42 protein-coding genes (1 of these 42 running past the window's edge) are annotated in these 57,671 nt (G+C 45.3%); 26 read left to right on the top strand and 16 right to left on the bottom strand.

What is annotated here, in order from left to right; all coding sequences use genetic code 11:
* Positions 1-890, bottom strand: partial view of an efflux RND transporter periplasmic adaptor subunit gene (locus AB4167_RS16465; protein WP_017059405.1) — the 5' portion only. The gene continues 235 nt to the left of window position 1, outside the view; the window shows 890 of its 1,125 coding nt (coding positions 1-890); the start codon lies at positions 888-890; the stop codon falls past the left edge of the window.
* Between the two features lie 271 nt (positions 891-1,161).
* Entirely contained in the window at positions 1,162-1,503 is a 342-nt protein-coding gene (erpA, locus tag AB4167_RS16460) for an iron-sulfur cluster insertion protein ErpA (protein WP_004734539.1), read from the bottom strand.
* Positions 1,504-1,799: 296 nt separating this feature from the next.
* Between erpA and hemL the strand changes: the two genes are divergently transcribed.
* From hemL to AB4167_RS16390, 14 genes are all read left to right on the top strand, one after another.
* On the top strand, positions 1,800-3,095 hold the full coding sequence (hemL, locus tag AB4167_RS16455; RefSeq protein WP_372136762.1) for a glutamate-1-semialdehyde 2,1-aminomutase: 1,296 nt from the start codon (positions 1,800-1,802) through the stop codon (positions 3,093-3,095).
* A gap of 342 nt (positions 3,096-3,437) precedes the next feature.
* Positions 3,438-4,523 (top strand): AI-2E family transporter, encoded by a 1,086-nt coding sequence (locus AB4167_RS16450; RefSeq protein WP_136981638.1) that lies wholly within the window; start codon positions 3,438-3,440, stop codon positions 4,521-4,523.
* 110 nt (positions 4,524-4,633) lie between these two features.
* Positions 4,634-5,656, top strand: coding sequence for a 16S rRNA (guanine(1207)-N(2))-methyltransferase RsmC (gene rsmC / locus AB4167_RS16445; RefSeq protein WP_050620013.1), 1,023 nt, complete (start codon positions 4,634-4,636; stop codon positions 5,654-5,656).
* 216 nt (positions 5,657-5,872) lie between these two features.
* Positions 5,873-9,262: a response regulator gene (locus AB4167_RS16440; protein ID WP_372136761.1), complete on the top strand. Its 3,390-nt coding sequence runs from the start codon at positions 5,873-5,875 to the stop codon at positions 9,260-9,262.
* A gap of 711 nt (positions 9,263-9,973) precedes the next feature.
* On the top strand, positions 9,974-11,656 hold the full coding sequence (locus tag AB4167_RS16435; protein WP_017056650.1) for an ABC transporter substrate-binding protein: 1,683 nt from the start codon (positions 9,974-9,976) through the stop codon (positions 11,654-11,656).
* Between the two features lie 169 nt (positions 11,657-11,825).
* Positions 11,826-12,812, top strand: coding sequence for an ABC transporter permease (locus AB4167_RS16430; RefSeq protein WP_136981636.1), 987 nt, complete (start codon positions 11,826-11,828; stop codon positions 12,810-12,812).
* A gap of 2 nt (positions 12,813-12,814) precedes the next feature.
* Positions 12,815-13,840, top strand: a complete 1,026-nt coding sequence (locus tag AB4167_RS16425; RefSeq protein WP_017056648.1) for an ABC transporter permease — start codon at positions 12,815-12,817, stop codon at positions 13,838-13,840.
* 2 nt (positions 13,841-13,842) lie between these two features.
* The gene (locus AB4167_RS16420) at positions 13,843-14,826 is read left to right on the top strand and encodes an ABC transporter ATP-binding protein (protein ID WP_017059410.1); all 984 of its coding nucleotides are present in this window, start codon (positions 13,843-13,845) and stop codon (positions 14,824-14,826) included.
* Between the two features lie 87 nt (positions 14,827-14,913).
* A complete protein-coding gene (locus AB4167_RS16415) occupies positions 14,914-15,909 on the top strand; it encodes an ABC transporter ATP-binding protein (protein WP_017059411.1) in 996 nt (331 codons plus the stop codon).
* A gap of 98 nt (positions 15,910-16,007) precedes the next feature.
* Complete coding sequence (locus AB4167_RS16410; RefSeq protein WP_136981635.1) at positions 16,008-17,729, top strand: glycoside hydrolase family 9 protein; 1,722 nt, start codon at positions 16,008-16,010, stop codon at positions 17,727-17,729.
* 2 nt (positions 17,730-17,731) lie between these two features.
* A complete protein-coding gene (locus AB4167_RS16405) occupies positions 17,732-18,616 on the top strand; it encodes an N-acetylglucosamine kinase (RefSeq protein WP_017066804.1) in 885 nt (294 codons plus the stop codon).
* Positions 18,617-18,628: 12 nt separating this feature from the next.
* Positions 18,629-20,575 (top strand): beta-N-acetylhexosaminidase, encoded by a 1,947-nt coding sequence (locus AB4167_RS16400; protein ID WP_372136760.1) that lies wholly within the window; start codon positions 18,629-18,631, stop codon positions 20,573-20,575.
* Positions 20,576-20,703: 128 nt separating this feature from the next.
* Positions 20,704-23,109, top strand: coding sequence for a GH36-type glycosyl hydrolase domain-containing protein (locus AB4167_RS16395; RefSeq protein ID WP_017066806.1), 2,406 nt, complete (start codon positions 20,704-20,706; stop codon positions 23,107-23,109).
* Between the two features lie 74 nt (positions 23,110-23,183).
* The gene (locus AB4167_RS16390) at positions 23,184-24,596 is read left to right on the top strand and encodes a phosphoglucomutase/phosphomannomutase family protein (RefSeq protein WP_372136759.1); all 1,413 of its coding nucleotides are present in this window, start codon (positions 23,184-23,186) and stop codon (positions 24,594-24,596) included.
* Positions 24,597-24,748: 152 nt separating this feature from the next.
* Here AB4167_RS16390 and AB4167_RS16385 read toward each other — a convergent pair whose 3' ends face one another.
* From AB4167_RS16385 to AB4167_RS16360, 6 genes are all read right to left on the bottom strand, one after another.
* Positions 24,749-25,777, bottom strand: a complete 1,029-nt coding sequence (locus AB4167_RS16385; RefSeq protein WP_004734523.1) for an ABC transporter ATP-binding protein — start codon at positions 25,775-25,777, stop codon at positions 24,749-24,751.
* Positions 25,777-27,402, bottom strand: coding sequence for an iron ABC transporter permease (locus tag AB4167_RS16380; RefSeq protein WP_136981631.1), 1,626 nt, complete (start codon positions 27,400-27,402; stop codon positions 25,777-25,779). Before AB4167_RS16380 ends, AB4167_RS16385 begins: the two co-directional genes overlap by 1 nt.
* A 244-nt stretch (positions 27,403-27,646) precedes the next feature.
* Positions 27,647-28,660, bottom strand: a complete 1,014-nt coding sequence (locus AB4167_RS16375) for a Fe(3+) ABC transporter substrate-binding protein (RefSeq protein ID WP_102319893.1) — start codon at positions 28,658-28,660, stop codon at positions 27,647-27,649.
* Positions 28,661-28,955: 295 nt separating this feature from the next.
* Complete coding sequence (locus AB4167_RS16370; RefSeq protein ID WP_017059420.1) at positions 28,956-30,185, bottom strand: ammonium transporter; 1,230 nt, start codon at positions 30,183-30,185, stop codon at positions 28,956-28,958.
* A gap of 27 nt (positions 30,186-30,212) precedes the next feature.
* Positions 30,213-30,551, bottom strand: coding sequence for a P-II family nitrogen regulator (gene glnK / locus AB4167_RS16365; RefSeq protein ID WP_004738200.1), 339 nt, complete (start codon positions 30,549-30,551; stop codon positions 30,213-30,215).
* 238 nt (positions 30,552-30,789) lie between these two features.
* Positions 30,790-31,158, bottom strand: a complete 369-nt coding sequence (locus AB4167_RS16360; protein ID WP_019824378.1) for a YacL family protein — start codon at positions 31,156-31,158, stop codon at positions 30,790-30,792.
* Positions 31,159-31,289: 131 nt separating this feature from the next.
* On the opposite strand from AB4167_RS16360, the gene AB4167_RS16355 reads away from it, so the two are divergent.
* The 3 genes from AB4167_RS16355 (at position 31,290) to AB4167_RS16345 (ending at position 34,987) form a co-directional block, all read left to right on the top strand.
* Positions 31,290-32,444, top strand: coding sequence for a sugar diacid recognition domain-containing protein (locus AB4167_RS16355; protein WP_017059422.1), 1,155 nt, complete (start codon positions 31,290-31,292; stop codon positions 32,442-32,444).
* Between the two features lie 127 nt (positions 32,445-32,571).
* A complete protein-coding gene (locus AB4167_RS16350) occupies positions 32,572-33,837 on the top strand; it encodes a GntP family permease (protein WP_017059423.1) in 1,266 nt (421 codons plus the stop codon).
* Between the two features lie 16 nt (positions 33,838-33,853).
* Positions 33,854-34,987: a glycerate kinase gene (locus AB4167_RS16345; RefSeq protein WP_017059424.1), complete on the top strand. Its 1,134-nt coding sequence runs from the start codon at positions 33,854-33,856 to the stop codon at positions 34,985-34,987.
* Positions 34,988-35,088: 101 nt separating this feature from the next.
* On the opposite strand, the gene acnB is transcribed toward AB4167_RS16345, so the two are convergent.
* The 4 genes from acnB to hrpB form a co-directional block, all read right to left on the bottom strand.
* On the bottom strand, positions 35,089-37,677 hold the full coding sequence (acnB, locus tag AB4167_RS16340) for a bifunctional aconitate hydratase 2/2-methylisocitrate dehydratase (protein ID WP_017059425.1): 2,589 nt from the start codon (positions 37,675-37,677) through the stop codon (positions 35,089-35,091).
* A 272-nt stretch (positions 37,678-37,949) separates the two neighbouring features.
* Positions 37,950-40,283, bottom strand: coding sequence for a patatin-like phospholipase family protein (locus AB4167_RS16335; protein ID WP_372136758.1), 2,334 nt, complete (start codon positions 40,281-40,283; stop codon positions 37,950-37,952).
* Between the two features lie 38 nt (positions 40,284-40,321).
* Positions 40,322-42,721, bottom strand: coding sequence for a penicillin-binding protein 1B (gene mrcB, locus AB4167_RS16330; protein WP_372136757.1), 2,400 nt, complete (start codon positions 42,719-42,721; stop codon positions 40,322-40,324).
* Complete coding sequence (hrpB, locus tag AB4167_RS16325) at positions 42,718-45,216, bottom strand: ATP-dependent helicase HrpB (protein WP_080582206.1); 2,499 nt, start codon at positions 45,214-45,216, stop codon at positions 42,718-42,720. Before hrpB ends, mrcB begins: the two co-directional genes overlap by 4 nt.
* 34 nt (positions 45,217-45,250) lie before the next feature.
* Here hrpB and sfsA point away from each other — a divergent pair, with 34 nt between their 5' ends.
* The 7 genes from sfsA (at position 45,251) to panC (ending at position 51,389) form a co-directional block, all read left to right on the top strand.
* Complete coding sequence (gene sfsA, locus AB4167_RS16320) at positions 45,251-45,976, top strand: DNA/RNA nuclease SfsA (RefSeq protein ID WP_136981626.1); 726 nt, start codon at positions 45,251-45,253, stop codon at positions 45,974-45,976.
* A 135-nt stretch (positions 45,977-46,111) separates the two neighbouring features.
* On the top strand, positions 46,112-46,558 hold the full coding sequence (gene dksA / locus AB4167_RS16315; protein ID WP_017059430.1) for an RNA polymerase-binding protein DksA: 447 nt from the start codon (positions 46,112-46,114) through the stop codon (positions 46,556-46,558).
* A gap of 218 nt (positions 46,559-46,776) precedes the next feature.
* Positions 46,777-47,652, top strand: coding sequence for a tRNA glutamyl-Q(34) synthetase GluQRS (gluQRS, locus tag AB4167_RS16310; protein ID WP_017059431.1), 876 nt, complete (start codon positions 46,777-46,779; stop codon positions 47,650-47,652).
* A gap of 183 nt (positions 47,653-47,835) precedes the next feature.
* Entirely contained in the window at positions 47,836-49,191 is a 1,356-nt protein-coding gene (pcnB, locus tag AB4167_RS16305; protein WP_017059432.1) for a polynucleotide adenylyltransferase PcnB, read from the top strand.
* Positions 49,188-49,673: a 2-amino-4-hydroxy-6-hydroxymethyldihydropteridine diphosphokinase gene (gene folK / locus AB4167_RS16300; protein WP_004735459.1), complete on the top strand. Its 486-nt coding sequence runs from the start codon at positions 49,188-49,190 to the stop codon at positions 49,671-49,673. Before pcnB ends, folK begins: the two co-directional genes overlap by 4 nt.
* Positions 49,674-49,695: 22 nt before the next feature.
* Positions 49,696-50,490 carry a 3-methyl-2-oxobutanoate hydroxymethyltransferase gene (gene panB, locus AB4167_RS16295; RefSeq protein ID WP_137001905.1) on the top strand — a complete coding sequence of 265 codons (795 nt, stop codon included), beginning with the start codon at positions 49,696-49,698 and terminating at the stop codon, positions 50,488-50,490.
* A gap of 8 nt (positions 50,491-50,498) precedes the next feature.
* Positions 50,499-51,389 (top strand): pantoate--beta-alanine ligase, encoded by an 891-nt coding sequence (panC, locus tag AB4167_RS16290; protein WP_372136756.1) that lies wholly within the window; start codon positions 50,499-50,501, stop codon positions 51,387-51,389.
* An 86-nt stretch (positions 51,390-51,475) separates the two neighbouring features.
* Here the strand turns inward: panC and AB4167_RS16285 are convergent, their stop codons facing one another.
* The 3 genes from AB4167_RS16285 to AB4167_RS16275 all read right to left on the bottom strand — a co-directional run bounded on the left by AB4167_RS16285 (position 51,476) and on the right by AB4167_RS16275 (position 55,147).
* Complete coding sequence (locus tag AB4167_RS16285; protein ID WP_010435987.1) at positions 51,476-52,246, bottom strand: ABC transporter permease; 771 nt, start codon at positions 52,244-52,246, stop codon at positions 51,476-51,478.
* 1 nt (position 52,247) lies between these two features.
* Entirely contained in the window at positions 52,248-53,165 is a 918-nt protein-coding gene (locus AB4167_RS16280; protein ID WP_017059435.1) for an ABC transporter ATP-binding protein, read from the bottom strand.
* Between the two features lie 350 nt (positions 53,166-53,515).
* A complete protein-coding gene (locus tag AB4167_RS16275) occupies positions 53,516-55,147 on the bottom strand; it encodes a SulP family inorganic anion transporter (protein WP_372136764.1) in 1,632 nt (543 codons plus the stop codon).
* A 286-nt stretch (positions 55,148-55,433) separates the two neighbouring features.
* On the opposite strand from AB4167_RS16275, the gene can reads away from it, so the two are divergent.
* Positions 55,434-56,093 carry a carbonate dehydratase gene (gene can, locus AB4167_RS16270; RefSeq protein ID WP_010435977.1) on the top strand — a complete coding sequence of 220 codons (660 nt, stop codon included), beginning with the start codon at positions 55,434-55,436 and terminating at the stop codon, positions 56,091-56,093.
* An 86-nt stretch (positions 56,094-56,179) separates the two neighbouring features.
* Here can and hpt read toward each other — a convergent pair whose 3' ends face one another.
* Entirely contained in the window at positions 56,180-56,710 is a 531-nt protein-coding gene (gene hpt, locus AB4167_RS16265; RefSeq protein ID WP_010435974.1) for a hypoxanthine phosphoribosyltransferase, read from the bottom strand.
* A gap of 337 nt (positions 56,711-57,047) precedes the next feature.
* Between hpt and AB4167_RS16260 the strand changes: the two genes are divergently transcribed.
* Positions 57,048-57,653: a LuxR/HapR/OpaR family quorum-sensing transcriptional regulator gene (locus tag AB4167_RS16260; RefSeq protein WP_010435971.1), complete on the top strand. Its 606-nt coding sequence runs from the start codon at positions 57,048-57,050 to the stop codon at positions 57,651-57,653.
* The last annotated feature ends 18 nt before the right edge of the window (positions 57,654-57,671 follow it).

Here is a 57,671-nt window from a genome sequence, read left to right as displayed (position 1 = left end):
AGCATCGCCGGTGTTATCTTTATTGCATCTCTTGTTTCTAGGTTGAGTTTAACTTCGGCACTGACACCTGCTGGTAATAGGCCTTTAGAGTTATCGATTTCTATCTCGATTGGGAAGGTATTAGTAGCAACAGAAGAGATACGAGAAACATAGCGTAAACGGCCTTCCGCTTCTTCTCGCCCTAACAAACGAACCAAAGCAGATTGATTGACTAGCAAATGTTGGATATGACGCTCACTGACATCCGCCTCAATAACCAAAGGATCGAGGTCAATCACGCCAGCAACAGGATCGCCAACACTAACGAAATCACCGAGCTCCACCATCAAATCTTGAACCACACCCGAAAAAGGCGAAGTAATCACAGTATTCTTTAAAGCCAATTCCGCATTGCGCATCATGGCTTTTGCTTCTGTTAATGAAGCCTCAGCTGTGGTGTAGGCGATTTCACCTTGCAGTCCTCTTTTCTTCAGTGACTGCGCCGCTTTGAACTCTTTCTGCTTCAAGCGATATAACGCAGATGCTCGCTCTAGTTGAATCTCTAAATCACCCTTATCTATCTGGGCAATGGCTTGTCCTGCTTTAACCATCCCCCCCTTAACAACATTCAATCTGACAATCTTACCCGCGACTTCTGCACCTAGACGAGCATGCCTATCGGGCGCCGTTCTTCCATAGAGATCAATCGTTTTAAAGGTCGGTGATGAGGTGAAGGTTTGAAAGGAAACCTTAGCCAGCGGAATTTCTGTTGCCTTTTTTTCAGGTGACTCTTCTGCTTGCCCTACGCCTAAACCAAGCCAGATCGACAACAACACGACTAGAGTCAGAGAAACCAGCCACGGCTGCTTCAATTTCTGAAAAAGTGGTGAGTTAGAAAATAGAGTGGGCATAACAAATCCTTTTGTCCGATGTCATTCAGGCGCGCTAGTTGGCTTAATAGCGTGATGTGTAACTTCCTTATGCACAAAGGTAACCTTAACAGACCAATCCTCAACGAAGTTGGACGCTATCGACAGTTTAAAAAATATGCCGTGTACTAAAAATGAGAGGAATGCTTTGAAAAGTAATAAGTTACTAAGTAAAAACAAAAACGCCGAACATAAGTTCGGCGTTTGAAATGTATCTAATACAGCTTTGAGCTCAAGCTATTTTCAACTCATGCTATACGCTGAATGATGCGCCACAACCACATGTTGTTGTAGCGTTCGGGTTGTTCACAAAGAAGCGTGCGCCTTCTAGGCCTTCAGTGTAATCAACCATGCCGCCCATTAGGTATTGTAGGCTCATTGGATCAACAACCAGCGTTACACCGCTGTTTACAATTGTAGTGTCGCCATCATTTACTTTTTCATCAAATGTGAAGCCGTATTGGAAACCGCTACAACCACCACCTGTAATGTATACACGCAGTTTTAGTTCTGGGTTTTCTTCTTCAGCAATTAGCGTTTGTACGCGGGTAGCTGCTGCATCAGAAAAAGACAATGGGATATTTACTTCGCTCACGACAACCTCTCTTACCTGTGTCAAAAACAACATGATACAAATCTAATTCGAGACCATAGTTGTTGAGTATTTTCTTATATTCCGGTGATTATCTAATACCTGACTGAAACGTTCAAGTATTCACCACAGGATCGGTCCTTTTACTGCTGTAAACTCGCCAATATCTAACAATTAAAACGTGTAACCACACAAAACAACCAGATTCGGGTGATTATCTGGGCGAAAGCATTCCTAGTTGGATTAGGGATAGGTACAATGCGTGCCAATTGGTCCGACAGTCAAAAGAGGATATATCAATGACCAAATCAGCAGAGCTGTACGAAAAAGCACAGCAAACCATTCCTGGTGGCGTAAACTCTCCAGTTCGTGCATTCAATGGCGTAGGTGGTTCTCCAATCTTCGTTGAACGCGCTGATGGCCCACTTATTTTTGATGCTGATGGTAAAGCGTATATCGATTACGTTGGCTCTTGGGGTCCAATGATCCTTGGTCACAACCACGCGGTTATTCGTGACGCAGTTATTGCAGCAGCTCAACGCGGCCTTAGCTTCGGTGCTCCAACCGAAACTGAAATCAAAATGGCTGAACTGGTATCTGAGATGGTTCCATCAATGGAACAACTACGTATGGTGAGCTCAGGTACAGAAGCAACAATGAGCGCGATTCGTCTAGCTCGTGGCTTCACTGGTCGTGACAAAATCCTTAAGTTTGAAGGCTGCTACCACGGCCACGCAGACAGTCTACTGGTAAAAGCTGGTTCCGGCGCACTGACTTTAGGTCAACCAAGCTCTCCTGGTGTACCGGCTGACTTTGCTAAGCTGACATTAACGGCAACCTTCAACAATCTAGATTCAGTACGTGAAATCTTCGCAGCAAACAAAGGCGAGATCGCTTGTATCATCGTTGAGCCAGTAGCGGGTAACATGAACTGTATCCCTCCTGTAGAAGGCTTCCACGAAGGTCTACGTGAAATCTGTGATCAAGAAGGTGTATTGCTAATCTTTGATGAAGTAATGACAGGTTTCCGCGTTGCTGAAGGTTGTGCTCAGGCTTACTACAACATCAAGCCAGACCTAACGTGTCTTGGTAAAGTGATTGGCGGCGGCATGCCTGTCGGTGCTTTCGGTGGTCGTAAAGACGTGATGCAATACATCGCACCAACTGGCCCTGTTTACCAAGCGGGTACGCTTTCAGGTAACCCTGTTGCAATGGCTGCTGGCTACGCATGTTTGAACCTTCTACGAGAAGAAGGCAACGAAAAGCGTCTAGCTTCAAAAACTAAGCAGTTGGCAAAAGGCTTCAAGCAACTTGCTGACAAGCACGGCATCCCGATGCTAGTTCATCAAGTTGGCGGTATGTTTGGTTTCTTCTTCACTGACCAAGAAACTGTGACGTGCTACGAAGATGTAACTAAGTGTGATGTAGAACGCTTCAAGCGCTTCTTCCACCTAATGTTAGATCACGGTGTTTACCTTGCACCTTCAGCATTCGAAGCAAGCTTTACTTCTCTTGCTCATGGTTCAAAAGAACTTGATGCAACACTAGAAGCTGCTGACCGCTCTCTTGCGATCATTGCTGCTGAAAGCAAATAATCGAAAGCACTTTATAAGTCGCTAACCGATTGAATTTAGGGCTGCATTAAATGCAGCCCTTTTTTATATATCGCGCTCACCAGCCACAGATATGACAGCTTATTTAGCCGTCGACTAAGGCTAAAGCTGAACCAAAAGCATTAACGTTCCCAGAAAAGGAAAACCAACAACATCAAGGTACCAAGGAACATTCTGAACCAAGGGATCTCTTTTTTTGTTTGCTGTTCTTCGTCTTGGCATTTCTTATCTTTATTACAGCATCCCATTATCAAAACTCCTCATTGCTAACTCTCTGTTTTGCAGCCATTATAAACTCAGAACGCAAATATAGAGACCATTACCGTGTCAGAAAAACTCAAAATCAATTCCAGCCACTGGGTGATCATCATTGCCCTACTCGCGGCGGCTTATGCTTGTTACTTGCTTATCGAGCCATACGTTAACTCTATCGTGATGGCCTTTATCATTTCACTATTGATGTTCCCAATCCATGAGTGGCTTGAAAAAAAGCTCCCGAATAAAGAAAACATCGTCTCTCTGCTGTCTTGTGTGATTCTGACTTTCATTATTGTTATCCCTTTATTGGCAGTATTCGCAGCAATTGTTCAGCAAGGTTCTCTGTTCTCTCAGAATACTTACCAATGGGTGACCCACGGTGGCATTCAGACTCTGTTTGCTCACCCGTTAGTGGTCAAAGCGCTGTCATTTGTGAATAACTACCTGCCTTTCGACAACATTGAGCCCCAAGCCATCGCACAAAAAGTCGGTGAGTTTGCGACAAGCTTTGGTTCTAAGTTAGTTGGTATCAGTGCCAAAATCTTAGGTGACGCGACCAATTTCTTGATGGATTTCTTCTTGATGCTGTTCGTTTTGTTCTTCTTATTAAGAGATCACGACAAAATCATCAGTGTGGTTCGTCATATTCTGCCGCTGTCTCGTAGCCAAGAAGACAAACTTCTAACAGAGATAGAGCAAGTATCTAAATCAGCAGTAATGGGCTCATTCTTAACCGCCATCGCGCAAGGTTTTGCTGGCGGTTTAGGTATGTGGATTGCTGGTTTCCCAGGTCTATTCTGGGGCACTATGATGGGCTTTGCCTCTTTCATCCCAGTTGTGGGAACCGCATTAATCTGGATCCCAGCTGCAACTTACTTGTTCCTAACAGGTGATACCACGTGGGCGATTTTCCTAACGGTTTACTGTGTAGCGATTGTTGGTTCAATTGATAACCTTCTGCGTCCGCTGCTAATGCAAGGCAGCGCAGGCATGAATACCCTAATGATCTTCTTCTCACTATTGGGCGGTATTCAACTGTTTGGCCTAATTGGTCTTATCTACGGCCCACTGATTTTTGCGATTACCATTGTCCTATTCAACATCTACGATGAAGAGTTTAAGGACTTTTTAAACCAGCAAGACAAGAGTTAATCAACGGTTCGACAACTTGGTTGCCGAACGAGTATTAAACACTTCAAGCTTTGGGCGGATTATGCGAAAATCCGCCCTCATTTTTTGCTAACGATTCAACAGAGTGTCCTATGTCAGCTTATATTGCCCCAAGCCAGATTGCTCAACGCCAACTCGCCTACTTTGAAGGCAAACATGTTTTAGTTGCCGGTGAGGCAGAAGACTTGTTCCCTGTTGAGTTAGCGAAGCATTGTGAATCTGTCTCTGTGTTTACTTCTAATTACAGCTACTACCGTCAATTAGAAGGCTGCAACACCATCCAACGTTTTTATGGTGCGGAGTTTACCGAAGAGACCAAAGCCGACTTAGTGATGCTGTACTGGCCAAAAGCCAAAGCGGAAGCGGAATTTTTGTTGGCGATGCTATTTGCCAAGCTAGGCAAAGATACCGAAATCGTCGTGGTTGGTGAAAACCGTTCAGGCGTGAAAAGCATCGAGAAGATGTTTGCTCCTTACGGCAAAGTTGTTAAATACGATTCAGCGCGTCGTTGCTCTTTCTACTGGGGTCAATGCTTCGAGCAACCACAAGCGTTCAACCTGCAAGACTGGTTTAAGACCTACACGGTTAACATTGATGAACAACCTCTGACGGTAAAAAGCCTTCCTGGCGTCTTCAGTCACGGTCAATTCGATGTTGGTAGCCAACTTCTGTTGGACACCCTGCCAAAACTAAAAGGCAAGGTACTGGATTTTGGCTGTGGTGCAGGCGTATTAGGCGCGGTAATGGCATCTCGTAACCCAGATATCGAGCTAGAAATGTGCGACATCAGTGCGTTTGCCGTGGCATCAAGCCAAGCAACACTAGAAGCGAATGGTTTAACGGGTAAAGTCTTCGCATCCGATGTCTATTCAGACACTGCACAAGACTACCAGTTCATCGTCAGTAACCCACCATTCCATTCAGGTTTAGACACTAGCTACAGCGCGACTGAGACCTTGCTTGCTCAGGCTCCTAAGCATTTGAAGCGTTCTGGTGAGATGATTATTGTTGCGAACAGTTTCTTAAAATACATTCCAATTATTGAACAAGCATTTGGAAAATGCGCGACTCTAAATAAGACCACTAAATTCGCGATCTATCACGCAAACAAATAACCTCTCTAGCACAGCGCAGGGTCATTATCTGCGCTGTCTGTTCATATTTTTGTCAAAACTCTATAAAAATGAGCTTTTGCACACGCTTTAAATACCACTTACTTGTCAAAGTAAAAAAACTCGTTAATTTCGTTAAATTGGAACCCGTTAATTCTATTCTCTGTACTTGTTTTCGCCCCTTTTAGCAGTACATCAAAGGAAAGTAGTACCCAATTTATGTTTAGATTCTATCGTAAGCAGAAGTTTAAGCGCCTTCAAAATACCCTAATGCTGGCATTTCTTGTCCTCAGTATTACCCCAGTGACACTTATCGCGATCTTTTTCCTTCAATCGCACAGTCAGGACCTTCAGGAACAAAGCACCTCACACCTTGTTTCAGTCCGTGATACTAAGCAGCAACAGATTGTCGACTACCTACAAGCTCAAGAATCCCAAGTGATGGGCTTTGTTCGTTCTGAACTAGCCAATGCCAGTGGCGGCCGATTCTATGGTTTGATCAATGCATTCCAACGTCTAGGGTTAGATATTGACGAAGCACGCAGTAATGCGCAGCAACGCTACATTCAAGGATCGGGCGATCAAATCAAAACATCGATTCTTCCTGAATCCAGTAGCTTCATTGGCAGTGAGCGTTACCGCCTACTGCACAAGCGCTACCATAACGCTTACCTTGAGTTGCTTAAACGCTCCGATTTTGACGATATTCTATTGGTTGATATTAACGGTAACGTTGCTTACTCCGTCTTTAAAAATGACGATTACGGCACTAACTTGCTGACAGGTAAATACAAAGATTCAAACCTAGGCGTTACCTTTCAACGGCTCGCTAAAGATGTCACCGATCGCCGTAAGTCTAATGAGGATTACACGCCTGTTATTGTCTCGGACTTTAAAGACGAGAACGGTAAACAGACCGCATGGCTAGGTGCACCTATCGTTCAACAGGGCTACCTACACAGTTACGCGATGTTTAGATTACCTATCAACGGCATTACTAAGCTGATTGCGGATCTCAACAAGAGTTCGAATATTCAAACGCTGCTTGTAGGTGATGATCACCTGCCGCGTAGCCTTGCTCATTCACAAGAATCTATCAACTTGAGCTTAGATGTTGTCGATAAAGCATTGGCTGGCGAAACAGCGGTTGGCACCTTCGACAACACCCTAGATCAAGCGATCATCGCGGCATATACGCCAATTGAGCTGAAATACGCAACATGGGCTCTTGTCGTAGAGCTGCCAGAGAAAGAGGCGTTTGCCCGTATTCATCAGTTAGAAAAGATCTTCGTGATCGTGATGCTAACGGCGATCATTCTGGTAGTCGTTGCATCGCACTATCTGTCTAACTTCATCACATCCCCACTGCTTAAACTGACGTGGGCTGCCGAAAAAGTATCGGCGGGTGATCTCGATGAAACCATGATCAATACCGAGCGCAAAGATGAGATAGGCCGACTCGCGGTGAGCTTCGAAAGAATGCAGCGATCTATTCGTGAAAAAATGCAGCTCATCAAAAGCCAAAACGATGAGCTTGAGGACAACCTTAAGACCATTCAAAAGCAAAACGAAGAGTTACAACTGGCAAATAAACTCAAAGATGAGTTCTTAGCGACTACTTCACATGAATTGAGAACACCACTGCATGGCATGGTGGGTATCGCTGAAGCGTTGATATCTGGAGCTAACGGCCCTATTCCTGCTAATCAGAAATATCAGTTGGATATCATCATCAATAGCGGTCAGAGATTGGCGACCTTGGTTGATGATCTGCTTGATTATCACAAGATGCGCTATGGCAGCTTAGATATTAAGAAATCAGCCGTTGATTTGTCGGCAGCCACCAGCTTGGTCCTAGAGTTGTCTCATCACCTATTGGGCAATAAGCCAATCCGTATTATTAACCAAGTCCCAAGTGATTTAGGTCTGGTTTCATCGGATCCTCAACGACTTGAGCAAGTGATGTATAACTTGGTCGGCAATGCCATCAAGTACACCTCAGAAGGTAAAATTGTTATCTCTGCCAGCGTTATCGATGACAACATTCGTGTACAAGTTGTCGATACTGGCCAAGGTATACCGGCCGAGTACCTTGAGCACATCTTTGAGCCATTGATTCAAGCAGGCCAAGATGCGAGTAACTACCGCCAAGGTGCAGGGCTTGGATTATCGATCAGTCGTCAGTTGATCGAGCTAATGGGCGGTTCACTGTACGTTAGTAGCCAACCAATGCTCGGCACTACGTTTAGCTTTACCCTGCCCCTAGCTACTCAAGATGAGTTAGACAGTTACAACGAATCAGGTCACTACTCGCACTTCCAAGCGCCTGATTTAATTGATAACAGCCAACAAGAAAATAGTGTTATCAGTGAAAACCCAGATGGCCCGTTATTGGTTATCGCCGATGATGAGCCGGTTAACCTGCGAGTATTAGACAGCTTCTTGAAGTTAGAAGGTTATCGAGTACGTACTGCATGTGATGGCCCTGAAACCATTGAACTGATTGAGAAAGAGAAGCCAGAGCTGCTTCTACTCGACATCATGATGCCAGGAATGAGCGGCTATCAGGTTTGTGAAGCACTGCGTAAGCAATACGATCATGCTCAGTTGCCAATCATCATGCTAACGGCACTCAACCAAGCAGAAGACCGTGTTCGAGGTTTCGAAGCTGGCGCCAATGACTACTTGTCTAAACCGTTCAACAAACAAGAACTAGCGGCTCGAATTACAGCACATCTATCAGCAAGCAAAGCTGAACAGAGACGCCTTGAAAACGACCAACTGCAACTCGAGCTCAAACATAGAGCGATGGTTGAGGCTAACTTGTTAGAAACTCAAGGCCGCTTATTAGAGCAACTAGAATCGGCACCTGAAGCCATCATCTGTATTCGTGACGACCAACGTATTCGCTTTGCTAACGAAGCTGCGGCGAAGCTATTCAGACGCGGACAAGAACAACTTAAACGCTCAATGGTCGACGAGATCATTGCGCCTAAATACCTTAAGGTAGAACAAGCCCACTACTGCGGTGATATTGATATCTATATAGACGATACACGTCAGCGCATACCAAGTGACATCCTTAAGCTGCCTGAAGGCTCAGGGCTCGACACCATGTATATCTTCAATGTAGGTGGTGGTGTTAACTCAAACCGAATCAATAACCTTGAAACGGCGGTTGAGGCTCTCTCTAGTTATGCCTTTGAAGGCGACAAAGATAAGTTACAGCAGCTGAAAGAGCTTGGCGGAGAATTTACTCGTCTTGCTGACAAGGCAACCGGTGAAGGTAAAAACAAGCAAGAGTTAATGCGTGAGGTACTGGTCGATGCGATGACTAATGCCATCATCTACTGGGAATCGGTGACTGGTGAAACCAAGTTCGCTTTCGCCGAGAAGAGTGGCTTGTGGCGCGTCTACTTAGACCGCAGTACGCTGCAAACTCGAACGCTAGACAAATACCTACGCGTAGAAACCCTACCGAAAACCCCTCGCTGGCGAACGGTACTAAGCTCAATCGAATTCATACTGGAACACTGTAAAGAACAGACGCCAGAAAGAACCCATATTGAGATGCTAAGAGATAAACTTCAGAAACTACTGACCAGTTAATCCCTGAACCAACATCACGATACTTTGAATAATGGAGCCCACCTGGCGTGGGCTTTTTTGTACGCCTAATAATCACAAAAAGTAGAATCCCATCGCTTGCAACGCACTTTTTTTACGCCCTTAAACAAGGAGGAATTCACGCCAATTACGTACAGTGTGAGCTCGTAACCGTCAGTACTTTTCGTTCTATTCTCAATCATATCTGACCGTTATCTGACTCTTTGTTGCAGTTTGAGAAGCTAGTCACAACAGAACGGCAGATTTAATTTTCTAGGGAAATTTAACGTAAAACTGGCAAGTGACCGAGATCTACAATTATACCAACTTAGGGTAAAGCATTATAATAAAAAGCCTTTAAAGTTAGTGACCACTTACAACCTTCAAGAACCTCAAAACCAAATGCGAGTCACATCACTTTAACAATTGCGTACAAAAAACCACCAAAGCAACCTATTTTGACGTTAATGACGTGGGGTTGTGTGTTTTTAACGTTTTTGACGGGAAACGAGTTTGATTAATTCATCGATAAGGTGTTTTCTTACTCCTGCCAAAGGCCTACAGGCCACTCTTACCACTTCTCAGAATCAACGATGAATCTGGAGCAACGAAGAAGAGGTAGGCCTTTAACCAGAGTGTGTATCTACTAAACAATTTAGCGACAGATAACATTCAATCCATTAGTGAAATGAAAGCAAATAGTAAGGAACAGCTATGCTTGCCAATATAAAAAAAACAGCAATAGCAACAGCAATTATTGCAACTGCTACAACAGGTTTTGCATCAGTAGCAACCGCTGCAGAACGCAGTGAACTGACCGTTCACCCGAAAGAGTACACTACATTCGTACGTAACTTTAACCCGTACCTTGGTGCTACTAACCTACATACTACAACTGACTTCATGTATGAGCCGCTAGTAGTATTTAACGAAATGCACGGTAACACTCCAGTGTTCCGTCTAGCTGAAAACTTCAAGATGTCAGATGATCTGATGAGCGTTGTTTTCGACATTCGTAAGGGTGTTAAATGGTCAGACGGAGAAACTTTCTCTGCTGATGATGTTGTTTTTTCTTTCAACCTTGTAAAAGAGAAGCCAGAGCTTGACCAATCTGGTATCAACTCTTGGGTAACTTCTGTAGAAAAACTGAACGACAACCAAGTTAAGTTCACACTAACAGAAGCAAACTCAAACGTACCTTACGAGATTGCTAAAGTACCTGTAGTACCTAAGCACATCTGGAAAGACGTTAAAGATCCATCAACGTTTACCAATGAGAACCCGGTAGGTTCTGGTCCATTTACAGAAATCGATACGTTTACAGCGCAGCTATACATCCAGTGTGCAAACCCGAACTACTGGGATGCAGACAACCTAGATGTTGACTGTCTACGTGTTCCACAAATTGCGAACAACGACCAATTCCTAGGTAAAGTTGTAAACAGTGAAATGGACTGGACGTCTTCTTTCGTTCCAGATATCGATCGTACATACGCAGCAGCTAGCCCTAAACACCACTACTGGTACCCGCCAGCAGGTACACAGGCATTCATCGTTAACTTCAAGCACCCTGATGCTGCGAAGCATGAAGCATTGAGCAACGTTGACTTCCGTCGTGCTTTCTCTATGGCTCTTGACCGTCAAACTATCATCGACATCGCATTCTACGGTGGCGGTACTGTAAACGATTTCGCATCGGGTCTTGGCTACGCGTTTGAAGCTTGGTCTGATGAAAAAACTCATGACAAGTACAAAGGCTTCAACACTTACAACGCTGAAGGCGCGAAGAAGCTTCTTGCTGACGCTGGCTTCAAAGATGTAAACAAAGATGGTTTTGTTGACACTCCATCAGGCAAGTCTTTCGAACTAATGATTCAATCGCCAAACGGCTGGACTGACTTCAACAACACAGTTCAACTAGCGGTAGAACAGCTAAACGAAATCGGTATTAAAGCAAAAGCTCGTACACCTGACTTCTCTGTTTACAACCAAGCAATGCTTGAAGGTACATACGACGTAGCATACACAAACTACTTCCACGGTGCGGATCCATACACGTACTGGAACAGTGCTTACAACTCATCACTACAATCTGGTGATGGTATGCCTCGTTTCGCAATGCACTTCTACAAAAACGACAAGCTAGATGGTCTTCTAAACAGCTTCTACAAAACAGCTGATAAGAACGAGCAGCTAGACATTGCACACGGTATCCAGCAAATCATCGCTGCAGACCAAGTGACAATCCCTGTGATGTCTGGTGCTTACATGTACCAATACAACACAACTCGCTTCACTGGTTGGTGGAACGAAGAAAATCCAAAAGGCCGTCCAAACATTTGGGCTGGTATTCCAGAGCGTCTACTTCATGTACTGGACCTAAAACCAGTTAAATAAGTAATCGTTCAATCCTTGCGGCGTAACCTCTTACGCCGCTTATAAAAATCCCCACACTCTCAATTGAAAGTATGGCGCTAGTCGTCAGGGGATTTTTCGTTCCAAATTTCGCTAGGAGCGACCTGAATCCAGAAACAGGGAAACAATCTGGGTGAGTAAGGTGTGAGTTATGGGTTATTTTTTAAGACGTTTGTCATTTTATTTTGTCGCGCTATTAGTTGCTGCGACGTTAAACTTTATTATTCCAAGAGCAATGCCTGGTGACCCAGTTACCATGATGTTTGCGAACGCTTCTGTACAAGTTACTCCAGAGCGTATTGCTGCAATGAAAGAACTATTAGGCTTCGTTGATGGTGGCTACTTAGTTCAATACGTGGCGTACATGAAGAACATTCTTAGCTGGGAACTTGGTACATCAATTCAATTCTACCCACTTTCTGTAAACACACTGTTGGGTGGAGCATTCGGTTGGTCGCTTTTCTTAGCCGGCACCGCAGTTATTCTTTCTTTCTCGATTGGTTCAATCCTAGGTATTTTCGCAGCCTGGAAACGCGGCAGTAAGTACGATGCCTTCGTAACGCCAGGAATGCTGATTCTACAAGCCGTTCCTCAAGTCGTTATCGCGATGATTGCACTATTTACCTTTGCAATCGGCTTGAAGTGGTTCCCGACGGGTTACGCTTACACCGCTGGTACTGTACCTGATTGGACAAGCTGGGCATTCATTAAAGATGTGGCTTACCATGCTTTCTTACCGCTGTTCTGTGCTTCAGTTGTTCAAATTGGTGGCTTCCTAGTCAACATGCGTAACAACATGATCAACCTGCTTGCTGAAGACTACATCACTATGGCGAAAGGCAAAGGCCTGAGCGAAAACCGAGTGGTATTCAACTACGCAGCGCGTAACGCAATGCTACCAAGTGTGACAGCACTTTCTATGTCGCTAGGTATGGCAATCGGTGGTCAGCTAATTATCGAAATCATCTTCAACTACCCAGGTCTTGGCAGCGTACTTTTCAACGCAATTAACGCTCGTGATTACCAAGTACTGCAAGGTCAGCTGCTTATCATGACGCTATTCATGCTGTTCTTTAACCTAGTTGCAGACATGCTTTACGTTGTTCTTGACCCTCGTCTTCGTAAGGGTGGTAAATAATCATGAAAGACTTTTTAAAACTCATTTGGCGTAACCCGATGGCCCTAACAGGCGTCATCATCCTAAGTATTTTTATTCTTGGCGCGATTGCAGCTCCATTAATCACCAAACATGTACCAGACAAGCGTACAGGTAACCCACACGAATATCCTGGTTTCGTGGTGAAGTCTGCACAAACTAACCCTGATGGCTGGGTTGCTCAAAATCTAGCAGACGACCGTCGTACATTGATCATGTCTAAAAAGGCAGACCACGTACTAGGTACAACTCGTATGGGTCGTGACGTTTGGTCTCAAGTGGTATACGGCGCACGCGTATCTCTTGCTGTAGGTTTTGGTGCGGGTCTAACCGTATGTTTACTCGCAACTGTTATTGGTGTTTCTGCAGGTTACTTCGGTGGCCGTGTCGATGACGTTCTAACAGCCGCAATGAACATCATGCTGGTAATCCCTCAATACCCATTACTGTTCGTAGTAGCAGCCTTTATCGGTGAGGCAGGGCCACTCACCATAACCTTGGTTATCGGCTTTATGTCTTGGGCTTGGGGTGCCCGTGTTGTTCGCTCCCAAACCTTAGCACTGCGTGAAAAAGAGTTTGTAAAAGCCGCTGAAGTTTTGGGTGAATCTTCATTCCGCATCATCTTCGTAGAGATTCTGCCAAACCTTATCTCTATCGTTGGCGCAAGCTTCATCGGTTCGGTGATGTACGCAATCATGATGGAAGCAACCATCTCGTTCCTAGGTCTTGGTGACCCGAACACAATCAGCTGGGGCATCATGCTTTACAACGTTCAAACCTCTTCATCAATGCTGATTGGCGCTTGGTGGGAACTGCTGGCTCCTTGTATCGCACTGACACTACTTGTAACTGGCCTTGCTCTACTTAACTTCGCGGTCGATGAGATTGCTAACCCGCAACTGCGTTCTCACAAAGGCATGAAGCGTTGGAAGAAACTAGCAGCTCAAGACAAAGAAGAACGTGAACCAGAACTACCACCACAAAATGCACTTTGGAGCGGAGATAAATAATCATGTCTGAACCACTAATTTCTATCCGCAACTTATGCGTGGATTACATCACAGAGTCTGGCGATGTTCGTGCGTGTAACAACGTAAGTTTCGACATCGCTCCAGGTGAAGTCTTCGGCCTAGCTGGTGAATCTGGCTGTGGTAAATCAACGGTCGCTTTCTCTCTTATGCGTCTTCATAAGCCGCCCGCTTACATCAGTGGTGGTGAGGTTATCTTCAACGGTGAGAACATCCTTGAATACAGTGATGACCGTATGCAGTCGTTCCGTTGGAGTGAGATGTCGATGGTATTCCAGAGCGCGATGAACGCACTCAACCCAGTACTACCGATGGAAGAGCAGTTCTGTGACGTAATCATGCGTCACACCAACATGACTCGCGAGCAAGCTAAGCAGCGTGCTGAAGGTCTACTTGAAATCGTCGATATTCACCCGAGCCGATTGAGTGACTATCCTCACCAATTCTCTGGCGGCATGCGTCAGCGCTTGGTTATTGCTATCGCGTTAGCACTGAATCCAAAGCTGATCATTATGGATGAGCCGACAACCGCACTTGATGTGGTTGTGCAACGCGAAATCCTACAAAAGATCTATGCACTAAAAGAAGAATTTGGCTTCTCAATTCTGTTCATCACCCATGACTTGTCATTGATGGTCGAGTTCTCTGACCGCATCGGCATCATGTACTCAGGTGAGCTAATCGAAGTGGCTAACTCTCAAGATATTCTAGAAAACCCTTACCACCCTTACACCAAAGGGCTGGGAAATTCTTTCCCTCCACTGACAGGGCCAAAGACAAAGTTAGCAGGTATTCCGGGTAACCCTCTGAACCTGTTAGAGATCCCTGAAGGGTGTCGTTTCCAAGCTCGTTGTGACCGTGTACATGAAAAGTGTACCAAGGTGCCAACCAAGCTGCGTTCTATCGACCCGGGACATTTGTCTAACTGCCACCTGTACGGTGACCCAATAGTACAAAGGAAGCTATAGCTTGCACGCTGACTCAGCGTGAATAACGAACAAGGCGGCTCGACCGCCTAAAAACAAGCAAAGCGAATAAGGATTCTGGAGACAATTATGAGCAAAGATTTCGGTCAATTATTGGTAGAAGGCAAGAATGTCGTAAAAGACTTCCCAATAAGCAGTACCACCATTCAAACCCCAATGATGCGTGCGATTAACGACGTGTCATTCAAGATGTACAAAAGCCGTGGCCTAGCAGTGGTTGGTGAGTCTGGTTCAGGCAAATCAACAACCGCAAAAATGATCGCAAAAATGTACGCACCTTCAGGCGGCACGATCGAATACAAAGGTCGTGATATCCAAGAGATCTCAAGCAGAAAAGATCTTATGCACTACCGTGAAGGCGTGCAGATGGTATGGCAAGACCCGTTTGGTTCATTGAACCCAACGCACAATATCTTCCACCACATAGCTCGACCACTGTTGATCCACAAGAAAGTATCTCCGGGCAATAAGAAAGAGCTAGAAGAACGCGTTTACGATCTTTTAGAGCAAGTAGGTCTCATTCCGCCAAAAGAGACGGCGAAAAAGTACCCTCACCAACTGTCTGGTGGTCAGCGTCAACGTGTCAACCTAGCCCGCAACATCGCGGTAGGTGCCGAAGTTGTATTAGCCGATGAACCAACATCAATGCTTGATGTATCGATTCGTGCCGGTGTTTTGAACCTGATGGAAGAGATGAAGTTTGAGAAGCAAATGTCTCTGCTTTACATCACTCACGATATCGCAACTGCTCGTTATATCGCTGAAGATCTTTCAGTGATGTACGTAGGACACATGGTGGAATGGGGCGATACCGATGACGTAATTGCTAACCCTCAGCACCCATACACGCAATTGCTTGTTTCTGCTGTTCCAGATCCTAAGAAATCGATCCACGAACAACTTGCTGGCAATAAAGGGGAGATTCCTCTGTGGACTCCAGTATCAGCTGGTTGCCCTTTTGCTGGCCGTTGTACTCACGCAATGGACAAGTGTAAAGAGCAACTGCCGGGTGTGACCCAATTAGCCGATAACCACTTTGTTCGTTGTTACCTACACGAAAGCTAAACATTAAAACTGAGTTAGGGTCTGCGGGCCCTAACTATTTATATCCAAACTAATTCAGGTACCTAGCCAAAAGAAACTAGGACCTTTGGAGAATATTGATGCTGTTATTGACCAACCATATTGGCTACGAATCTTCGGCTCCCAAGCAAGCGATCTTACAAACAAAAAAGACTCGTTTATCGAGTACGTCTGCACTTTTGGTGTGTGCTGACAACCATATTACTGTGGGCAACTTTGATGTTGTAAAACAAGGCCGCGTAGCAAACTGGCATCAAGGGCAATTCTTCACTATTGATTTCAGTTCAGTCACTGAATCTGGTCGCTACTACCTACGTTTTGACAACCTGCGTTCAGAAGTATTTGAGATTGGTAGCAACCTATTAATGAACCACACGTTTTCTGATGTGCTTCATTACTTTAAGTCACAACGCTGTGGCGGTATTTTCGACAAAAAAGATCGACAAGCACAAATTCTAGGTACCGACCGATACGTCGATGTCCACGGTGGATGGTATGACGCATCAGGTGATGTCAGTAAATATTTTAGCCACCTGTCTTATGGTAACTACCTAAACCCACAACAAATTCCGATGGTCGTTTGGAACATGCTAAAAAGCGTACGCTTGACTAGCCATAACCCAGACTTCCCGAAATTCTCCATGACTCGTCTAACGGAAGAGGCTCTGTTCGGTGCCGACTTCTTAGTGCGTATGCAAGACGCTGACGGATACTTCTATATGACGGTATTCGACAAATGGAGCAAAGATATCAACCAACGCGATATCTGCGCTTATGCGACTCAAGAAGGTCATAAATCAACGGACTTACAAGCGGGCTACCGACAAGGTGCAGGTGTTGCTATCGCAGCATTAGCCGCAGCTTCTGAGCTTGAAATCTCTGGCAGCTACTCGAGCCACACATACCTTGAAATGGCGGTTAAGGGTTACTGGCATCTAAAAGAGTACAACCTCCAGTATCTAAACGATGGTGAAGAGAACATCATCGATGAGTATTGCGCCCTACTCGCAGCCAATGAGCTGTATCGCGTAACACAAGACCAGCAATACCTATCAGAAGCAAGAACTTGGGCGACTCGTTTAATCTCTCGTCAGCAATCCGATGATTCATTTGAGCACTTCTGGTCGGCAAACTCTGATGGCTCTCGTCCATACTTTCACGCAGCTGAAGCCGGTCTTCCTGTGATTGCACTATGTGAATACATCGACAATGAAACCGATGCTGAATTAAAAGAACAGGCGCGCACAGTTGTTGAACAAGCTTGTCAGTTCGAAATCAACATCACCGACAAAGTCACCAACCCATTTGGCTATCCAAGACAATACGTTAAATCTGTCGATGGTGATAAACGTGATGCCTTCTTCGTCGCTCAACAGAACGAAACCGGTTACTGGTGGCAAGGCGAGAACGCACGCCTTGGCTCACTCGCAACCATGGCTTACCTAGTTCAACCGCACATTAAAGATAGCGAACTTCAAGAGCGCTTAATCCAGCTTTCACAAAATAGCCTTGATTGGATCTTGGGCCTCAACCCATACCACATGTGCATGCTCGATGGTCATGGCCATAACAACCCAGACTACCTACCTCAGCTTGGGTTCTTCAATGCGAAAGGCGGTATCTGTAATGGCATCACAGCTGGTTTTGAAGATGAACAAGACATTGCGTTCAATCCACCAGCACAAAAAGATGACATGCTTCAAAACTGGCGCTGGGGTGAGCAATGGATCCCTCATGGTGCGTGGTTCTTATTAGCAACCGCTGCACAGTTCAACTTCTTAGCTCAGCGTAAGGAGCAATAATCATGACTCTTTACTACGTCGGTATTGATGGTGGTGGTACTTCTTGTCGTGCTCGTATTCGTGACGCTCAAGGCAAACTGATTGGTGAAGCGAAAAGTGGCAGTGGCAACATCCTTTTGGGTGTTGATGTTGCGATGAGCTCAATTATTGATGCCATCACAAAAGCGGCACAACAAGGGCAACTCAACTCAGACCATTTTTCAAATATGCATGTTGGCCTAGCGCTGGCTGGCGCTGAGCAAAAATCAGCATGGTTCGACTTCATGGCTCAACCACACCCTTTCGCAAGCATGACACTAAATACCGACGCTTATGGCGCTTGCATTGGTGCTCACAATGGCCAAGACGGCGCAATCATGATCGGTGGTACGGGTTCTTGCGGTATCTTCCTAAAAGACGGTGAGCAATATGTGGTTGGCGGTCGTGAATTTCCGATTTCAGATCAAGGCGGCGGCGCAGTGATGGGCTTACGTTTGATTCAACAAGTCTTGCTTGCAGAAGACGGTATTCGCAACAAAACCCCGCTGACTCTACATGTGATGAATCACTTTAATAATGATGTGGATGCCATTGTCGAATGGTCAAAAGGTGCTATTCCAAAGGATTACGGTCAATTCTCACCAGTTATTTTTCAACTCGCTAACGAAGGTGACGAACTGGCTATCGATATGCTCAAGCAAACCGCGGCTGATATCGAAATGTTTGTCTTAGCACTGCATCGAAAAGGCGCTGACAAGGTGTGCTTAATGGGAAGTATCGCTGAGCGTATTCTCAACTGGCTATCACCACCAGTACAACAATGGATCGTTAAACCTCAATTCGACGCTATTGAAGGCGCATTGATGTTTGCCGGAAAACCACAACACAACTTGTATCAACAGGCTTAGCAGGGAAGTTATATGAATTATCGCATCGACTTAGCTGTTCTTTCTGAACAAAAAAATAACTGCCGATTTGGCCTTACGGTACATAACTTAAGTGACCTCGACGTAAAAGATTGGTCTCTGCACTTTGCATTTGATCGTTTCATCCTTCCAGAGAGTTTATCGCAAGGAGAGCTGACTCAAGTTGGCAGCTTTTGCTCATTCACACCAAGTTCGTCAGTGTTAAAGGCCAACAACCATTACTACCTTGAATTCAGTATTCAAAGCGCACCATTCCGCTTCTATTCTGATGGCCTTAACGATGCCTTTATCCAGTCACATAATGATGGAGAAACATCGGTACTGCCTGTCGCGATATCACCCATAGTACTGGCTTCGCCATACCGTGAACGCAATCAAATACCTGAAGTTAACGCTGCTGAGATTGCATTGATTCCTCAGCCTAATCAGATCGAATTTCAGCAAGGTAGTTTCGCGCTAAATAACGACTGCAGAATTGAGGTTCAATCTCATCTTGCTGATAAGGCAGTCTCTTGGTTCCAGCAAGAGTTGCTCTCGACCTTTGAGCTGTCTCTTTCGACCGCGCTTTCAGCTGAACTTTCAAAAGACGAAAGCGGCAACATTCTATTTCGCAGCAACCCGACGTTAGATGAAGCCGAGTACAAGCTAACAATCACAACTCAACAAGTGGTCGTAGAATCAGGCAGTCAATCAGGCTTCACTCATGCAGTAGCTAGCTTAATCCAATTAGTTCAACAACAAAATGCTGAACGCTTCTCTGTGCCATGTTGCAAAATCGCCGACCAACCTCGTTTCAAATACCGCGGCATGATGTTGGACTGCGCTCGTCACTTCCACTCAGTAGAGCAAGTGAAGCGTTTAATCAATCAACTGGCGCACTACAAGTTCAACGTATTTCATTGGCACCTAACTGACGATGAAGGTTGGAGAATTGAGATAAAGAGCCTGCCACAGCTAACAGAAATTGGCGCTTGGCGTGGCCCTGATCATGCACTAGAGCCGCAATATACCCACATTGCGGAAAACTACGGCGGCTTCTACACGCAACAACAAATTCGTGAAGTCATTGAATATGCAGAGCAACGCAGCATCACGGTGATCCCAGAGATCGATATTCCGGGACACTGCCGTGCCGCAATCAAATCACTGCCTGACATGCTGGTAGAGCAAGCGGATACCACTCAATACAAGAGCATTCAGCACTACAACGACAATGTGTTAAATCCAGGTTTACCGGGCACTTACCAGTTCTTAGATGCGGTTATTGAAGAAGTCGCAGAGCTATTCCCTAGCGAATTGATTCACATGGGCGCAGACGAAGTACCACCGGGCGTATGGACTAACAGCCCTGCAGCTCAAGCGCTGATGAAAGAACATCAATACCAAGACAGCAAAGATTTGCAAGGTCACCTATTCCGCTATGCCGAGAATAAGCTTAAGCAACTCGGCAAACGCATGGTGGGCTGGGAAGAAGCTCAGCACGGCGACAAGGTGAGCAAAGAGACCATCATCTATTCATGGCTCAGTGAAGAAGCGGCTGTGAACTGCGCTCGCCAAGGCTTTGATGTGGTATTGCAACCTGCACAATTTACCTATCTCGACATGACCCAAGATTATGCACCGGAAGAGCCGGGCGTAGATTGGGCTGCCGTTATCCCATTAGAACAAGCTTATACCTACGAAGCGCTTGCTGAGATATCCGACACCGACCCAATTCGTAAGCGGATCCGCGGAATTCAGTGTGCTCTATGGTGTGAGATCGTCACCAACCAAAAGCGTATGGATTACATGGTATTTCCAAGAATTAGCGCTTTAGCTGAAGGATGTTGGACACATAAAAACAACCGAAACTGGCTAGATTACCTGTCTCGCCTAAAGGGTCACTTGCCGCTACTCGACAGACTCAATGTTGACTATCGCAACCCTTGGAAAGCTCAATAAAACAAAACCAAAGCAACACTCACATCGAGCGCTTGCTAACTCAAATTAAGGTGCTCAGTCAGATAAGACTCAGCATCACTATTTAAAAATTAGCTGCATAGATGCAGTTTGTTAAAAAGGAAATGACAATGAAATACGGCTATTTCGATAACGACAATCGCGAATACGTCATCACTCGCCCTGATGTACCAGCACCTTGGACCAACTACCTAGGTACTGAAAAGTTTTGTACCGTGATTTCGCACAATGCGGGCGGTTACTCGTTCTACAACTCTCCGGAATACAACCGTGTTACTAAGTTCCGTCCAAACGGCACCTTTGACCGTCCTGGACACTATGTTTACTTGCGTGATGATGAGACGGGTGATTACTGGTCTATCTCTTGGCAACCAGTGGCCAAGAGCCTAGATGAAGCGAACTACGAGGTTCGTCACGGCCTGTCATACTCAAAGTTCAAATGTGAATACAGCGGCATTACCGCAACCAAGACGCTATTCGTACCTAAGGGTGAAGATGCAGAAGTTTGGGACGTTGTATTAAAGAACAACACTGACAAGCCACGTACTATCAGCACTTTCTCGTTTGTTGAGTTCTCTTTCAGCCATATTCAATCAGACAATCAAAACCATCAGATGTCTTTGTACTCTGCGGGCACGTCTTACCAAGAAGGTGTTCTGGAATACGACCTGTACTACAACACTAACGACTTTGAAGGCTTCTACTACCTAGCTTCAACTTTCTCACCAGACAGCTACGATGGCCAACGTGACAACTTCCTTGGTATGTACCGTGATGAAGCAAATCCAATTGCGGTTGAAAACGGTAAGTGTTCTAACAGCGCTCAAACTTGTTACAACCATTGTGGTTCTCTGCACAAGCAATTTACGATTCAACCCGGTGAAGAAGTTCGCTTTGCGTATGTACTCGGTATCGGTAAAGGCAACGGTGAACGCCTACGTGAGAAGTACCAAGACACAGCAAACGTAGACGCCGCTTTCCAAGGCATCAAAGATCACTGGGACGAGCGTTGCAACAAATTCCAAGTTAAGTCGCCAAACGAAGGCTTAGACACAATGATCAACACGTGGACGCTATACCAAGCGGAAACCTGTGTGGTTTGGTCACGCTTTGCATCATTCATCGAAGTTGGCGGTCGTACTGGTCTTGGTTACCGTGATACGGCTCAAGATGCTATTTCAGTACCCCATGCCAACCCACAAATGACCAAGAAACGTATTATCGACCTGCTTCGCGGCCAAGTGAAAGCGGGCTACGGTCTACACTTGTTCGATCCTGACTGGTTCGATCCAGAGAAAGCCGACGTTGAGCCATCAAAATCACCAACAGTTGTTCCAACACCGTCAGATGACGACAAGATCCACGGCATTGAAGATACATGTTCTGATGATCACCTATGGATCGTTCCAACCATCATCAAGTACGTGATGGAAACCGGTGAGCACGACTTCTTCGATGAAGTGATTCCATACGCAGACGGTGGCGAAGCGACAGTTTATGAACACATGAAAGCGGCACTGAACTTCTCTGCTGAATACGTGGGTCAAACGGGTATCTGTAAAGGCCTTCGTGCTGACTGGAATGACTGTTTGAACCTAGGTGGTGGTGAATCTTCAATGGTTTCATTCCTACACTTCTGGGCGCTACAAGAATTCCTAGATCTTGCTAAGTTCCGCAATAACGATGCTGACGTTGCGAAATACACTGAAATGGCTGCTAACGTTCGCGAAGCATGTGAAACGCATCTTTGGGATGACGAAGGTGGCTGGTACATCCGTGGTCTGACTAAAAATGGCGACAAGATCGGTACAGCACAACAAGCTGAAGGTCGTGTGCACCTTGAGTCAAACACGCTCGCGGTTCTATCTGGTGCGGTATCTCAAGAACGCGGTGAGAAAGCGATGGACGCAGTCGATGAGAACCTATTCTCTGAATACGGCCTACACCTAAACTCTCCATCATTTGCAACACCAAACGATGATATCGGCTTCGTAACTCGCGTTTACCAAGGCGTAAAAGAGAACGGCGCAATCTTCTCTCACCCTAACCCATGGGCCTGGGTGGCAGAAGCGAAGCTAGGCCGTGGTGACCGTGCGATGAAATTCTACGACGCACTAAACCCATACAACCAAAATGACATGATTGAAACACGCTACGCAGAACCATACTCGTACGTGCAGTTCATCATGGGTAAAGACCACCAAGACCACGGCCGTGCAAACCACCCATGGTTAACAGGCACCTCTGGTTGGGCTTACTTTGCGGTAACCAACTTCATTCTAGGTGTTCGTACTGGCTTCGAAGGATTAACGGTTGATCCTTGTATCCCAACGGATTGGCCAGAATTCGAGGTTACTCGTCAATGGCGTGGCGCGACTTATAACATCACAGTGCAAAACCCGAATGCAGTAAGCAAAGGCGTTGCCTCTATCACTATCAATGGTGAATCAGTTGAAGGCGCTATCCCAGTACAAGCAGAAGGCAGCGTGAACGATGTTGTCGTTGTTCTAGGCTAGTCACGCAATTTAACGAACAGCTCTTGTCTCAAGTCTTTACAGGCTTGAGACAATGAGACTAAAAGGATTTTCTAATGATTAAATTTGGTACAGGTGGCTGGCGCGCTTTCATTGGTGAGGAGTTCACTAGAGAAAACGTCCGTTTGGTAGCGCAAGCACTCGCTAACATCATCAACAACGAAGATGCAGCCAAGAATGGGTTTGTGATCGGCTATGACCGTCGTTTCCTTTCCGATAAAGCCGCATGTTGGTTTGCAGAAGTACTTGCGGCGAACAACATCAAAGTAAGCTTCATCGATAAGTTTGTTCCAACACCTATCGTGATGTTCCAAGCAAAAGAGATGGGATGCACCTACTCGGCGTGTATTACCGCCTCTCACAACCCAGCCGATTACAATGGCATCAAGGTATTCATTGAAGGTGGCCGTGATGCTGATGAGATCATCACAGAGAAGATCGAACAGCAAATCGCAACACTGACCAACGAAGATATTATTCGTGTCGATTTCGAGCAAGCGTTGAATGACAAAGAGATCGAAATCATCAACCCGATGAACGCCTTTGTTGATTCCATCATTAATGCCATCGATATTGAATCGATTAAGAAAGCGAATCTACGCGTGCTGATCGACCCAATGTTTGGTGTGGCGAAAAACGCTCTGCAAACCGTGCTGATTAACGGTCGCTGTGATGTCGACGTCATCAACGATGGCAAAAACCCAGATTTTGGTGGCTTAATGCCGTCGCCAAATGCTGCAACGCTGTATCGCTTGAAGCACTTAGTTGCAGCAGAAGGCTATGACATTGGTATTGGTACTGATGGCGATGCTGACCGTTTGGGAATCATCGATGAGAAAGGTCACTTCATTCACCCTAACGAAGTACTACTCCTACTTTACTACTACTTGCTGGAATACAAAGGTTGGAAGGGCTCTGTCGTTCGTAACATCGCAACCACACATCTACTGGATAAAGTCGCGGCGGATCATGGTGAGAAGAGCTTTGAGGTTCCTGTAGGCTTTAAGCACATCAGCTCACAAATGGAGGCCGATGACTCTCTGATTGGCGGCGAAAGTTCGGGGGGTTTAACCATTCGTGGTCATATCAAAGGTAAGGATGGCGTATTTGCTTCAAGCTTACTGGTTGAGATGATCAGTGTGACAGGCAAGAAGCTGTCTGAATTACTTGATGAGATTTACTCTAAATATGGCTATGCCTACACCGCAGAAGGCGATTATAAGTTTAAACCTTCAGAGAAAGAAGCGCTCTACACTAAGATCTACGTCGAGAAGCAACTGCCTGAATTTGAATACGAAATTGAAAGAGTCAGCTATGAAGATGGTGCCAAGGTGTACTTCAAGAATGGCGGCTGGGTGATTGCTCGTTTCTCAGGAACTGAGCCATTGCTACGAATCTTCGCTGAAATGGAAGATAAAGACACTGCAGAACATGTTCTTCAAAAAGTGAAAGACTTCCTCTCTCTATAGGCTTATAGAGCGCAGCAGTCTTGTATGGGACTTAACAAATCACTGCCTTGTTAACCCCTATAGATGAAGAGCTTTTGCCCAGTACTTTAGATTAAAGTGCTGGGCTTTTTTATGGCTCATCGAGAATTAGCGGTACTATGAGTTGTACCTAATTAGAAAGCCAATACGCCTTTGGTATCCACTTTAACGTTGACCGGCATACCAACTTCAAGCGCTTCTGACGAGGTTGCCAATAGCTTTTGACCGTGTGCTTCAATAACATAACGACAGTGGTCGCCCATAAATTGCTGCTCTAGTACTGAAATAGCACTGTCTTGTTCGTAACTAGCTTGGATATGCTGTGGTCTTAAAAGAAGCTCACACGCACTGCCAAATTCAATCTCCGTTTGTGGTTTAGCTTCAACCACACCCAAGCTGGTTTCAAACTCCAGCTCTGAAATACGCTGTGCATTGAGGTAACTGCCGCCGCCCAAAAAGTCTGCAACGAACTTACTCGAAGGGTGGAAATAAAGCTCCGATGCCGAACCATACTGTTCAATCACACCATGGTTCATTACTGCCATCTTATCTGCAAACGCGAACGCCTCTTCACGACTGTGAGTCACAAAAATAGCCGTCACACCCTGCTTTTTAAAGATCTTACGAATCTGAGAGATCAACTCATGGCGAACCTGAGTATCGATGTTTGAGAAAGGTTCATCCAATAACAATAAATCTGGCTTGTATGCTAAAGAACGAGCAATCGCTACGCGCTGCTGTTGACCACCAGAAAGTTGATGTGGGTATCGGTCACCGAATTCATCTAAATGAACCAGCTCCAACATCTCTTGGACTTTCTCTTTCTTTTGCTGATCAGAGAGATCTTTAAGGCCAAAACCGACATTCTGGTTTACCGTCAGGTGCGGAAACAGGGCGTAATCTTGGAAAATCATACCGATGTTTCGTTGCTCTGGTGGCAACCAATTATCACCATCATCAATGGTTTGACAGTTCAAGCTCATGATTCCGCTACTTAATGGAAGCAGGCCTGCAACCGCCTTAAGCAAAGTTGTTTTTCCGCAGCCACTGGCACCAAGAAGACAAACAATTTCACCATGCTCAACTTCTAACGAGAGCGATTCCAAGATGGTTTGCGACTCATATTTGCAAGTCAGATCTTTAATTGATAATGCACAACTCATTAGTGTTTCTGCTCCAAAGAACGGTTAACGATGATCAGAGGAATTAAACCCACCAACACCAATAATACAGCAGGCATTGCCGCCAACTCTAGGTGCTCATCTGAGGCATAGTTATATACATAGGTCGCCAATGTTTCGAAGTTGAAAGGACGTAACAGCAATGCCGCATTTAGCTCTTTCATTGATTCGATAAACACCAGTAAACCTGCGATCAACGCGCCGCGTTTAATCAAAGGCAAATGGACACGACGTAACATCTGGTTGGTATTACAACCCATGGTTTTAGAAGCCATATCCAATGAAGGAGATACTTTACTCAAGCTACTTTCGATACTGCCGATCGCCACTGCAGAAAAACGCACGACCATTGCAAAGATAAGCGCAAACATGGAACCAGAGAAGATCAAACCAGGTCGTCCCCACTCCATCACTTTAGCGATGTCATTGACCAAGTGATCCATAAACAAAACAGGTACCATCACGCCAATCGCTAACACGGTGCCTGGAACGGCATAGCCCATTGAAGCAATACGCATGTAAGCCTGATTTTTCTTACCTGGGCTAACACGCTGATTAAAATTCACAATCATCGCAATGATAACGCCAATAATCGCCGCGACTACTGACACATAAAGGCTGTTAACCGCATACTCTCTGAATTCAGGCGTCCAACTTTGCGCAAAGTATTTGTAGGCATAGATCATCAACTGGCCAAGAGGGAACAAGAATGCAACACACACTAATCCCCAGCACCAGAACAGTGCCAACCATTTTTTCCAACCGGACAAGTCGTAGCGAAAGTCTTCACGACTGCTGAACTGATTCTGGAATAGCTTCTGCTTACGGCGACTGTATCGCTCTGAGCTCAACAGTAGGATCACGATAACCAGCATGATTGCCGATATTTTCGCAGCTGCCGTTAAGCTTGAGTAGCCTAGCCAAGTATCATAAACCGCAGTCGTTAAAGTATTTACCGCAAAGTAACTCACGGTACCAAAGTCACCGATGGTCTCCATAGCAACAAGCGATAAACCGACCGCCATTGATGGACGAACAAGTGGTAAGGAGATACGACGGAAGCTTTCCCAAGGAGAGCATTTTAGCAAACGAGCAGATTGTAATAAGGAGACGTTTTGCTCCATAAATGCCGCGCGGCACAGCAAATAAACATAAGGATAGAGAACGAGAGACAGAACAATAATAGCGCCGGATAAGGTTCTAATATCCGGGAACCAATACTCACCGGGTCCCCACCCAGTAAGATCTCGCAGTAGAACCTGAACAGGGCCGGCAAAGTCGAACCAATCGGTAAAGATATAGCCAACAATATAGCCTGGCATTGCTAATGGCAGGACGAGTGCCCACTGCAAAACACGCTCTCCCGGAACACGGCACATTGCCATAACCCAGGCCGACGGAATACCAAAAACTAAAGACAGAAACATGGTTCCTATGACTAAAACCACCGTGTTGTAGGCATAGGTAGGCATCACTGTGGACATCAGATGAGAAAATAGCTCATCTGTTTCTCCAACAGCCGTCGTAAAAATCGCTAAGATCGGTAAAACCAGTAATACAGCAATAATGCCGCTACTGGTGTTCCATAAATAATTCTTTTCTTTCATCGCCTAACTACAACGAGGCTTAATGAAACACAAATGCATTTGCAAATACATCTCATATCCTTTTAATGGTGGGGTTATTTATACCCATATACTCTAATGACTTCAAGGTGAGATGCTAATAACTCAAGGGATCAACGGGGTGCTTTGTATCAAAAAGTGATTTTCCAATAACAAACAACCCCAAGTAACCAAAATGGCGACTTGAGGTTGTCATTTTACTTAGGCCGGAGCCTACCGTAATAAATTATAGATCGAACTTAACTTCGTCTAATAGCTTGATTGCAGCCGCGTGGTGGTTTGCAATTTCATCTAGAGAAATAGTATCCGCTTTGAACTCGCCCCATGAAGCAACAAGCTCAGAAGGTTTAACATCAGCTTTCACTGGGTATTCATAGTTCACTTCTGCATACATGCTTTGTGCTGTGTTACCCGATAGGAATTCCATTAGCTTAACGGCATTCTCTTCGTTTGGAGAGTATTTAGCCATTGCCATACCAGAGATATTCACGTGAGTACCCGTTGTCTCTTGGTTAGGGAAGTTAATGTAAACAGCGTCAGCCCAAGCTTTTTGCTCTTTATCGTTAACCATCTTGCCTAGGTAGTAGCTGTTACCAAGAGCAACATCACATAGGCCTTCTTTAATCGCTTTAACTTGCGCGCGGTCGTTACCTTGAGGCTTACGTGCTAGGTTTGCTTTTACGCCTTCTAGCCATTCTTTCGTTTCAGCTTCACCTTTGTGAGCAATCATCGAAGATACTAGAGAAACATTGTATGGGTGCTTACCACTACGAGTACAGATTTTGCCTTTAAATTCAGGCTTAGTTAGATCTTCGTAAGTGAACTCTTCACCTAGACGACCAACACGGTCACGTGAAGAATAAACGCTACGTGTACGAGTTGTTAGAGCGAACCACTCGTTATCTGTATCTTGGTATTGAGCTGGGATGTTCTTTTCAAGTACATCGCTCTCTACAGATTGAACTAGACCTTGTTTAGTTAATTCAGATAGACGGCTGATATCTACAGTTAAGACAACGTCAGCTGGGCTGTATTCACCCTCTTGAGCTAACTTCTCTGCTAAACCTTTTTTAGCAAACTTAACGTTTACTTTAATACCAGTCTCTTTTGTGAACTCTTTGAACATTGGCTCAACAAGGAAAGGTTGACGGTAAGAGTATACGTTTACTTCTTCCGCAGCCATTGCTGTCGGAGCAATTACACCACACGCTAGAGCTGAAAGTGTTAGCAGTTTCTTCATTGTAAAATCCTTTATATCGAAATGATAATGTCTATCAGTTGCGTTATTATATTCATCATTAACATAATTACAATGACGACCAACAAAAAATCCGTCTACTCAGACCATTCAAACTCTCACTTTTGTAACAAACCATTTCAACTTTGTGTCTTGTCGTTCCTCTTAAACAATGAGCCTAACTTCAACGTTCGTGTTTATATATTGTGCAACCGTAAATACAACAAAGCCCCGCAACAAGAGTTGCGGGGCTTTCTTTGTCCAACCTAACCCATTCAGATTAGGCGACGACTGTTGATTATTTTACTGATACAAACTCAGGGTAAGCGCCGACACCACAATCGTGCATGTCCATACCTTCAAGTTCTTCATCTTCCGTTACTCGGATACCGATTGTTGCTTTAAGCACCGCCCATACTGCTAGGCTAGCACCGAATACCCATGCAAAGATGACTGCTGCACCCATTAGCTGAGCACCAAACGTTGCATCAGCGTTGCTTAGTGGCACAGCCATTAGACCGAAGAAACCACATACACCATGTACAGAGATAGCACCTACTGGATCATCAATCTTAGCTTTGTCTAGTGCGATGATGCTGAATACAACCAATGCACCAGATACCGAACCAATCGCTACAGCAAATAGAGGTGATGGTGATAGAGGGTCTGCAGTGATTGCTACTAGGCCAGCTAACGCGCCGTTAAGAATCATTGTTAGGTCTGCTTTACCCCAAGTTGTTTTACATACTAGTAGTGCTGCAATTGCGCCTGCTGCTGCTGCTGCGTTGGTGTTAAGGAAGATTTGACCTACTGCTGTTGCGTTCTCAAAATCCGAAACCATCAGTTGAGAACCGCCGTTGAAACCGAACCAACCGAACCAAAGGATAAATGTACCTAGCGTTGCAAGTGGCATGTTTGAACCAGGAATCGGGTAGATTTCACCGTTCTTACCGTATTTACCTTTACGAGCACCGAGTAGTAGAACACCAGCTAACGCTGCTGCTGCACCAGCCATGTGTACGATACCTGAACCTGCGAAGTCACTGAAACCCGCTTCTGATAGGAAACCACCGCCCCAAGTCCAATAACCTTCAACAGGGTAAATGAACGCTGTTAGTACTACAGAGAAGATTAGGAATGACCAAAGCTTCATACGCTCAGCAACCGCACCAGATACTACAGACATTGCTGTTGCAACGAATACTACCTGGAAGAAGAAGTCTGATTCTAGAGAGTGATCTGCGCCTTCACCTTGTGTACCAATTAGAGTACCAAATGATGGCAACCAACCGCCTTCACCGTTGTCGACATACATGATGTTGTAACCAACCACTAAGAAAGCTGTACAAGCAATTGCGTACAAACAGATGTTCTTAGTTAAAATTTCTGTGGTGTTCTTTGAACGAACTAGGCCAGCTTCTAACATCGCGAAGCCTGCTGCCATCCACATTACCAACGCACCTGAAATGAGGAAGAAAAAAGTGTCTAGTGCGTAACGTAGTTCCGTTACTGTTGTTGTAAGTTCCATATTAAAGTCTCCAGTCCTTGTAATTCTTTAAAGTGCTTCAGCATCCATTTCACCAGTACGAATTCGTACGGCTTGGCTTAGGTCATACACAAAAATTTTGCCGTCGCCGATTTTTCCGGTGTGTGCCGCTTGGCTAATCGCTTCAACAACTCGGTCAACATTCTCAGCTTGGGTAGCAATCTCTAGCTTCACCTTTGGTAGGAAATCCACTTGGTACTCTGCACCACGATACAATTCAGTGTGTCCCTTCTGACGACCAAAGCCTTTCACTTCAGAAACAGTCATACCTTCAATACCCACATCAGAGAGCGCTTCGCGTACATCGTCTAATTTGAATGGCTTAACAATGGCATTTATTAATTTCATATTCGTTCCTTAAATTCTTACTTAATCCGTTAATTCTCTTATTACAATCCAAGTAGCGTGCCAAAAAGTTAAGTGCTTGATTTTAAATAAGATGAAGATAATAAGGTCGTAATAACGAAAAAGGCCGCACCAACATGGTGCAGCCTTTTCACTATCTTAATGCGCGATGCTCTTATTGCTCCAGTTTTGGGCAACGGAGCCTTCAAAGCTCTGAATGACTAACAAATAGGTCTTAGGACTAGTAACCTAAAAAATCCATCCAGCGTTCGATGAGCAGTTCGAAATCGTCGATTCCACAGCTTGCTTGGCTTTCACAGTTATAGAAGTCGAACTCACTGCCCTCTTCCATCTCTTGCTCATGCGCTAACACGTTTTCTTGAATCGTTACTTCGTCTTCATTAATCGCAAGGCTAATCTCTTTGCCAAGCAACGTCACTTCATTGCTCAAGTCCTGTCGAGATTGCTCAATCAACGCCATCACATGATCTAATTTTTGCTTATCTTTACCGATCTCTTCTTGAAGCCAACGGCCAACAATCTCATGGCCCATGCTGCATTTCACATAGTATTCACCCATTAGAGTGTTTCTAGTAAATTCAAACTCCATAACTCAACCTATACTGCATTAATACTCAAGCGATACTATTTCTGAGTATACCATTGTCTTGTCAGAAACGAGCGTATTGACGAATTTATCGTTACGATCCAACCTACACAGTCAATGAAGAGGAGGGCTCTATGCAGTTGAACGAAATGATTGCCAAACAAATTGTCGAACGAACCATGAAGATCATCCCACACTCGATTAATGTGATGGATAATAAAGGTCGCATTATTGGATCCAGTGATCCTACTCGCTTATACCAAAAACATGAAGGAGCGGTACTTGCCATCACCGAATCACGAGTCGTTAATATTGACGAAGCCACTGCCGAACACCTAAAAGGGGTTAAGCCTGGAGTTAATTTACCGATTCTATTTCAGGATAATGTCATTGGGGTGATTGGGGTTTCTGGGACACTGCAGCAAGTTCATCATTTTGGTGAGCTGGTGAAGATGACCGCTGAGCTTATTGTTGAACAAGCTGTACTTATGTCTCAAGTAGAATGGAATAAGAGGCATCGTGAAGAATTGGTATTGCAATTAATCCGAGGTAGCACGCTTAATGACATGCAACTGCAATCCATCGCACAGCGTCTGGATCTCGACCTTGCACAACCGCGGATTGCCGCCATCGTCAAGGTGTTACCGATAGGAGACACTGCGCCTTCATTGGAAAACTTACAGCAATTAGTACATTTACTTGAATATCCCGAGCGCGATAATTTAGTCGGTATCTTGTCTGTTTCACAAAACGAAGTGGTGGTACTCAAGCCTATAACCCTGATAGGGAACAGCTGGTCCAAGGATGCAGAAGCCAAGCGCGTGAAATTGCTACTCAAAAGAATAAAGAAAGAAGCTAAGTTTCAAATCAAGATTGCGCTTGGGGATTACTTTACCGGACTTTCTGGTTTAGCACGCTCATATGATACCGCTGAGCTCACTATGCGCAGTGTCGGTAACCGCCCCGGAGACATGTTTTTCTATCAAGACTATCGACTGCCGGCCATTATGAGTAGCCTGTTACAAGATCCATGGATTCGTGAGCAACTGGAGCAGTCTTACCTACATCTTCAACAACAGGACAGTAAAGGGATACTGATCAAAACTTTGAAGACATATTTAAAGCAGAACTGTGATTCAGCTCTCACCTGTAACGAACTACATATCCATCGCAATACGCTACGCTATCGAACAGACAAGATAAACCAAATAACATCATTAAATATCAACAATATAGACGATCTATTTCAACTCTACATTGCAATAAATCTATTCCACTGGTCGAGCTAAAAAATGTGCAACTGCACAATTTAAAAGGACCGATTTGAGCACTTATTTGTAGAGAATGACAAAGACTTACCAACCCTATATCTTTATATTTGCCGAAAATGACACATCGTTATCTGGGAAATAGAACATGATTGAAGTTTCAACTCTTGGCGCACTTTCAGCATTGATTGTTGCTATCGCGCTCATTCTTAAAAAAGTGCCACCCACCTACGGCATGATCATCGGTGCTTTGGTTGGCGGCGTGGTTGGCGGCGTTTCTCTCACCGAAACCGTTGAGTTAATGATAGGTGGTGCCCAAGGGATCGTCACTTCAGTGATGCGAATTCTCGCCGCTGGTGTGTTGGCCGGCGTACTAATTGAATCAGGGGCGGCTACCTCGATTGCAGAATCCATCATCAAAAAAGTAGGCGAAACTCGCGCCTTACTTGCTCTTGCCATTGCGACCATGATTTTAACCGCTGTTGGCGTTTTCGTTGATGTGGCCGTTATCACGGTTTCTCCTATTGCACTGGCTATTGCTCGCCGCGCAGACCTTTCTAAAACCGCGATCCTTTTAGCGATGGTGGGCGGCGGTAAAGCAGGTAATGTCATGTCGCCTAACCCAAATGCCATTGCGGCGGCTGATGCGTTCAATGTTCCGTTAACCTCTGTGATGGCTGCAGGCGTGATTCCGGGTCTATTTGGGCTGCTTTTCGCCTACTTCTTGGCAAAGCGCCTCGTCAATAAAGGTTCAAAAGTAGCGGAAAGTGAAGTGGTCAAAGCGGATCAAAGTTCACTGCCAAGCTTTTCTTCTTCAATCGTTGCACCGTTAGTGGCTATTGCCCTACTCGCGCTGCGACCACTCGCTGATATCAATGTTGATCCTCTAATTGCATTACCCTTGGGTGGATTGCTGGGTGCACTGGCTATGGGTCGCTTCAAACAAGCCAATAGCTTTGCGGTTTCAGGCTTGTCACGTATGGCACCGGTTGCTGTAATGCTACTGGGCACAGGAACCATTGCAGGCATCATTGCTAACTCAGGACTAAAAGCTGATCTGATTGAAGTGCTGACGATGTCTGGGCTGCCTTCTTACTTACTTGCTCCGTTTTCTGGCGCACTGATGGCACTATCAACCGCATCGACAACTGCCGGAACAGTAGTGGCATCGAATGTATTTGCCAGCACCATTCTTGAGCTAGGTGTTCCAGCTCTCGCAGGCGCAGCAATGATCCACTCTGGTGCGACAGTACTTGACCATATGCCACATGGTAGCTTCTTCCATGCCACGGGTGGTGCGGTACATATGAGTATTCATGAACGTCTAAAACTCATCCCTTATGAGTCAGCGGTCGGTCTTGTTATCGCCTTCGTCTCAGTAATGATCTTCGGTGTATTTGGTCTGTTTGTTTAAGTTTAAAGGTATCAAAATGAAAATTGTAATTGCTCCTGACTCATATAAAGAAAGCCTATCAGCAATGGGCGTTGCTCAAGCGATTGAAGATGGCTTTAAACAGCTAATACCAAACGCCGAATACGTAAAATTACCAATGGCTGATGGTGGTGAAGGCACAGTACAATCTCTGGTGGATGCGACCAATGGCTCTATCATCCAACATCCAGTGATTGGTCCATTAGGTGAAATTGTCGAAGGCTTCTACGGTATGTTCGGTGACGGTAAAACTGCCATTATTGAAATGGCGGCCGCTTCCGGCCTAGATTTAGTCTCTCCAGAACAACGTAATCCACTAAAAACCACTACCTATGGTACGGGTGAGTTGATCAAAGCCGTATTAGATAAAGGTGTTGAGCATATTATTATTGGCATTGGTGGTAGTGCGACCAATGATGGTGGCTTAGGAATGGCTCAAGCGCTAGGCATTCGTATGCTAGATGCAGAGGGTCACGAGCTGGTGTTTGGTGGTGGTGAACTGTCAAAACTGACAACCATTGATCTCACCAACCTCGACCCACGCCTACAAAACGTACGCTTAGAGGTCGCTTGTGATGTCGATAATCCATTATGCGGACCAAAAGGGGCATCACAGGTATTCGGTCCGCAAAAAGGCGCAACACCAGAAATGGTTGAGCTGTTAGATGCTAACCTTGCTCATTATGCCAGTATCATGAAAAACCAGTTAGGCGTCGATGTCATTGATCTCCCTGGTGCTGGCGCGGCAGGCGGTCTAGGCGCGGCACTTGTTGGCCTGTTAAATGCGGAGCTTCGCCCTGGTATTAACATCGTAATGGACGCCGTCAATTTAGATGAAATAGTCTCAGATGCTGATCTTGTGATTACAGGAGAGGGGCGCATTGATAGCCAAACCATTCATGGCAAAACACCGATTGGTGTCGCTCGCACAGCCAAAAAACATAAACTGCCTGTCATCGGTATTGCCGGCTGTCTAGCCAGTGATTGTGGTGTGGTTCATGAGCATGGTATCGACGCGGTATTTGCGGTAGTGAACCGTTCAGTAGACTTGCCGACAGCTTTGGCTGAAGCGGCTGAAAATATTGAACTTACTGCTCGCAATGTTGCAGCAATGTATACGATTAAGCACTAATCGAGCTCTCTGTAAGCTAAAAGCAATTTTCGCTGTATGCTAAAAGCAATTAAGGCCGCTATTCACAGCGGCCTTAATTATATTTACAACAAAATCAGACGTTACGCAGGCTCTTGGAAGATAACCGTGTCTGCTTTTTCCGTGTACTGACCCATTTTATGGAAGTTCAGGTAACGGTATGTATCAGCAGCGGTTGCATTAATCTTCTCAGCGTACTCTAAGTACTCTTCTTTCGTTGGGATGCGACCTAGAATCGCGCCAACAGCAGAAAGCTCAGCAGAAGCCAGATAAACGTTCGCGCCATTACCTAAGCGGTTCGGGAAATTACGCGTTGACGTCGACATAACCGTCGAAGCATCAGCAACACGAGCTTGGTTACCCATACATAGTGAACAGCCAGGAGTTTCGATACGTACCCCAGCACGACCGAAGATGCCGTAGTAGCCTTCTTCTGTCAGTTGGTCTTTATCCATCTTCGTTGGCGGAGCCACCCATAGGCGAGTATTCAGCGAGCCGTTAAACTCTTCTAGCATCTTACCAGCGGCACGGAAGTGGCCGATGTTGGTCATACAAGAACCGATGAACACTTCTTGAATCTCTGTGCCTTGAACGTCAGATAGAAGACGAGCATCATCTGGATCGTTTGGTGCACATAGGATTGGTTGATCGATATCAGCAAGGTCAATCTCGATAACGTGCGCGTATTCCGCATCTGAATCAGCAGACAGCAACTCAGGGTTAGCTAGCCACTCTTCCATTGCTGTAATACGACGCTCAATCGTACGAACATCACCGTAACCTTCAGCGATCATCCACTTCAGCATCACGATGTTCGAGTTCAAGTACTCAGAGATAGACTCTTCAGAAAGCTTAACGGTACAACCTGCAGCAGAACGCTCAGCAGATGCATCAGAAAGCTCAAATGCTTGCTCAACAGATAAGTGCTCAACACCTTCAATTTCTAGTACACGACCAGAGAATTCGTTGATCTTACCGGCTTTCTCTACCGTTAGTAGGCCTTGCTTGATGCCGTAAAGAGGAATGGCATGTACTAGGTCACGTAGCGTGATACCCGGTTGCATTTCACCTTTAAAGCGAACCAAGATAGATTCAGGCATATCAAGAGGCATAACGCCTGTTGCTGCAGCAAATGCTACCAAGCCAGAACCCGCAGGGAATGAAATACCTAGAGGGAAACGAGTATGCGAGTCACCACCTGTACCTACAGTATCAGGAAGAAGCATACGGTTTAGCCATGAGTGGATAACGCCATCACCCGGACGAAGTGAAACACCCGCACGATTCATGATGAAATCAGGTAGCGTATGGTGAGTGTTTACATCGACTGGTTTAGGGTATGCCGATGTGTGACAGAAAGACTGCATTACAAGGTCTGCAGAGAAACCAAGACACGCCAGATCTTTAAGCTCATCACGAGTCATAGGACCGGTCGTATCTTGAGAACCGACTGTCGTCATTTTAGGTTCACAGTACTGACCAGCACGAACACCTTCAACGCCACATGCTTTACCAACCATCTTCTGAGCTAGCGTGTAGCCTTTATCAGATGCAGATGGATCGATTGGTTTAGCAAACAGATCCGTTTCAGCTAGACCTAGAGCGTCACGAGCACGACCCGTTAGACCACGACCGATGATCAGTGGAATACGGCCACCAGCACGCACTTCATCAAGAAGTACTTTGCTTAGCTCAAAGTTTGAAATCACAGAACCGTTCTTGTGAACAACACCTTCGTACGGGTAGATATCAATGATATCGCCCATGTTCATGTCTTGTACGTTCAGTTCAATGGGTAGTGCGCCTGAATCTTCCATTGTGTTGTAGAAGATTGGTGCAATTTTACCACCAAGACAAACACCGCCAGTACGCTTGTTTGGTACGAATGGGATATCTTCACCCATGAACCAAAGTACTGAGTTTGTTGCCGATTTACGTGAAGAACCTGTACCAACAACATCACCAACGTAAGCCAGTGGAATGCCATCTTTTTGCATTTCTTCAATTTGTTTGATTGGACCAACGCTACCCTGTTCATCAGGAGTAATGCCATCACGTTCCATCTTCAGCATCGCTTTCGCGTGTACTGGGATGTCAGGACGTGACCATGCATCAGGCGCTGGAGATAGGTCATCGGTGTTCGTTTCACCAGTGACTTTAAATACTTTTACTGTGATTTTTTCTGCTACTTTATCTTTCGCTGTAAACCATTCAGCATCAGCCCAAGATTGAAGTACTTGTTGTGCAGCAGCATTGCCAGCTTTCGCTTTCTCTTCTACGTCATAGAACGCATCGAACATCAGTAGAGTATGAGATAGCGCTTTAACAGCGATTGGAGCAAGCTCAGCATCGTCTAGTAGAGATACTAGAGATTCGATGTTGTAACCGCCTTGCATGGTACCAAGCAGTTCTGCAGCTTTTGCTTTGCTTACTAGTGGCGAAGCTACTTCACCTTTAGTGATAGCCGTAAGGAAGCCAGCTTTTACGTAAGCAGCTTCATCTACACCCGGTGGAATGCGATTTTCTAGTAGGTCAAGAATGATTTCTTCTTCACCTTGAGGTGGATTCTTCAGAAGTTCAACTAGGCCAGCTACCTGCTCAGCATCTAGTGGTTTTGGAACAACTCCTTCGGCAGCACGTTCTTCGACGTGTTTACGGTAGGCTTCAAGCACGACTTTTTTCCTCTCATTGCGGTTCACTTCTTCCCTTCATAATTGTTAGTAAAATAAAGAAGTGAACATCCTTGGAAACTTGGCTCTCCATTGCCATTTTTGTCATTCAATTTGTATTGATGAGCGGCGTCATAGAGGCCAAACTGTGGGCGGTAGAATAGCAAATTTAACGTTAAATTAAAATCTTATCATTTTGACCAACATAGCAAGTTAAGACGAAAGTCCCACTATTTTTGCCTAATTACGCACTTAAATGGCGACTCTGCGCATGATTATTTGTAGGACGTACCTACAATCAGATACACCGAATCGAAATTATCTTCGGTTCGGCCATAAGCTAAAATGATCGGCCCGATTGGAGAATCAACACCCGCGAAAACAGAACCCGCGGTGTACATTGGCGCTTCATCAATACTCAAATCATTGTTCGACCAAACACCACCATGCTCAATGGATGCGCCCACGTAGAATGGTGATTTAAAAAGGCCGAAGTCATTTTCAAACCACTTATAACGATAAATAAGGCTGGTGTAAGCCAAGTTCTGACCAATCATACTATTCCTTGGAATACCTGACAGGTTTAAGAAGCCACCAAGCTCTTTGGGATCAATAGGGAAAATCGAATTTTTGCTCTCTACAATACCGTAATCCAGCTTTGCGACTAAAGTATGCTTCTCAATACTCTTTGCTGCCATGAAATTGGCCGAAAACTCATAAACCGTATCACTCTCAGACGTTAAATCCGATTCACCAAGAGAGCTGTCATTATCAAAATCATCATGAGAAACGAGGTACTCTAAATCGACAAAGTAACCCTTGGTCGGTAAGCTGAAATTATCCAAAGTATCCAGTCGGTAACCCATGAAGCCACCAATACGCTTGTAGCCACCACTGCCCAATGAAGGTAACGAAGAAACCTCAACATCCCCATCTGTATAACGAACACCAAATGTCAGCTCCTGCCACAAGGTTGGTTGATAGCCTAATGCCAATTCACCGACATATTCACTATACGTCATAGGGAGATAATCTTTCGTTACGTCCAGTGTCGGTTCTTCAATATCATCAATATCTGCGGGTAGGTTTCTGTTCTCTTTGCTGTAAACAACCGATGCCGAAGTAAACAGCTTTTGACTCGAAAAGAATGGCGAGTAAAGTTCCGCTTCAATTCGCTTGTCCGTTCCCATCTCGATATTGGTTCTTAGCTCTGCACCATGCTTATTAATATCAGTAAAGTTGGCTGAGACACCGAGCGAGTATTGGCTTGTAGTAGAGAAATCATCTTCAAGAAAGAATCGAAAGTTGAGGTAGTTTGGCCCCCAAGACTTTTCGTTCACATCGACCAGCAGTTGCTCCTCGCCATCTACCGTGTCAAATTCATAAGTCACCAACTCGAATCTATCTAGCGCATAGAGGTCTTGTACTTTAGATTCAATTTCACTGGTCTTCAGAATCTCACCTGAATCAAGGTTTAAACGGTTTTCGATCAGCTTATCGGAATAGTGGGTATTGTTATTGATAACAACTCGGTCAACGACGGTCTTATCGCCGTGTTTTAGCTGTCTGCGCGCTTTTTGTTTGTCCTCGATATAATGCTGATAATCGGCATTTGAGAGCGATAGCTTAGAAAGTTCATCAGTATGCTGCTTAGCAGCTTCATAGCCCGCGAGGAAAGCCGATGGCATTTTATCAAATTCTGTCGTCTCCATTTCCCCAACATCTGGGCGCAGGAAGACATCATCGTCTGTTAAAGTTTCAGCTTGCTCTTGGGTGCTGCGTTGAACAAGATAATTAGAGAGTTGGTCAGCTGCGGCTAGAAAATTCGTGAAATCATCTTTGCCTTTGTAGTTGGTACTGATATCCACCGCAATGACGATGTCTGCACCCATCGCTCTGGCTACGTCGACGGGCATGTTATTGGTGACACCACCATCAACCAGCATTCGACCATCGAGGTCATAAGGGGGAAGCGCGCCGGGAACTGACATACTCGCCATCATGGCATCAACAAGGTGGCCATGATCGATGACCACCTCTTCAAGTTCGATAATGTCAGTTGCGACTGAACGGTATGGGATAGCAAGATGGTCGAAAGAATCGAATGAGGATAGATTACCCGTGGTCTCACGCAGAATACGCAACATATTCTGACCTTGAACCACTCCTTTCCTTGCTTTGATTTCGCCCCAACCTAAACCAAGGTCAGTGTTCAGTTGGTAACGGTCTTCATACTCTTTGTCACGCACTCGGCGATCACTACGGTTAACGCGATCACGATAACCACGATTCCAATCAACCGTATAAATAAAGCTCTCGATCTCGTCTGCGCTCATCCCTGTCGCATAAAGACCACCAACGTATGAGCCCATACTGGTACCGGTAATATAATCCACCGGGATTTGCATCTCTTCTAAGGCTTTAAGTACACCAATGTGAGCTGCACCTTTGGCACCACCACCAGCAAGAACGACAGCAACGGTTGGCCTTTTATGAGCTTGTTCAGCTTGCTGAGATTGATCAACCTGTGTCGCGGTAGATGCAAACAGCTGAAAACTGATTACAGTACCCACAATGCCTAAGCCGCTCACTATCCAACGAGAAATCATTCTTTTAACTGTCCTTGTCATTCTTTCTTGTTACGACTTTACCACTGAAAAAGCTTCTTTAGCCACTGTTTTGGTTGACTTTCACAGCCCTTTTTAATGTTTCCACCCTCATCCCAAAGTGGCAGTTTAACTGCACCATCACAATCAAACTCTAAAGCCCCTTCAGAAGTTCGAGTAAAGTTAGCGGTGACAATTCCTGTCGGCCAAGGCAGTAATAACTGCTCGGGTGTTCTCTGTTTGAGATAATCGGCATAAACACGTAACGCACCACTCGAACCAGTAAGCTTAGTCGGCTTATTATCATCACGTCCTAGCCAGATGGTCGTCACTTCACGGCCATCTACGCCCACGAACCAACTGTCTCGGCTGTCATTACTAGTGCCAGTTTTACCAGCTAACCCTGCCCATGCAAACTGACCTTGTAGGAAACGGCCCGTGCCTTCCGACACGCCACGTTTCATTGCATAGGTTGTAAGCCAAGCGGCTTGCTGGTCAACGCTTTGTGATACACGAGGGATCGACTGATACAGAACCTCGCCATCGTTATCAACAACTGAGCGAAGCGCAGACAAAGGTGCTATACGCCCAGAATTGGTAATGGTTTGATACATCTGCGCAACTTGGAACGGAGTCAGTGAGAACGAACCCAAAAACATCGACGGCACTGGGCGAATCTCATTTTTATCGACCCCCAGTTTTCCAATCGTATCCGAGACACTATCAATGCCTAATTGCATGCCTAAACGAACAGTAGGTACGTTGTAAGACTTAGAAAGCGCCACATACAAAGGCACATCGCCACGGAACTTACGATCGAAGTTTCTCGGGCTCCACACGCTACCTTTGCTGCCTTTCAAGCTCAGTGGCGTGTCTTTCAATGTTGTCGCCAACGTGTACTTCTGAGGCTGCTCTAGTGCGGTTAAGTAAATTGCAGGCTTGACCAAAGAACCAATTGGGCGACTCGCGTTCAAGGCACGGTTAAAGCCATCGTAGCCAGTACGCTTACCACCGACCATCGCCCGGATTTCACCGGTATTTCTATCCACGGCAATAGCTGCTGCTTCCAGCTTATTACCTGCGGTTTTCGATAAATCAGGCACCTTACGAGCAATCGACTTCTCTAACTTGTCTTGAGATACCGGATCCAGAGAGGTAAAGACTCGAATCCCTTTTTTCGCCTCAAATCGATCGCCGACATACTTCTTAAGCTCAATGTTTACTTGTTGGAAATAAGCGGGCTGACGGCTAGCAATGCGTGGGTTGTCTTGAATATCCAAATCACGACTCGCCGCCTCTTCGTATTGTCGCGGAGTTAAGATGTCTTGTTGCATCAATAAGCGAAGAACCAGATCGCGTCGAGTCTTAGCACGCTCAGGATAGCGAACCGGATTGTAATACGACGGTCCTTTCACCATACCCACCAGCAGTGCTAGCTGATCGATGCGCAGCTCTTGAATAGGTTGACCAAAATACAAACGAGACGCTAAACCGAAGCCATGAATCGCTTGCCCACCATTCTGTCCAAGATAAACCTCATTTAAGTAAGCCTCTAGGATACGGTCTTTGCTGTAACGATGGTCTAAGATAAGTGCAATGCAGGCTTCACGAACCTTACGCCACAATGTACGTTCACTGGACAGGAACAGGTTTTTTGCCAACTGTTGTGTCAGCGTACTACCACCTTGTACCGTTCGCCCAGCTTTGACGTTAACGACCATTGCACGAGCGATCGCCAGTGGCGACACACCATCGTGTTGATAGAAGTTTCGGTCTTCGGTTGCCAGTAAGGCATCAACCATCACTTCTGGGAACTGATTGCGTTTTAAGAACAGGCGCTGCTCATCGTTACTTTTCTCAAGCATGCCAAGCATTTTCGGTTCAACACGCAGGTAGCCCATGTCGCCTTTCTTCTCCAGCGACTGAATGCGAGTTAATTCGTTACCATTGAAGTGCAGCATCACATGACGATCCGCTTCCGGTCCATCAACAAACTCGAACGGACGACGAATCATTTCAATCTTGGTCGAAGAAGAAGAGTATTCGCCTGGGTGACGAGGCGCGTTCACCTTACGGTAATTAAGTACATCGAGCTCATTCTTAACCTGAACCAAACTCACCGGAGTTCCCGGAGACAGGTCTAGCACTCGCGCATAAACCACGGTTGGCAAATCAAACAGCTGACCTTCAAAGCGCTGTTTGACCACAGAATCAAGATAAATACCGACGAACAACAGCAATGCCGCAAGCGCTAAGCCCGCTTTCCAAGAAATGCCCCATAGGATCTTCAACCAACCTCTTTTGCCAGATTTCTTAGCCTTAGGTTTGGTCTTTTTCGCAGCCGCTCTTGGTTTTCTTGGCTTGGCTTTGGTCGCTGGTGACTTCTTTGCTGGCGCTTTTTTAGGTGGTGCCTTTTTTGGCGTTAACATTTTGGTCATCATCGATTCAACTGTCGTTTGGTTTTAGTGGTTGCTACATGGTTAGCAGGGTCATCCGGCCAAGGATGTTTTGGGTAACGGCCCTTCATCTCTTTTTGTACTTCTTTGTACGCGCCAGCCCAAAAGCCAGCTAAATCTTGAGTAATTTGTAGTGGTCGCTGTGCTGGAGAAAGGAGCTCAAGCACTACTTTTTTACGCCCTTGCGCGATTAATGGCGAGTCTTGTTCGCCAAAGACTTCCTGCATTCGCACTGAGATCACTGGTTCAGATTGATATTGATAACGAATGGCCTTCTTGCTGCCTGTTGGCATCAGATAGTGCGTTGGCAACCATTGGTCGATTTCTTGATTCAAAGGCCAACCAAGATAAGCCGACAATGCTTGCTCAATCGAAACACTAGACAGTCCTTTTGCCGACTTAATGCCATTCAGATAGGGAGATAGCCACTCATCAAGGTGTTCAATCAAACTCGCATCGTCCATCGCTGGCCAATCATGCTCAGGCATCCAAAGCTCTGCACTGCGTACACGCTCAACCAACTGCTTAGCCGAAGCTGTCCAATTTAAGCGATCCAACCCACATCGAGCGACATAATTGAGCAGCGCTTGGCTCGCCTGATTCGCATCGGGATCAGGTAAAGCTTTGGTGCTGATAATCAACTTGCCCAGAGATACACGCTGCTCAGCAACTAAACGGCCACGTTTCTCATCCCAATCGGCGTAATCGGAACGCACAAACAGTTTTGGAAATTCAGCTTCTAACTGTGCGATATCAACCGCGGTGGCTAAGAAAATCTGACTGGCTCGCCCTGTGCTGCGCATCAAATCAATCACTACGATATAGTTATTGTTCGCCAGTGGATCATCATCACGAACCTCAGCACCGTGGCCATTCGCCAAAAGGAAAGCACTGCTGGTCGCGCTTCTCACTTGTGCAATCCGGTCTGGGAAGGCAAAACAAAGCACTAATGGTAGCAATGATTCGTCAGCTTGTGACAAATCTAAGTGATGATTGAGTTTGCTCGCGAGACTTTTCGCTCGCTGCATCACAACGCTATTTTTGGAATGTTTTCTTTGCTTAAGTCGATGCAAAGAGTGTTGAATATCCGTCACATTGCGCTCCGGCTCTTCCAGCAAAGCAGCAGCAACAATCGCGACATTCAACAGAGCAGGACTACCTTGCTGCGCTTTAACCAACATGCTGGCAATACGAGGCTCTAGACCTAAACGTTGGACCTGTTTTCCTAATGCCGTAAATTGACCATTATCGTCTAACAATTCAAGAGTCTGTAAGAGTTGCTTGGCTTGCCCGATAGAAGCTTTGGGTGGAACGTCTAACCATTGCAGTTCATCAGCACTCGCAGCGCCCCATTGCGTCAATTCAGACACCAGCGAAGACAAATCAGAATGAAGAATTTCAGGTTCTGGTATAGCTGGTTGCTGCATCAGCTGCGTTTCGCTGTACAAACGAACGCACAAGCCCTCTTCAATTCGTCCCGCACGGCCCGCTCGTTGTTCAGCTGAAGATTGCGAGATTTTCACTTGCTCAAGCTTAGTAATACCGGTTTTCAGATCGAACTTCGCCACACGTTCAAGCCCAGAATCAACCACCAATCGAATACCTTCAATCGTCAAAGAAGTCTCAGCAATATTGGTCGCTAACACCACCTTTCGACGCCCTTTCTCTGATGGCGCGATCGCTTTCTGCTGTTGAGAAAAGCTGAGTTGCCCATACAGAGGACACACATCGATATCATTGGCGAATTGTTCTAGTTGAGATTCCACCTGCTTAATCGCAGAAACGCCCGGCAAAAAGGCCAGAAGTGAGCCTGACTCTTTCTCCATCAGAGAGCGAATCACGTTAGCCATTTTAGGGGCTAGATATTCATTTGCGTTAAGAGGCTGATAACGGAAATCGACCGGAAAGGTGCGACCTTGTGATTCAACGTATTTGGCATTCGGCAGCAAAGTTTGCAGAGCTTGTTGATCTAAAGTTGCCGACATCACTACCACTTTCAGATCGTCACGCAACGCCTCTTGGATCTCTAAGCTAAACGCCAATGCGGTATCGGCGTGAATACTGCGCTCGTGAAATTCATCAAAGATCACCATATCAACCCCAGTTAATTCAGGGTCGGTTTGGATCATTCTTGTCATGATCCCTTCAGTAACAATCTCTAAGCGAGTCGCACTGCTGCTTTTAGATTCACCACGAACTCTAAAGCCAATGCTCTCTCCCACCTTTTCTCCCAATTGGCTCGCTAAGTAAGTAGCAATATTCCTTGCAGCCAAACGCCTCGGTTCAAGCATGATGATTTTGCCTTGAACGGCGTTGGTCTTAACTAACTGTAAAGGGAAGAATGTTGACTTACCCGCACCGGGAGCGGCCTTTAGAATAAGTTGAGTGTGTGTTTCTACGCCAGCGAGCAGATCTGGCATCACAGCTTCTATGGGCAGTTGTGGCAATGGGAGAACCTTGTGGTGTAATGTTGGCAACATTGTACATAAAAACCTACCTGTCTAAATAAGTAATATGCACTTCAATCCGCCATTAGAGCCAGCGACTCTTATTAAACGCTATAAACGCTTTCTCACTGACATCCAACTTCCAGACGGTAGCGAGCGCACTATCCACTGCGCTAACACTGGAGCGATGACAGGATGTGCGACTCCTGGCAATACGGTGTGGTACTCAACCTCCGATAATGCAAAGAGAAAGTACCCAAACAGCTGGGAGATCTCAGAAACAGACAAAGGTCATCGTATTTGTGTAAATACTGCGCGGGCAAACCAGCTAGCAGTGGAAGCAATTGAAAATGGGACTATGGTTGAACTCTTAGGTTATAACGCGTTACGAACCGAAGTGAAATATGGCAGTGAGAATAGTCGCATTGATATTCTGCTTGAAGATAACGAAAAGCCGCCTTGCTATATCGAAGTGAAAAGCGTCACTTTGCTCGACGAGCAAGAAACGTCAACTAAAGGGCAAGGTTTTTTCCCTGATGCGGTCACAACCAGAGGCCAAAAACATCTGCGTGAACTCACAGAAATGGTCGAATCTGGAAATAGAGCCGTACTTTTATTCACTGTTTTACATTCAGGTATTGAAAAAGTGTCTGCGGCACACCATATAGACGCCAAATATTCGTTATTACTAAAACAAGCACAAGACGCTGGAGTTGAAGTGCTTTGCTATAAAGCAGAGCTCAGCAGTACTCAAATACAACTAAAACAAGCTGTTGAATTTATCAATAGCTAAGCAAAGATGCTGAACTAATCACATTGATTGCAAGTTTGAATAAGAGTATTTGCCACCATTCGTTCTTTCTGCTATAGATACCCGCCTTAAAATTAGCTGCTTTGCAGTTGACTAGGTGTAAATAGGAGATGCTGTATGCCAGAATCTAAGAAAAAAGCGCTAGGCATCCTAGCCATCGCAGGTGTTGAACCGTACCAAGAGAAGCCAGGTGAAGAGTACATGTCACTTGAGCAAACGGAACATTTTACAAAAATTTTAGCAGCTTGGCGCAACCAGCTCAGGGAAGAAGTTGATCGTACTGTGCACCACATGCAGGACGAAGCAGCGAATTTCCCAGACCCAGTTGACCGTGCTTCTCAAGAAGAAGAATTCAGCTTAGAGTTACGTAACCGTGACCGTGAGCGTCGTCTTATCAAAAAAATTGAGAAGACATTAGACAAGATCGAAGAAGACGATTTCGGCTTCTGTGATTCTTGCGGTATCGAGATTGGCATTCGTCGCCTTGAAGCTCGTCCAACTGCTGATCTTTGTATTGACTGTAAAACACTTGCAGAGATCAAAGAAAAACAGATGCAAGGTTAATTCTTGCAGATGTAAAGAAAGGGAGCCTTGGCTCCCTTTTTTGTTTGTTATCCAAGCGAAGTATTTCACACGCTTGATAGTAAATAGCAGCTTTAAGCCTTAGTTCTATACATCAAACCTTGTTCTATAGATTGAAGCTTAGTTCTAGGCATTAAAGCTCTTGTCAAACGTCTTAAGAATCGGCTACTGCGGTACCATTTAGATTAGGTTGTTCACTCATGAATTATATCGGGCGCTTTGCACCATCACCGTCAGGTCCTCTTCATTTTGGCTCACTTGTTGCTGCTCTTGGTAGCTACTTTCAAGCGAAATCTAACCAAGGAAAATGGTTAGTTCGTATGGAAGACCTCGACCCACCAAGAGAAATGGCCGGCGCTGCAGACCTCATTCTTAAGACGCTTGAGGCTTACCATCTATTTTGGGATGGTGAAGTCGTCTATCAAAGCCAACGTCATGACTTGTATCAAGCTCAAATCGATCAATGGGTTGCTGACAATCAAGCCTACTACTGCCAATGCACCCGCAAGCAGATAAAGGCTTTGGGCGGCTTTTACAATGGTCACTGTCGAGATGTAGGCCTAATCGATTCAGGTGAACAGGCGGTGCGCTTGTGCATGGACTTTCCAGTGGAGTCCTTTGATGATGTTCGCCACGGCACCATTCAAATCCCTAAAGCACTAGCTGAAGAAGATTTTATTATTAAACGCAGAGATGGATTGTTTGCCTATAACTTGGCCGTTGTTCTTGATGACATCGACCAAGGAGTAACAGAAGTCGTAAGAGGCGCAGACCTGATAGAACCAACAGGTCGACAAATCAGTTTGTATAAGACGCTCAAGCAAAAAACAGTGAGCTACTTGCACTTACCATTGGCAACCGATGGCTTGGGGAATAAACTGTCAAAACAGAACCATGCCACCGCGATAGATCTAGACAACCCAAAACCAACGTTACTCAACGCGATGCGATTCTTAGGTTTTGATATCCCGACGGCCCTTTATGAGGCTTCAATGGATGAGATTTTATTGTGGGGCTGCCAACAATGGAACGTCAGTCAGTTACCTGATAGTTTACAAAAAGAGCACTGTAATTAGCTCGAAACTCACGGCAAATAGCAAAAACGACACATAAAAATGCCATAACCAACCACTGTGGTTAAGCAGACGATGTTCTCAAATGGCTCGCGCTAAGCTATTATTAGCCGCAATTAAACTCTGCACTACCACTTTGGACTAAGAGAAAAACAAAGTTGGCGATACCTACTTTGTTCTAAACTAATGAATACAAACGACAATACCCCAAGCGAACAACGCGGATTCCACGAATTAGCTCTGAATATTTATACTCGTCAAGAGCACAATATTTCACGCAAGCAGATCAGCGACAACGCACTAAAAGTGCTATATCGCCTGAATGGTGCGGGTTTTGACGCATTTCTAGTCGGTGGTGGTGTGCGCGATATCTTATTAGGCTCTCAGCCAAAAGATTTTGATATTGCGACCAACGCAACGCCAGAGCAAATCAAACACCTCTTCAGAAACTGTCGTCTTATCGGTCGCCGTTTCCGCTTGGCACATATCATGTTTGGTCGCGACATCATTGAAGTGGCAACTTTCCGTGGTCACCACCAAGAACCATCGAAGAACGTTTCTGCACAATCGAAAGAAGGCATGCTACTTCGCGATAACGTGTACGGCAGTGTTGATGAAGATGCAGAGCGTCGTGATTTCACAATCAACGCGATGTACTACAACATTGCAGACTACAGCATCCACGATTACGCGGGTGGTGTAGAAGATTTAGAAGATAAACTGATCCGCCTGATTGGCGATCCAGAAACGCGTTACCGCGAAGACCCAGTACGTATGCTACGTGCAATGCGCTTCGCCGCTAAACTGGATTTCGACATCGAAGAAGACACGGCTGACCCGATTGAAGAGTTAGCTCACCTTCTAAGAGATATCCCAGCAGCGCGCCTTTACGAAGAGTCTCTGAAATTACTGCAATCAGGTCACGGTTTAGAAACCTACCACTTGATGCGCGAGTACAATCTATTCCAACAGATGTTCCCAGCGGTAGCGGAGCACTTCACCGAAGATTACGACTCACACACAGAGCAGATGCTTGATTTGGTTCTCGATTCAACCGACCTTCGCATCGAAGATGGTAAGCGAGTAAACCCAGCATTCATGTTCGCAGCTATGCTTTGGTACCCAATGAACAAGCTGGCAGACAAACTTGTCGCTGAACAGGGTATGGCACACTACGATGCGATCATGGAAGCGAGTAACATCATTCTAGATCAGCAAGTAAAGTCTATTGCGATTCCTCGTCGTCACACAGCAACCATTCGCGAAGTTTGGCAACTGCAACTTCGACTGCCTCGTCGCAACGGTAAACGCGCTGTTCGTCTAATGGAATTAAACAAATTCCGTGCAGGCTACGATTTCCTAGAAATGCGTGGTGAGATTGAAGGTGGCGAAACCAAAGAGTTAGCAAAATGGTGGGAGCGTTATCAGACTGCAGGTCGTAACATGCGTCAAGCAATGGCTAACGACGTTGCAGCACCATCAAAGTCAGGCCATCGTCGCCGTAAGACTTACCGAAACAAAAAGAGTAAGCAATCAGAATGATAACTGCTTACATTGCAGTCGGCAGCAACCTTGCCGACCCAGTTAGCCAAGCAAATTTGGCTATCGAAACGCTAAAAAGCCTACCGCGATCAACGTTTATTGCGACCTCTCAGCTATATAGTAGCACTCCAATGGGACCGCAAAATCAACCAGACTACATCAACGCGGTAGTCGCTATCCAAACCGAATTAACGCCAATTGAACTGCTTGATTGCACTCAAAAGATCGAACTAGAGCAAGGGCGCGTCCGTAAAGACGAACGTTGGGGACCAAGAACCTTGGATCTCGACATTGTGCTATACGGCAATGAGGTGATCGATTCAGAGCGCTTAATCGTTCCTCATTATGGAATGAAAGAACGAGAGTTTGTACTCTACCCGCTTGCTGAAATCGCACCAAGTTTACAACTCCCTGATGGGACTGAGCTGACAGAACTACTGAAAATAGTAGATAAGAACGGGCTCAATGTTTGGCAACAATAGCCAAGCGCATTAAGGAAAACCAATGAAAAAAGTAACCATTAACGACCTGATCAAATGCAAACGTGAAGGCCGTAAATTCGCGACTTCGACAGCTTATGATGCGAGCTTTGCTCAATTATTCGAAAGCCAAGAAATGCCAGTTCTGCTTGTCGGTGATTCACTGGGTATGGTTTTACAAGGCCATAACGATACATTACCAGTAACTGTTGAAGACATTGCTTACCATACTCGCTCAGTGCGTGCTGGTAGCCCGAACTGTCTTCTTATGGCTGACATGCCTTTCATGAGCTACGCAACGCCAGAACAAGCTTGTGAGAGCGCAGCTACCTTGATGCGTGCTGGCGCGAACATGGTAAAAATCGAAGGCGGAAGCTGGTTGGTTGATACTGTGAAAATGCTAACAGAACGCGCAGTACCAGTATGTGCGCACTTAGGCTTAACGCCTCAATCTGTGAACATCTTTGGTGGTTACAAGATTCAAGGTCGTGACGACGAGCAAGCCGACAAAATGGTTGCTGACGCGTTAGCACTGCAAAACGCAGGCGCTCAAATCGTTCTACTTGAATGTGTGCCAGCTTCATTGGCAAAACGAATTACAGAAGCTTGTGACGTACCGGTTATCGGTATCGGCGCAGGTAATGTTACCGATGGTCAGATCTTGGTTATGCATGACATGTTCGGTATTTCTGCGAACTACATGCCGAAGTTCTCTAAGAACTTCCTAGCAGAAACAGGTGATATGCGTAAGGCAGTAGCTCTATACAAAGAAGAAGTAGAGCGCGCGCGCTTCCCTGATGAAGCTCATACAATCGCTTAGGAGTAAGTATGCAAACTTTTGCTGAAATAGCAGCTCTTCGTGAGCAGATTAAACAGTTTAAGCGTGATGGACGTACGGTTGCTTTTGTACCGACAATGGGAAACCTGCATGAAGGCCACCTGACTCTGGTAAAGAAAGCTCGTGAACTGGCCGACATCGTTGTGGTAAGCATCTTTGTAAACCCAATGCAGTTTGACCGTGCAGACGACCTAAACAACTACCCTCGAACGTTAGAAGCAGATTTAAGCAAACTAACAGGTGAAGGTGTTGAGCTAGTATTTACACCAAAGCCAGAGGTGATGTACCCAGATGGATTAGACAAGCAGACGTTTGTTGAGGTCCCTGGCATATCTCACATGCTTGAAGGTGCCTCTCGTCCAGGTCACTTCCGTGGTGTATCAACCATTGTCACTAAACTGTTTAATATCGTTCAGCCAGACTTTGCATGCTTCGGCGAGAAAGACTTTCAGCAACTTGCTGTTATTCGCCAGATGACCACTGATTTAGCATTAGACATTGAAGTTGTCGGCGTTGCGACCGTTCGTGAAATGGATGGTTTGGCAATGAGCTCTCGCAATAGCAACCTAACGATTGACGAGCGCCAACGAGCGCCCGTTTTAGCGCGTACTATGCGCTGGATCAGCAGCGCTATTCGTGGTGGTCGCGATGATTACGCATCAGTGATTGAAGATGCTACTGACCAGCTACGCGCTGCAGATCTTCAACCTGACGAAATCTTCATTTGTGATGCTAAAACTCTGCAAGCGATCACTTCAGAATCAACTCAAGCAGTAATTCTAATGTCGGCTTTCCTAGGTAAGACGCGTCTTATCGATAACCAAGTTCTCGATTTGGTAACGGAAACCAAAGAAGAAGTGAAAGAAGAAACGACTGAATAGTCGGCTTCTGCTCTTAACGCAAAACAAAAAAAAGGTCGATGTTATATCGACCTTTTTCTTTACCTGTTACTTAGATGAACCAAAGGTTAACTACGTAAGCCAATACCCTTTGTCACTAGGTAGTGTGCAATGCCATACAACAGCACGATAAACACACCTAGTACGCCAAACGACGTCACGATCCCCACATCAGACACACCCAAGAAGCCATATCTGAACGCGTTAACCATGTACACGATAGGGTTCAACTTCGATACACCTTGCCAGAATTCAGGCAATAGACTGATCGAGTAGAACACACCACCAAGGTACGTCAGCGGCGTTAAGATAAAGGTTGGGATAATAGAGATATCATCAAACGTGCGTGCGAATACCGCGTTAATCAAGCCACCCAAAGCGAATACTACCGACGTTAAAAATACCGTCGCAATGATCACGCCCCAATGGTCAACTTGTAAGTCGACAAAGAACAACGACACGAAGGTTACTATGGTACCCACTAACAATCCACGAACCACACCACCCATTACGAAGCCGGCGATAATCACGTAGTTAGGAACAGGCGCTACAAGCAGCTCTTCAATGTTCTTCTGGAACTTGGCACTAAAGAACGATGAAGCAACGTTGGAATATGAGTTGGTGATCACCGACATCATGATCAGACCGGGAACAATGTATTCCATGTAGCTAAAGCCGTTCATTTCACCAATACGCGCACCAATCAGGTTACCGAAGATGATGAAGTAAAGCGTCATGGTAATCGCTGGCGGCACCAGAGTCTGCACCCAGATACGAGTAAAGCGATTGATCTCTTTGGTCAACAAACTGCAGAAAGCGGTCCAATATAGGCTGTACATATTATTTACTCCCCTCACGGACGATACTCACAAATAGCTCTTCTAGACGGTTTGCTTTGTTACGCATAGAGAGGACTTTAACCTGTTGCTCGCTCAATTGAGCAAAGATGGTATTCAAACCTAGGTTCTTGTCGATTTCGATTTCTAGCGAGCCATTGACCATCACTTGGCTATTCACGCCTTCAAGCTTAGGTTCAGTCGTGCCCTCTTCCAGATCCAGAATAAAGGTCTCAGCACTCAATTTGCCCAACAGCGCTTTCATTGTTGTGTTCTCAATCAGCTCACCGCGATTGATGATACCAATGTTGCGACACAGCATTTCTGCTTCTTCTAGGTAGTGCGTGGTCAAGATAATGGTAATGCCCTGCTTCTCATTGATCTCTTTTAGGAATTCCCACATTGAACGACGTAGTTCAATATCAACGCCTGCTGTCGGTTCATCAAGGATCAACAAATGAGGTTCATGCATCAATGCACGCGCGATCATCAAACGACGCTTCATACCACCAGACAAGTTACGCGCGCGTTCGCCACGCTTTTCCCACAGATCGAGTTGAGATAGGTACTTTTTCGCTCGCTCTTTCGCTAATGCTTTTGGCACGCCGTAATAACCCGCTTGTTGCAGCACGATCTGTTCAACGGTTTCAAACGGGTTAAAGTTAAACTCTTGAGGCACAAGGCCTAAGTTCTGCTTCGCCAATTCCAGATCGGTATCAATGTCGTAGCCGAACACTTTAACCTTGCCTGACGTTTTATTTACCAGTGAAGAGATAACACCAATGGTGGTTGATTTACCCGCACCATTGGGACCAAGTAGTGCGTAAAAGTCGCCTTTTTCTACTTGTAAACTAACGCCCTTAAGAGCCTCGAAGCCCCCAGCATAAGTTTTTCTTAATTGCTCAATTTCTAATGCATACATAGAGATAGACTGCCATTTGCTATAGATAAGATGTAGACGACCGAGCTTGAGGAAGAGAGTAATGCTTAAAACGAGCTAGCAGAAAACTAACCCAAACTTGTTAACTCGGCCATTTTACAAACAAGTTTATCGTTGATTGACGATTAATACAAATATCGTGTGAGAGTTTCTTTCGAAAACAAATAAGCGTCTTGGCTACGTGAAGACTAAATCAACGTTCAATAAATATAAAAATGCCGCTAAGTGATTCACTTAACGGCATTAATGATCAGTCTTGACGTGAGCGTCTAAGGGTTATTCATATTAGATTATTCATATCAGGTCATTCATATCAGCTTATTACTGAAAAATTAAACTGACTCAAATTGATGCTCATCTCTGTCGACATAGCTTGTTGCTGCCGTCAGGGCTTCATATCTGAATCGATAAGTGTTGGATTCAGGTACTAGGTCAATCACGTGGAACTTCTCTAGTTGTTGACGAGTATTCTCATTAGGACACAGCAGATACACCTCACACTGCGCATCCAATGCATCTTTAATCGCATTCTCTAGCGCTAGGCCAACAGTGACATCAATCATAGGTACATCTGTCAGGTCTAGAATCATCGCTTCATAGTCAGAGATACTTGAGTGCTGACGTGAAATCGCCTTTGAAACGCTGAATATCATCGGCCCTGATAGGTAGAAGAATAGCACCTTACCATTGGCACTATCGAGTAACTGACGTTCGCTATCAGTCAATGGGATATCGTCTTCATCATCACCATCACAGATCGCCTTAACTTGTCTGGCTTGCTCTCGGCTTAATCTTTCAATAATCAGAATATTCGAGATAAACACACCCAGTCCAACGGCAATAATCAAGTCAACAAACACAGTCAATAGCATCACGCCGTACATCACGCCCATGCCGGCATAGCTAACCTTGTGCGCGCGCTGGATAAAGCTCCAATCTAGGATATTGAAACCAACATACATCGCGATACCAGCCAGCACTGCCATAGGAATCGGTTCTGTTAAACCACCTGCAACCAATACCACGAGCGCAAGTACTAAAGCTCGAATAACACCTGAAAGCGGAGAACGCGCTCCCACCTGAATATTGGTTACAGTCCCCATAGTGGCACCCGCGCCAGGTAGTGCACCAAACAGGCCAGAGATCATATTGGCAATGCCTTGGCCACGAAGCTCTTTGTCTGAGTCATGCTCTTTACGAGTCAATGAATCTCCGATAACCGCGGTCAAAAGCGTATCAATACAACCTAATGTACCAAGCACCAAGGCATCGATAACCATAGTAGTAAACTGTTCAGCGCTGATCGTAGGGATAACGAGGGAAGGTAAACCAGCTGGGATTTCACCAATACGGCGAATAGAGTCGGTATCAAAAATAATGACGGACAAGAGCGTTACAGCCACTAACGCGACCAGTTGAGCAGGCACATACTTACGATACTTAGCGGGGAAGCCAAAAAGAATACCGAGTGTCAGAGCACCTAGAAATAGCTCACTCACTTTTAAGTTTGCTAGCGTATCAGGTAAAGCAGAAAGCGTTCCCATCACCCCACCAGATGGAGCAGCATGTCCTAACAATGGAGACAGTTGCAAGATAATAAGAATGACACCAATACCCGACATAAATCCGGAGATCACGCTATATGGCATCAACGTAACGTATTTTCCGAGCTTTAATGTACCGAGTAATATCTGAAAAGCACCTGCCATCATGACAACGGTAAAGGTCATTGCCATTCCGGTTTCAGGATACTTAGCCACCATGCTCGTCATCACTGCCGTCATGATCACCGTCATGGGCCCAGTAGGTTCAGATATCAGACTACTCGAACCTCCGAACAACGCCGCGAATAAGCCGACCATGATAGCGCCCCAAAGACCGGCTTCAGCGCCCGCGCCAGACGCGACACCAAATGCCAACGCTAAAGGCAATGAGATAATGGCTGTAGTCACACCGCCAAACATGTCACCTTTGAGACTGATATCCGAAAAACGACTTCCAAACAAAACACACCTTCCTGATGATGAAATGACAAACTTTATAACTTTAACAAATGAGTTAGTCAGACAGAAAGTGTTAATTCAATCACATTATTCATGACTTATAACCAGATGGTAGTTTATGTGCTAAGTTAGTGATTTTAACGACTAGAACACGTCAGATGAGTACGTGTTAACGCAGTTTTTACGGGATTGAATTTGTAACATTGTGTATAGTTACAATTCTTAATTAAGGGATGTAAGACGCAAAATGCCAGAGATTAAACAGCTTTTTGAAAACAACTCTAAATGGTCTGAAGAAATTCGATCTCAAAGACCTGAGTATTTTACAACGCTTGAAGAGGGTCAAAGCCCTGGTTTTTTATGGATAGGTTGTTCAGATAGCCGAGTACCGGCCGAACGCCTCACTGGTTTGTATTCCGGAGAACTGTTTGTTCACCGAAACGTGGCTAACCAAGTGGTCCATACTGATCTCAACTGCTTATCTGTTGTGCAATACGCGGTGGATGTACTCAAAGTTAAACACATCATTGTCTGTGGCCATTATGGCTGTGGGGGTGTGAATGCAGCTATTGATAATCCGAAGCTAGGCCTAATTAATAACTGGCTACTTCACATTCGCGACAATTACCTTAAGTACCGTAAGCAGATCGAATCTTTACCTCGTGAACAATGGGGTGATAAATTGTGCGAAATTAACGTCGCAGAGCAAGTCTATAACTTGGGCAACTCCACCATCATGCAGACCGCATGGGAACGTGGGCAAGATATTGAAATCCATGGTGTTGTTTATGGGATTGGTAATGGCAAGCTGCAAGATCTTGGCGTTCGTTGTTCAAGCAATGACACGTTAGAGAATAGCCACTTAGATGCGCTTGATAAGATCTTATCGACGCCCATTCTTGGTTAACGGTTATCTCTTAACGTTTAATAGACAAATATAAGAAAGGCTCGCATTGTGCGAGCCTTTTTTGTCACTATTTAACAGAGTAATAATTACTCTTGAGGTACAACTTTACCGATGTAAGGTAGGTGACGATACTTTTGTGCGTAGTCGATACCCACACCAACAACGAATTCGTCAGGAATTTCAAAACCAATCCATTTAGTATCAACAATCACTTCACGGCGAGAAGGCTTGTCTAATAGCGTACAAATTTCGATGGATTTAGGACCACGTAGGCTTAGAATCTCTTTCACTTTAGTCAGTGTGTTACCTGTATCGATGATATCTTCTACAAGTAGAACGTCTTTACCTTGGATATCGTCATCAAGGTCTTTCAGAATACGTACGTCACGTGAGCTTTCCATACCGTTGCCGTAGCTAGATGCGGTCATGAAATCAACTTGGTGAGTTAAATCGATAGCACGAGCAAGATCTGCCATAAAGACAAAAGATCCACGTAATAAGCCAACTAAAACAAGATCTTCACTACCGTTGTAGTGTTCCGTGATCTGTTTACCTAGTTCATTCACTCGATCCTGAACTTCTTGCTCAGAGATCATGACTTCAACTGTATGCTTCATACTGCTCTCATTTTGTTGGGTGATTGCGACAAGTTTAGACAGTTCTGCCATGGGTGCCGCTCAATTTTGTGCGTAAGTCTAGCATTGCTCAAATACCCACACCACCTTACAGCTCGAATTTACTGTTAGATTCTCAATGAAATGTGCACAGCCCCCTTGTTACATACTCGCTTTCTTTCACATCCATGCTGATCACGCTTTATGTATCAAGTTTGATGTAACTGTCTATAAAATAAGCTCAAAGGATTGACCATTTGCATATGCACCATTACACTCATCTTGGCTTAAATAATAATAAAATCATTAATATAAAAAATTCGTTGGCAAGGAAAACAAAATGGACTCAATATCTAAGAGACCTAGAACTAGGCTTTCACCTTTAAAAAGAAAACTTCAATTGATGGAAATCGCACTTGAGGTATTCTCTCGCCGCGGCATTGGCCGTGGTGGGCACGCTGATATAGCTGACATTGCTCAGGTATCAGTTGCAACCGTGTTTAACTACTTCCCAACCCGTGAAGATCTGGTTGATGAAGTACTTAACCACGTCGTTCGCCAATTCTCTAACTTCCTTTCAGACAATATCGATCTCGATATTCACGCAAAAGAGAACTTACATAATATTGCGACTGAAATGGTGACGTTGGTGGCTCACGATTGCCATTGGTTGAATGTATGGTTTGAATGGAGCGCATCAACCCGTGATGAAGTATGGCCTCTATTCGTAACCACAAACCGCACTAACCAAATGTTACTACAAAACATGTTTAGCAAAGCGATAGAGCGTGGCGAAGTCTGTGACGACCACGACCCTAAGCACCTTGCGAATCTGTTCCACGGCATTTGTTACTCGCTATTCATTCAAGCGAAGCGTGTAGATACGCAAGAAGAACTTTCGACCTTGACGGATAGCTACTTAAACATGCTGTGCATTTATAAGTAGATTCGAGATTCGAGATTC

The organism is Vibrio sp. 10N.286.49.E11 (genome assembly GCF_041469505.1).
In the GTDB taxonomy this organism is placed as follows: Bacteria; Pseudomonadota; Gammaproteobacteria; order Enterobacterales; family Vibrionaceae; genus Vibrio; species Vibrio crassostreae_C.
This window is presented reverse-complemented; position numbering and strand designations above follow the sequence as displayed.

Coding starts and splice junctions, on each gene's coding strand:
- panB (WP_137001905.1), top strand. CDS start 49,696: ATGAAAAAAGTAACCATTAACGACCTGATCAAATGCAAACGTGAAGGC.
- AB4167_RS16415 (WP_017059411.1), top strand. CDS start 14,914: ATGAGCAAAGATTTCGGTCAATTATTGGTAGAAGGCAAGAATGTCGTA.
- mrcB (WP_372136757.1), bottom strand. CDS start 42,721: ATGATGACCAAAATGTTAACGCCAAAAAAGGCACCACCTAAAAAAGCG.
- AB4167_RS16430 (WP_136981636.1), top strand. CDS start 11,826: ATGGGTTATTTTTTAAGACGTTTGTCATTTTATTTTGTCGCGCTATTA.
- AB4167_RS16280 (WP_017059435.1), bottom strand. CDS start 53,165: ATGTATGCATTAGAAATTGAGCAATTAAGAAAAACTTATGCTGGGGGC.
- hemL (WP_372136762.1), top strand. CDS start 1,800: ATGACCAAATCAGCAGAGCTGTACGAAAAAGCACAGCAAACCATTCCT.
- panC (WP_372136756.1), top strand. CDS start 50,499: ATGCAAACTTTTGCTGAAATAGCAGCTCTTCGTGAGCAGATTAAACAG.
- AB4167_RS16285 (WP_010435987.1), bottom strand. CDS start 52,246: ATGTACAGCCTATATTGGACCGCTTTCTGCAGTTTGTTGACCAAAGAG.
- AB4167_RS16355 (WP_017059422.1), top strand. CDS start 31,290: ATGCAGTTGAACGAAATGATTGCCAAACAAATTGTCGAACGAACCATG.
- AB4167_RS16385 (WP_004734523.1), bottom strand. CDS start 25,777: ATGAGTTGTGCATTATCAATTAAAGATCTGACTTGCAAATATGAGTCG.
- glnK (WP_004738200.1), bottom strand. CDS start 30,551: ATGAAATTAATAAATGCCATTGTTAAGCCATTCAAATTAGACGATGTA.
- AB4167_RS16425 (WP_017056648.1), top strand. CDS start 12,815: ATGAAAGACTTTTTAAAACTCATTTGGCGTAACCCGATGGCCCTAACA.
- AB4167_RS16410 (WP_136981635.1), top strand. CDS start 16,008: ATGCTGTTATTGACCAACCATATTGGCTACGAATCTTCGGCTCCCAAG.
- AB4167_RS16345 (WP_017059424.1), top strand. CDS start 33,854: ATGAAAATTGTAATTGCTCCTGACTCATATAAAGAAAGCCTATCAGCA.
- AB4167_RS16360 (WP_019824378.1), bottom strand. CDS start 31,158: ATGGAGTTTGAATTTACTAGAAACACTCTAATGGGTGAATACTATGTG.
- sfsA (WP_136981626.1), top strand. CDS start 45,251: ATGCACTTCAATCCGCCATTAGAGCCAGCGACTCTTATTAAACGCTAT.
- AB4167_RS16395 (WP_017066806.1), top strand. CDS start 20,704: ATGAAATACGGCTATTTCGATAACGACAATCGCGAATACGTCATCACT.
- rsmC (WP_050620013.1), top strand. CDS start 4,634: ATGTCAGCTTATATTGCCCCAAGCCAGATTGCTCAACGCCAACTCGCC.
- AB4167_RS16275 (WP_372136764.1), bottom strand. CDS start 55,147: ATGTTTGGCGGTGTGACTACAGCCATTATCTCATTGCCTTTAGCGTTG.
- dksA (WP_017059430.1), top strand. CDS start 46,112: ATGCCAGAATCTAAGAAAAAAGCGCTAGGCATCCTAGCCATCGCAGGT.
- AB4167_RS16375 (WP_102319893.1), bottom strand. CDS start 28,660: ATGAAGAAACTGCTAACACTTTCAGCTCTAGCGTGTGGTGTAATTGCT.
- AB4167_RS16335 (WP_372136758.1), bottom strand. CDS start 40,283: ATGATTTCTCGTTGGATAGTGAGCGGCTTAGGCATTGTGGGTACTGTA.
- AB4167_RS16370 (WP_017059420.1), bottom strand. CDS start 30,185: ATGGAACTTACAACAACAGTAACGGAACTACGTTACGCACTAGACACT.
- hpt (WP_010435974.1), bottom strand. CDS start 56,710: ATGAAGCATACAGTTGAAGTCATGATCTCTGAGCAAGAAGTTCAGGAT.
- AB4167_RS16390 (WP_372136759.1), top strand. CDS start 23,184: ATGATTAAATTTGGTACAGGTGGCTGGCGCGCTTTCATTGGTGAGGAG.
- AB4167_RS16420 (WP_017059410.1), top strand. CDS start 13,843: ATGTCTGAACCACTAATTTCTATCCGCAACTTATGCGTGGATTACATC.
- folK (WP_004735459.1), top strand. CDS start 49,188: ATGATAACTGCTTACATTGCAGTCGGCAGCAACCTTGCCGACCCAGTT.
- AB4167_RS16400 (WP_372136760.1), top strand. CDS start 18,629: ATGAATTATCGCATCGACTTAGCTGTTCTTTCTGAACAAAAAAATAAC.
- AB4167_RS16440 (WP_372136761.1), top strand. CDS start 5,873: ATGTTTAGATTCTATCGTAAGCAGAAGTTTAAGCGCCTTCAAAATACC.
- AB4167_RS16380 (WP_136981631.1), bottom strand. CDS start 27,402: ATGAAAGAAAAGAATTATTTATGGAACACCAGTAGCGGCATTATTGCT.
- gluQRS (WP_017059431.1), top strand. CDS start 46,777: ATGAATTATATCGGGCGCTTTGCACCATCACCGTCAGGTCCTCTTCAT.
- can (WP_010435977.1), top strand. CDS start 55,434: ATGCCAGAGATTAAACAGCTTTTTGAAAACAACTCTAAATGGTCTGAA.
- AB4167_RS16435 (WP_017056650.1), top strand. CDS start 9,974: ATGCTTGCCAATATAAAAAAAACAGCAATAGCAACAGCAATTATTGCA.
- AB4167_RS16405 (WP_017066804.1), top strand. CDS start 17,732: ATGACTCTTTACTACGTCGGTATTGATGGTGGTGGTACTTCTTGTCGT.
- AB4167_RS16350 (WP_017059423.1), top strand. CDS start 32,572: ATGATTGAAGTTTCAACTCTTGGCGCACTTTCAGCATTGATTGTTGCT.
- pcnB (WP_017059432.1), top strand. CDS start 47,836: ATGAATACAAACGACAATACCCCAAGCGAACAACGCGGATTCCACGAA.
- hrpB (WP_080582206.1), bottom strand. CDS start 45,216: ATGTTGCCAACATTACACCACAAGGTTCTCCCATTGCCACAACTGCCC.
- AB4167_RS16260 (WP_010435971.1), top strand. CDS start 57,048: ATGGACTCAATATCTAAGAGACCTAGAACTAGGCTTTCACCTTTAAAA.